Annotated in this window: 54 protein-coding genes and 2 pseudogenes (2 of these 56 cut by a window edge); 21 read left to right on the forward strand and 35 right to left on the reverse strand. The window is 41.1% G+C overall.

The genetic code is table 11. From position 1 onward, the window contains the following. From CDG61_RS08875 to CDG61_RS08890, 4 genes and pseudogenes are all read right to left on the reverse strand, one after another. Positions 1 to 1,453 carry the 5' portion of a hypothetical protein gene (locus tag CDG61_RS08875; protein WP_228199558.1) on the reverse strand. 803 nt of this gene lie to the left of the window's left edge, so only the first 1,453 of its 2,256 coding nucleotides appear in the window; the start codon lies at positions 1,451 to 1,453; the stop codon falls past the left edge of the window. Next, positions 1,443 to 3,027, reverse strand: a pseudogene (locus CDG61_RS08880) (tyrosine-type recombinase/integrase). Before CDG61_RS08880 ends, CDG61_RS08875 begins: the two are co-directional and overlap by 11 nt. Positions 3,028 to 3,030: 3 nt before the next feature. Further along, positions 3,031 to 4,369: pseudogene (locus CDG61_RS08885) on the reverse strand (site-specific integrase). 236 nt (positions 4,370 to 4,605) lie between these two features. Next, on the reverse strand, positions 4,606 to 4,812 hold the full coding sequence (locus CDG61_RS08890) for a hypothetical protein (protein ID WP_087551482.1): 207 nt from the start codon (positions 4,810 to 4,812) through the stop codon (positions 4,606 to 4,608). A gap of 110 nt (positions 4,813 to 4,922) precedes the next feature. Here CDG61_RS08890 and CDG61_RS08895 point away from each other — a divergent pair, with 110 nt between their 5' ends. Beyond that, positions 4,923 to 5,144, forward strand: coding sequence for a hypothetical protein (locus CDG61_RS08895; protein ID WP_087551481.1), 222 nt, complete (start codon positions 4,923 to 4,925; stop codon positions 5,142 to 5,144). A 629-nt stretch (positions 5,145 to 5,773) separates the two neighbouring features. On the opposite strand, the gene CDG61_RS08905 is transcribed toward CDG61_RS08895, so the two are convergent. The 3 genes from CDG61_RS08905 to CDG61_RS08915 all read right to left on the reverse strand — a co-directional run bounded on the left by CDG61_RS08905 (position 5,774) and on the right by CDG61_RS08915 (position 10,120). Next, positions 5,774 to 7,918: a TonB-dependent receptor gene (locus tag CDG61_RS08905; protein WP_087551479.1), complete on the reverse strand. Its 2,145-nt coding sequence runs from the start codon at positions 7,916 to 7,918 to the stop codon at positions 5,774 to 5,776. A 300-nt stretch (positions 7,919 to 8,218) separates the two neighbouring features. Beyond that, positions 8,219 to 8,980: an alpha/beta fold hydrolase gene (locus CDG61_RS08910; protein WP_087551478.1), complete on the reverse strand. Its 762-nt coding sequence runs from the start codon at positions 8,978 to 8,980 to the stop codon at positions 8,219 to 8,221. 156 nt (positions 8,981 to 9,136) lie between these two features. Further along, positions 9,137 to 10,120 carry a DUF6607 family protein gene (locus tag CDG61_RS08915; RefSeq protein WP_087551477.1) on the reverse strand — a complete coding sequence of 328 codons (984 nt, stop codon included), beginning with the start codon at positions 10,118 to 10,120 and terminating at the stop codon, positions 9,137 to 9,139. Positions 10,121 to 10,379: 259 nt separating this feature from the next. On the opposite strand from CDG61_RS08915, the gene CDG61_RS08920 reads away from it, so the two are divergent. Together CDG61_RS08920 and CDG61_RS08925 are read left to right on the forward strand one after the other, a co-directional pair. After that, positions 10,380 to 12,311, forward strand: a complete 1,932-nt coding sequence (locus tag CDG61_RS08920; RefSeq protein WP_087551488.1) for a TonB-dependent receptor plug domain-containing protein — start codon at positions 10,380 to 10,382, stop codon at positions 12,309 to 12,311. Between the two features lie 43 nt (positions 12,312 to 12,354). Then, positions 12,355 to 13,578, forward strand: a complete 1,224-nt coding sequence (locus CDG61_RS08925; RefSeq protein ID WP_087551476.1) for an HmuY family protein — start codon at positions 12,355 to 12,357, stop codon at positions 13,576 to 13,578. A gap of 86 nt (positions 13,579 to 13,664) precedes the next feature. Here the strand turns inward: CDG61_RS08925 and CDG61_RS08930 are convergent, their stop codons facing one another. The 5 genes from CDG61_RS08930 to CDG61_RS08950 all read right to left on the reverse strand — a co-directional run bounded on the left by CDG61_RS08930 (position 13,665) and on the right by CDG61_RS08950 (position 17,636). Continuing rightward, the gene (locus CDG61_RS08930; protein WP_087551475.1) at positions 13,665 to 14,546 is read right to left on the reverse strand and encodes an MBL fold metallo-hydrolase; all 882 of its coding nucleotides are present in this window, start codon (positions 14,544 to 14,546) and stop codon (positions 13,665 to 13,667) included. Beyond that, positions 14,546 to 14,965 carry a DUF6691 family protein gene (locus CDG61_RS08935; protein WP_087551474.1) on the reverse strand — a complete coding sequence of 140 codons (420 nt, stop codon included), beginning with the start codon at positions 14,963 to 14,965 and terminating at the stop codon, positions 14,546 to 14,548. Before CDG61_RS08935 ends, CDG61_RS08930 begins: the two co-directional genes overlap by 1 nt. 1 nt (position 14,966) lies before the next feature. Further along, a complete protein-coding gene (locus CDG61_RS08940; protein ID WP_087514026.1) occupies positions 14,967 to 15,383 on the reverse strand; it encodes a YeeE/YedE family protein in 417 nt (138 codons plus the stop codon). A gap of 228 nt (positions 15,384 to 15,611) precedes the next feature. Beyond that, the gene (locus CDG61_RS08945; RefSeq protein ID WP_087551473.1) at positions 15,612 to 16,967 is read right to left on the reverse strand and encodes a sensor histidine kinase; all 1,356 of its coding nucleotides are present in this window, start codon (positions 16,965 to 16,967) and stop codon (positions 15,612 to 15,614) included. Beyond that, positions 16,968 to 17,636, reverse strand: a complete 669-nt coding sequence (locus tag CDG61_RS08950) for a response regulator (protein ID WP_087551472.1) — start codon at positions 17,634 to 17,636, stop codon at positions 16,968 to 16,970. 105 nt (positions 17,637 to 17,741) lie between these two features. On the opposite strand from CDG61_RS08950, the gene dsbD reads away from it, so the two are divergent. The 4 genes from dsbD to CDG61_RS08970 all read left to right on the forward strand — a co-directional run bounded on the left by dsbD (position 17,742) and on the right by CDG61_RS08970 (position 23,458). Continuing rightward, complete coding sequence (gene dsbD / locus CDG61_RS08955) at positions 17,742 to 19,748, forward strand: protein-disulfide reductase DsbD (protein ID WP_228199559.1); 2,007 nt, start codon at positions 17,742 to 17,744, stop codon at positions 19,746 to 19,748. A 1-nt stretch (position 19,749) separates the two neighbouring features. Continuing rightward, positions 19,750 to 20,583, forward strand: coding sequence for a TlpA disulfide reductase family protein (locus tag CDG61_RS08960; protein WP_087551470.1), 834 nt, complete (start codon positions 19,750 to 19,752; stop codon positions 20,581 to 20,583). Position 20,584: 1 nt separating this feature from the next. Beyond that, a complete protein-coding gene (gene dsbG / locus CDG61_RS08965; RefSeq protein ID WP_087551469.1) occupies positions 20,585 to 21,346 on the forward strand; it encodes a thiol:disulfide interchange protein DsbG in 762 nt (253 codons plus the stop codon). Positions 21,347 to 21,517: 171 nt separating this feature from the next. Then, positions 21,518 to 23,458, forward strand: coding sequence for an esterase/lipase family protein (locus tag CDG61_RS08970; RefSeq protein WP_087551468.1), 1,941 nt, complete (start codon positions 21,518 to 21,520; stop codon positions 23,456 to 23,458). 102 nt (positions 23,459 to 23,560) lie between these two features. Here CDG61_RS08970 and phnX read toward each other — a convergent pair whose 3' ends face one another. The 7 genes from phnX to CDG61_RS09005 form a co-directional block, all read right to left on the reverse strand. After that, entirely contained in the window at positions 23,561 to 24,376 is an 816-nt protein-coding gene (gene phnX, locus CDG61_RS08975) for a phosphonoacetaldehyde hydrolase (RefSeq protein WP_087551467.1), read from the reverse strand. A gap of 39 nt (positions 24,377 to 24,415) precedes the next feature. Then, a complete protein-coding gene (gene phnW / locus CDG61_RS08980; RefSeq protein ID WP_087551466.1) occupies positions 24,416 to 25,528 on the reverse strand; it encodes a 2-aminoethylphosphonate--pyruvate transaminase in 1,113 nt (370 codons plus the stop codon). Between the two features lie 68 nt (positions 25,529 to 25,596). Next, positions 25,597 to 26,751 carry a TIGR03364 family FAD-dependent oxidoreductase gene (locus CDG61_RS08985; RefSeq protein WP_087551465.1) on the reverse strand — a complete coding sequence of 385 codons (1,155 nt, stop codon included), beginning with the start codon at positions 26,749 to 26,751 and terminating at the stop codon, positions 25,597 to 25,599. A gap of 125 nt (positions 26,752 to 26,876) precedes the next feature. After that, a complete protein-coding gene (locus CDG61_RS08990) occupies positions 26,877 to 28,589 on the reverse strand; it encodes a putative 2-aminoethylphosphonate ABC transporter permease subunit (RefSeq protein ID WP_087551464.1) in 1,713 nt (570 codons plus the stop codon). Beyond that, positions 28,583 to 29,776 (reverse strand): ABC transporter ATP-binding protein, encoded by a 1,194-nt coding sequence (locus CDG61_RS08995; RefSeq protein WP_087551463.1) that lies wholly within the window; start codon positions 29,774 to 29,776, stop codon positions 28,583 to 28,585. The genes CDG61_RS08990 and CDG61_RS08995 overlap by 7 nt, the downstream gene beginning before the upstream one ends. A gap of 33 nt (positions 29,777 to 29,809) precedes the next feature. Continuing rightward, positions 29,810 to 30,853, reverse strand: coding sequence for a putative 2-aminoethylphosphonate ABC transporter substrate-binding protein (locus CDG61_RS09000; protein ID WP_087551462.1), 1,044 nt, complete (start codon positions 30,851 to 30,853; stop codon positions 29,810 to 29,812). Positions 30,854 to 30,949: 96 nt separating this feature from the next. Continuing rightward, positions 30,950 to 31,687 (reverse strand): UTRA domain-containing protein, encoded by a 738-nt coding sequence (locus CDG61_RS09005; RefSeq protein ID WP_087551461.1) that lies wholly within the window; start codon positions 31,685 to 31,687, stop codon positions 30,950 to 30,952. A 263-nt stretch (positions 31,688 to 31,950) separates the two neighbouring features. Here CDG61_RS09005 and CDG61_RS09010 point away from each other — a divergent pair, with 263 nt between their 5' ends. Next, complete coding sequence (locus CDG61_RS09010; RefSeq protein WP_087551460.1) at positions 31,951 to 32,733, forward strand: HD domain-containing protein; 783 nt, start codon at positions 31,951 to 31,953, stop codon at positions 32,731 to 32,733. Then, positions 32,730 to 33,557: an alpha/beta fold hydrolase gene (locus CDG61_RS09015; protein ID WP_087551459.1), complete on the forward strand. Its 828-nt coding sequence runs from the start codon at positions 32,730 to 32,732 to the stop codon at positions 33,555 to 33,557. The genes CDG61_RS09010 and CDG61_RS09015 overlap by 4 nt, the downstream gene beginning before the upstream one ends. On the opposite strand, the gene CDG61_RS09020 is transcribed toward CDG61_RS09015, so the two are convergent. Further along, a complete protein-coding gene (locus tag CDG61_RS09020; RefSeq protein ID WP_087551458.1) occupies positions 33,548 to 34,447 on the reverse strand; it encodes a LysR family transcriptional regulator in 900 nt (299 codons plus the stop codon). The genes CDG61_RS09015 and CDG61_RS09020 overlap by 10 nt on opposite strands. Positions 34,448 to 34,550: 103 nt before the next feature. On the opposite strand from CDG61_RS09020, the gene CDG61_RS09025 reads away from it, so the two are divergent. Further along, on the forward strand, positions 34,551 to 34,997 hold the full coding sequence (locus CDG61_RS09025; RefSeq protein ID WP_087551457.1) for a CidA/LrgA family protein: 447 nt from the start codon (positions 34,551 to 34,553) through the stop codon (positions 34,995 to 34,997). 1 nt (position 34,998) lies between these two features. After that, on the forward strand, positions 34,999 to 35,700 hold the full coding sequence (locus CDG61_RS09030) for an LrgB family protein (protein WP_087551456.1): 702 nt from the start codon (positions 34,999 to 35,001) through the stop codon (positions 35,698 to 35,700). A 90-nt stretch (positions 35,701 to 35,790) separates the two neighbouring features. On the opposite strand, the gene CDG61_RS09035 is transcribed toward CDG61_RS09030, so the two are convergent. The 5 genes from CDG61_RS09035 to CDG61_RS09055 all read right to left on the reverse strand — a co-directional run bounded on the left by CDG61_RS09035 (position 35,791) and on the right by CDG61_RS09055 (position 39,533). Continuing rightward, positions 35,791 to 36,549, reverse strand: a complete 759-nt coding sequence (locus CDG61_RS09035; RefSeq protein ID WP_087551455.1) for an adenosylcobinamide-GDP ribazoletransferase — start codon at positions 36,547 to 36,549, stop codon at positions 35,791 to 35,793. Beyond that, complete coding sequence (locus tag CDG61_RS09040) at positions 36,546 to 37,175, reverse strand: histidine phosphatase family protein (protein WP_228199560.1); 630 nt, start codon at positions 37,173 to 37,175, stop codon at positions 36,546 to 36,548. The genes CDG61_RS09035 and CDG61_RS09040 overlap by 4 nt, the downstream gene beginning before the upstream one ends. 6 nt (positions 37,176 to 37,181) lie before the next feature. Beyond that, the gene (gene cobT, locus CDG61_RS09045; RefSeq protein ID WP_087551454.1) at positions 37,182 to 38,246 is read right to left on the reverse strand and encodes a nicotinate-nucleotide--dimethylbenzimidazole phosphoribosyltransferase; all 1,065 of its coding nucleotides are present in this window, start codon (positions 38,244 to 38,246) and stop codon (positions 37,182 to 37,184) included. Between the two features lie 90 nt (positions 38,247 to 38,336). Continuing rightward, positions 38,337 to 38,864: a bifunctional adenosylcobinamide kinase/adenosylcobinamide-phosphate guanylyltransferase gene (gene cobU, locus CDG61_RS09050; protein ID WP_087551453.1), complete on the reverse strand. Its 528-nt coding sequence runs from the start codon at positions 38,862 to 38,864 to the stop codon at positions 38,337 to 38,339. Positions 38,865 to 38,912: 48 nt separating this feature from the next. Further along, positions 38,913 to 39,533 (reverse strand): 2'-5' RNA ligase family protein, encoded by a 621-nt coding sequence (locus tag CDG61_RS09055; protein ID WP_087551486.1) that lies wholly within the window; start codon positions 39,531 to 39,533, stop codon positions 38,913 to 38,915. Positions 39,534 to 40,397: 864 nt separating this feature from the next. Between CDG61_RS09055 and aroQ the strand changes: the two genes are divergently transcribed. Genes aroQ through accC form a run of 3 tightly spaced genes read left to right on the forward strand, consistent with a single transcriptional unit; the run spans position 40,398 to position 42,674 of the window. Beyond that, entirely contained in the window at positions 40,398 to 40,853 is a 456-nt protein-coding gene (gene aroQ / locus CDG61_RS09060) for a type II 3-dehydroquinate dehydratase (RefSeq protein ID WP_087514003.1), read from the forward strand. 16 nt (positions 40,854 to 40,869) lie between these two features. After that, positions 40,870 to 41,286, forward strand: a complete 417-nt coding sequence (locus tag CDG61_RS09065) for an acetyl-CoA carboxylase biotin carboxyl carrier protein (RefSeq protein ID WP_087514002.1) — start codon at positions 40,870 to 40,872, stop codon at positions 41,284 to 41,286. 17 nt (positions 41,287 to 41,303) lie between these two features. Beyond that, positions 41,304 to 42,674 (forward strand): acetyl-CoA carboxylase biotin carboxylase subunit, encoded by a 1,371-nt coding sequence (gene accC / locus CDG61_RS09070; RefSeq protein WP_087551452.1) that lies wholly within the window; start codon positions 41,304 to 41,306, stop codon positions 42,672 to 42,674. 72 nt (positions 42,675 to 42,746) lie between these two features. Here accC and CDG61_RS09075 read toward each other — a convergent pair whose 3' ends face one another. Further along, positions 42,747 to 43,220: a hypothetical protein gene (locus CDG61_RS09075; protein ID WP_087514037.1), complete on the reverse strand. Its 474-nt coding sequence runs from the start codon at positions 43,218 to 43,220 to the stop codon at positions 42,747 to 42,749. A 345-nt stretch (positions 43,221 to 43,565) separates the two neighbouring features. Between CDG61_RS09075 and CDG61_RS09080 the strand changes: the two genes are divergently transcribed. Further along, on the forward strand, positions 43,566 to 44,918 hold the full coding sequence (locus CDG61_RS09080; RefSeq protein ID WP_087551451.1) for a GGDEF domain-containing protein: 1,353 nt from the start codon (positions 43,566 to 43,568) through the stop codon (positions 44,916 to 44,918). Positions 44,919 to 44,962: 44 nt separating this feature from the next. Further along, the gene (locus tag CDG61_RS09085; protein ID WP_087551450.1) at positions 44,963 to 46,453 is read left to right on the forward strand and encodes an amidase; all 1,491 of its coding nucleotides are present in this window, start codon (positions 44,963 to 44,965) and stop codon (positions 46,451 to 46,453) included. A gap of 30 nt (positions 46,454 to 46,483) precedes the next feature. Here CDG61_RS09085 and CDG61_RS09090 read toward each other — a convergent pair whose 3' ends face one another. Next, positions 46,484 to 47,641, reverse strand: coding sequence for an MFS transporter (locus CDG61_RS09090; RefSeq protein ID WP_087551449.1), 1,158 nt, complete (start codon positions 47,639 to 47,641; stop codon positions 46,484 to 46,486). A 346-nt stretch (positions 47,642 to 47,987) separates the two neighbouring features. On the opposite strand from CDG61_RS09090, the gene CDG61_RS09095 reads away from it, so the two are divergent. Next, positions 47,988 to 48,626, forward strand: a complete 639-nt coding sequence (locus CDG61_RS09095; protein WP_087551448.1) for an SOS response-associated peptidase — start codon at positions 47,988 to 47,990, stop codon at positions 48,624 to 48,626. Positions 48,627 to 48,660: 34 nt separating this feature from the next. Here CDG61_RS09095 and CDG61_RS09100 read toward each other — a convergent pair whose 3' ends face one another. Both CDG61_RS09100 and CDG61_RS09105 read right to left on the reverse strand, forming a co-directional pair. After that, on the reverse strand, positions 48,661 to 49,707 hold the full coding sequence (locus tag CDG61_RS09100) for a hypothetical protein (RefSeq protein ID WP_087551447.1): 1,047 nt from the start codon (positions 49,705 to 49,707) through the stop codon (positions 48,661 to 48,663). Positions 49,708 to 49,716: 9 nt separating this feature from the next. After that, positions 49,717 to 50,475, reverse strand: a complete 759-nt coding sequence (locus CDG61_RS09105; RefSeq protein ID WP_087551446.1) for a cell envelope integrity protein TolA — start codon at positions 50,473 to 50,475, stop codon at positions 49,717 to 49,719. 305 nt (positions 50,476 to 50,780) lie between these two features. Between CDG61_RS09105 and CDG61_RS09110 the strand changes: the two genes are divergently transcribed. From CDG61_RS09110 to CDG61_RS09125, 4 genes are all read left to right on the forward strand, one after another. Continuing rightward, positions 50,781 to 51,413 (forward strand): LexA family protein, encoded by a 633-nt coding sequence (locus CDG61_RS09110; protein ID WP_087551445.1) that lies wholly within the window; start codon positions 50,781 to 50,783, stop codon positions 51,411 to 51,413. After that, positions 51,410 to 52,705, forward strand: a complete 1,296-nt coding sequence (locus tag CDG61_RS09115) for a Y-family DNA polymerase (protein ID WP_087551444.1) — start codon at positions 51,410 to 51,412, stop codon at positions 52,703 to 52,705. Before CDG61_RS09110 ends, CDG61_RS09115 begins: the two co-directional genes overlap by 4 nt. A gap of 166 nt (positions 52,706 to 52,871) precedes the next feature. Then, a complete protein-coding gene (locus tag CDG61_RS09120) occupies positions 52,872 to 53,522 on the forward strand; it encodes a hypothetical protein (RefSeq protein ID WP_147387782.1) in 651 nt (216 codons plus the stop codon). Between the two features lie 228 nt (positions 53,523 to 53,750). After that, positions 53,751 to 54,143 (forward strand): hypothetical protein, encoded by a 393-nt coding sequence (locus tag CDG61_RS09125; protein WP_087551442.1) that lies wholly within the window; start codon positions 53,751 to 53,753, stop codon positions 54,141 to 54,143. Here the strand turns inward: CDG61_RS09125 and CDG61_RS09130 are convergent. The 6 genes in view from CDG61_RS09130 to CDG61_RS09155 are tightly spaced (at most 51 nt apart) and all read right to left on the reverse strand, a layout consistent with a single transcriptional unit that may run on beyond the window. Continuing rightward, entirely contained in the window at positions 54,136 to 54,645 is a 510-nt protein-coding gene (locus tag CDG61_RS09130; protein ID WP_087551441.1) for a hypothetical protein, read from the reverse strand. The genes CDG61_RS09125 and CDG61_RS09130 overlap by 8 nt on opposite strands. Then, positions 54,646 to 55,149, reverse strand: a complete 504-nt coding sequence (locus CDG61_RS09135; protein WP_087551440.1) for a lysozyme — start codon at positions 55,147 to 55,149, stop codon at positions 54,646 to 54,648. Beyond that, the gene (locus tag CDG61_RS09140) at positions 55,136 to 55,420 is read right to left on the reverse strand and encodes a holin (protein ID WP_087551439.1); all 285 of its coding nucleotides are present in this window, start codon (positions 55,418 to 55,420) and stop codon (positions 55,136 to 55,138) included. The genes CDG61_RS09135 and CDG61_RS09140 overlap by 14 nt, the downstream gene beginning before the upstream one ends. A gap of 51 nt (positions 55,421 to 55,471) precedes the next feature. Next, positions 55,472 to 55,702: a hypothetical protein gene (locus tag CDG61_RS09145; RefSeq protein WP_087551438.1), complete on the reverse strand. Its 231-nt coding sequence runs from the start codon at positions 55,700 to 55,702 to the stop codon at positions 55,472 to 55,474. Beyond that, entirely contained in the window at positions 55,695 to 57,590 is a 1,896-nt protein-coding gene (locus CDG61_RS09150) for a hypothetical protein (protein WP_087551437.1), read from the reverse strand. The genes CDG61_RS09145 and CDG61_RS09150 overlap by 8 nt, the downstream gene beginning before the upstream one ends. Positions 57,591 to 57,604: 14 nt before the next feature. Then, positions 57,605 to 57,671 carry the final stretch of a hypothetical protein gene (locus tag CDG61_RS09155; RefSeq protein ID WP_087551436.1) on the reverse strand. It continues 323 nt past the right edge of the window, so only the last 67 of its 390 coding nucleotides appear in the window; its start codon lies beyond the right edge, outside the window; it ends in the stop codon at positions 57,605 to 57,607.

Genomic DNA, 57,671 nt, shown 5'->3' on the forward strand with positions numbered 1-57,671 from the left:
GTAAATTATATTTTTCAAAAACAGACTTACTTAAAGAATTTCCAAAAAAACTATTTATTATCATTCCATTTAGAGGAATGATATTTGTTTTATTGATGAAAGCTCGTTGTAGAGTTGTAGATCTAAACTCATGAATAAAAAGCAATTCTTCATAAGCAATTTTTTCCGTTTTTCCTTCATAATTAAAAACATAATCTATAGGGTATTCGGAGTCATAATTAGCTAATCCTTTAATGAAAGTATTGATATCATGTTTTAAATAATATTTTTCAATACATTGGTTAGACTTTATCTCCTTGAAAATAGATACATTTTTTAGAGTTTTAATAACTACTTCACGCTGTCCAGCTCGGCCTCTATAAGTATCTTTAACCCCAAAAACAGTTCCAATCAGATTATCTATTTCCACATAATCTTGATCAATATCATCAATTGATTTTGGTAAAAAATTTGAACAATTTTTTAATCTAATATAATAAAGATGTTCTCTATATTCTTTTGTGTGTTCTAACACAGATTGAAATATTGTCTCAACTAAATTTGCAGACAAAGGTTCAACCCAATGTATTCTAAATCCAGCACCTTTAGCACCATGATATTGAATTCCCAAAGTGTATTGTTTGACTCCATCTAAAGTTAGATGCTTCTTTGTTACTTGATCAAGTATAGGTTGCTTAATCAATGCATCTGTTTTTAAAAGGATTGCTTCTGTTGAACGTAAACCTGTGACGATGAGTAGTAATAAAAGATTCAAAACAATCTTTTCACCATTCGTCTCACACAAACTGATGAGCGAAACAATATTTATAAATGTACGAACAGAAATCAGCTTCTCTTTATCCAGATCATCTTCATCAAGTTCTAATTGATCTATTAAAGCTTTTGTTTTCTTGGCATTTGGGGTTCTATTCTGGCGATTTATATATAGATATTTTTGAGAAAATTCTAAAGGTTGTTTAGTAAAACCATAATGATTTAACATCTCCTGTAATCGAAGGTAAGTACCAGCATGATCAGGAAGATTCGTTTTACTCGAATTTTCTGCCAAAATTTCAAAAGACTTATTTAATATTAATGTAGATAAATAGCAGGGATGGGTTTGTGATATACCCATATCGCGAAGCGAGCTATACCAACGCTTTAAAACATACAATTCTGCACACAGCTTTTGAGGGGATGCTTTAGAATTTGATTTTCTATAGCTAAGAATTAAAACTGCTTTAATAAAATACTGAAACATTTCATCAATATTGCAGTTGTTTACACCATTTAATCTTTTAACACTTCCAAAATTGAAATGTACTTTCCCACTTCTGGATAACAACCAGCCAGAACCTATTGTTCCTCCATACCATAATGAATCATTCCAACTCCATTTGAAGTTCGCCTGTAGATTTTGTTCGAAATAATCCTTTTGTTCATGAATAAAAGCATTATATTTTTCAATGTTCATGAATGACATCCTTCTGTAATGCACAACGAGCTATTACAGATTCAATTTCGAATTTAGTGGACTCATGCACTCGAATCAATGGATTTCTAGATACCCCAATTCCATCTGATAGCTTAATAAGATCATTGATTTCACTTTGTATGCTTTCTAAAACATGATTATGGTTAGCATCTATAAAAGGATGAAAGTACATACAACCATAGCAGTTACGTACAGGTTGAAATAAACATTTGTCTTTGTAAGAACACCCACCAATATCGTAATGAATTCTGCTACCAATATTTCCAAGAACTTTTTTCTGATGCCAATCTTTCTTATAAACGAGCCTTCCAGTCAGGAGCATAGCGATCATTTGTCTATACAGAGAATTTTTACCAAGTGCCTGCGCTCTAATTTGAGCCAGTTCTGGGGTAGAAAAAATATAATGTCTGGCTGTTACAACAGAAGAGTGACCTAAGATATATGCAATTTCCTCAGCTGAAGAACCTGCCATTGCTAAACTATAGCCAACATGATGCCTAAAATCAGAAAAGGAGTACTTTTGCTTTATCATTTCACCAGAAAGAACAGCTTCTCTATAGGCTTCAGGAGCAAAATCAAATAATTGTGTATTAATAGCTTTTGAGCAAAAAACGTGCAGATTTTTCACCTAAATCAAATAACTTATCTTTTGGACTCAAGTCAAATCTTTCAATATAAGCAATAATAATTTCAGCAACTTCTTCTGGAAGTTTTACAGCTATTTTCTCAGGTACATAGCGTGCTTGTTTTGCATAGGGAATGAGTATGCTATAGCGATGAAAATGATCAGTAGTACGTGTAGTATCTATTTTTATGTCTTCAGCAGATAGCTTTGCTAATTGCACAGGTCTAAGACCAGTTACATACATCAAACCAAGTATTGATGAGTAAAGTAGTGTTTGTTTATCGATACCCTGAAAATCATCTTTGATAGCTTGGTTTAACTTGATAAAGCCTTGTTGAATCATTGAGATAAGAGGGTAGTCAATCGCATCTTCGTATTGCTGGTAGAATAAATTTGAATTAAACGACTTAGGTCTAGGAATAAACTCAAGTTCAAAATCATCTTCAATATCAAAGTTAGGGAAGCCTTCTAAAATTAGAAGTCTCAGTAAAAATTTTATATGTGCATAAGTATTATGATGATTTTCTTGAGGTGCAATTTCTATTAATAGTTGTTTTAAAGTTTCATAATTTAAATTTAAATTGTTATTTTTTAAATAACTTATTAAAAAATTAAAAGAATAAATTTTTCTACTCAAAAAAGATGGTGTATTTTTCTGAATAAAGGCTATCAGAAAAAATTTAGCTAAAGTCATCTCATCTTCAGAAAAGCTTGAGAAATCTAAGTTTTCTTTCTGACCAGAATAATAAAATTTCCAAATATTATTTGTAGAATTGATAAACTTATCGTCAAATTTATCTGCAACTACGAATTTAACGACTTTTGGTATTTTTTTACTTAGATTCTGAAGAGCCATTATCTGTTGATCATTAAAAACTGATACAGAATGTTGTTCCTGAAAACCTTCAAAAAGATCAAATTGCTCCATTATTTATATTTTCCATAATTCTTTTGATATACGTTGCAAATTCATGAGGTTAGCACTATCAACAATAAATCTTTTTTGCATAGTAACTTGGCATTATACTGTTAGCGCTCCAACCACCTAAGACACGTAGATCTTCTAGTGCTTTTTTCATAATTTCATCATTGCTTTGATTTAATGGTGATGCACTTTCGTTTCGATATTTTTTTATAGCAAAAGCCAAAGTGATATATGCCCATGTATGACGACATACATGAGGGGTTAACTTCTGAATTGAGTCAATATTTGTATCATCAAAATATACAGGATGTGAAGCCCTAAATGCTTGTTCTATCGTCTTAAAAATTGCATTGATGGATGAGTAGCTTAGTGGAGAGTAGGGTGGTTTAAGTGATGTAAATAAGATATCTGAATTATTGAAATTCCTTATTTTTTCTATGTATAGCATCAAAAATTTATAATCCATACTATCTAGTTTTATAACTCTATAAGATTGCTCATTTTTTATGCTAGGTTTTCTCTGTCTGGAATCATGTTCATCATCTGTATTAGCTATTATGAGACTATATGAATCAGAGTTGAGAGATTTTTTTATTGATCTTTTTGTGAGAAGCATTAGTTCACCAACCCGTAAACCGTAGTTCATCATAAGATGTACCATCAAAAAATTACGAAGTTGATGTGATCTCGTTGAGAATGGATTGTCTATATTTATATTAGCTGTCTGGTCTGGGCGAATAATTTTATAAAGCATAACCACCATTTCATTAGTTAAGCTTTTAAAGTTATGATTAATTTTACTTTTTACAGTTAAACTATATTTAGAAAATTTACTAAAAATCCTTTTTTTGTTTAATAAGAACAAATCTATTTTTTTCCTACGATTTGTTAACTCTTTGATTGTAATATCTTGATAACGGATGTTCCAATATTCATCTAAAAGATACACGAAATATTTAAACAATGACCTCAAACGCTGTGTAATGGTCATATAGTTAGCATCTACATTTGATCTAAGTCGAATCAAATTTATTTCTAATTTTTTATTATTTTCTAAGAAAACAATAAAGTTATCGATTTCATTCAAAAAAATCTCAGGTTCATATTTGGAAGATAAAAATGACTCACAGAACAAAGTTGAATATTTCTGATGCCAAAACTCATACCAAAACTTTAGTGCCAGCATATCTGATTGTTGTGTGGCAAAACTTTGAAATCTCAGGACAGTCGTAGAATAGAGTAAAGGATAGAGACAAGGTACTGTAGCTGAAGCATCAAACAATAGAACTATGTGATTTTGATTTGAATACTTTTTTGAAAGTTTAATTGTTTTTACGACAAACATTCTAAGTGCCAAGAACTTTATGAAGTAAATAGAATATAAACATAAGTGAACTGAATGTGAAATATTATTTTATATAAGTGATTGATTTTAGGTTAAACAAAGAGGTCTATGAACTTAAAGTATCATGTACTCAATTTAACATAATAGTTACGTTATGCGACATTCAAGCAAATTAAAAAGAGCCTCGAAAGGGCTCTTTTTTGTTCAGTTAATACTCAATATCTAAATAAATCACACTAATCAGCTTTTTTTATTTCCTCGATATATTTTGTTACATCTTTTGAGGTTATGCCATTTAAGTGCTTATAAATCAAAGCATTGATAATGTCCGCTTCTTCGATTCGTTCTTTTGTTTCAATGATCATGTCAATTGATTTGTCTTTGATCAATTCAACAAATTCGCCTCTAACTCTATATGCCTTTGATAAATCTGCCTTTTTCATTCTTTCTCCGTATCAGCATTATCTGTAACGGCATTATTGTGTCATGCATTGATACATTACGTGTAATGTTGTAGAGTTGCTTCATTAGAATTACGTGTAATTTCATTACAATGAGCACTGAACAAGCATTCGAAATCGTTTCCAAGATCATTTTTGATGATGCAGTCCAACTGATTGTAGGTGGCAATCCTGCTTACGATTCTGAACGAGTTCTTTTTCACATTGAAAATGTCATGGGGCGGTGGGGCTATAAGTCTGCTGTTGTCACTGAATACTGTGATTCATTAAAAGAAGAAAACGACATCATGCGTGAAATGGGGATTGAGGAATGATTAATAATTCGATCAAAAAACAATCAATACCACAGGTTTGTTCGTGGGGGATGGGATTTCTGGACACCCCCATTAATAAGATGCCGGTAAAGAAATATGAGCAGGCACGTATATAAATCAACTTTGTACAACAGAAATAAAGGCGTACTCACCAAAACTGATTTTGAGTTCATGAGAGAGCTACTGGAGAGACAGTTAGTTCAGTTACAGCAGTTAGATCGTCACGATGAAATAGATCAATTGAAACAGTTGTTCATCAGACTTGATCACCAGATTCAACGGATGTGAGCGCAGGATTTCGGCATAACGTATATTATGTTACTTAACATACTCGAGGTCTTAAATATAATTTCCAAGATTTAAGACCTCGAGGTGTAGCAACAACTGAGGTTGTTCAGGCTACACTCTTTGATATGTTATTTAACATAATATACATTATACGCAATTGCGTATATTAAACCTTTGTTTCTAAAAACTTTTTCCACATAACTAAAATCAAGTGCCACCAACTGAGCCACTGGAACTTTACGGCTAACGTCAAGTTCGAACAGCAACTGAGTTTATAAACTCAGAGCTTTATAATTAAGTTCAATCCGCAATCCATCCAAGCAGGCAGGCTTTTAAAATGTCTAAAACTCTTTGGTTACTCTTAAGCCTGCACTCCAGTTCAACCCATCCGCAGGTTCATAAAACCGCCCATTTGAATCATTGACTATAACTGAGCCAATATAATTTTCATCAAACAGATTATCTATACGAACAAATGTCCGCACTTTCCAGTCCTGTTCTTTCCAGGTATATCCTGCGTTTACACTGGCAGCTGTAAATGATGGTGTAGACTCTTTATTTGTATCATTGACATAAATACGATCCATATATTGCAGATCAAAGCCCGCATCCAATCCTGTGTCAGGCTTCCAGCCTAAAGAAAAATAAGCCTGATTTTCAGCTACACCAGGTATTTTATTTCCCTTTCTGACAGTTTTATCCAGTGTTTTGCCTGGAATCTCTGCATCGAATTGTGCATCAAGCCAACTATAGCTCACACTGGCATTCAAAGAATGCCATAGATTTTTATTCCATGAAAATTCAAAACCCTGTCTTTTGGTTTTATCTGCATTTTTAAATGTATTCCGACCGTTGTTTGCATCGGCAGACACAATATCGTCTTTCGTTTCAGTACTGAAAACTGCCGCGGTAATATCACCATAGACAGTATCTGACTTAACCCCAAACTCGAAATTGTCACTGACAGATGGTTTTAAGGCGAAGTTAATTCCTGAAGTCCCAACAGCTGGATATGCCATTTCAGTAAAAGTTGGCGTTTCAAATCCTTTTGCATAACTGATATATGAACTGAGTGTCGGAGTTATTGACCAGTTAAATGCAACTGATGGTAATACTTTCTGATAGTCAGTCTTACCGCTGTCATCATTGTTGTTTTTCTCAGGATTACTATCAGATTTAATATAGTGATCACGTGATTCATAATGAACATTACTGTATCTTAATCCACCATCAACCCGTAAATTTTCTAAAAACTGCCAGGATGCCTGTAAATATGGATCAAGATTCCATAAGGTGTTGGTTTCATTTCTGCGCAAATCACCTTTCATACCAAAATGATGCTGACTGTTAAAGTTGTTATATCCCTGGCGGTCTTCATACATAGCATCAAATGTAAGTCCCGCAATAAACTGAGTACCAGGTAAAGCGTCCTTAAGTGTCCATCTCAAATCACTTCCATAAAAATCACGTTTAAAATCAATTACACCGCCTGCATGTCGGTTATCAAGCTGTGGTGCCTCTGGAATCGACTGATACTGTGTCACGTGACGCTGCCCGTAGTACGCCATTGCATAAAGCGACTGAAGATCTGTCAGTTTTTTATCCAGGTGAATGCCCAATTGTGTCTGATCTATCTCTTTTCGGACATTATATTTAGGATCAGCTATAGCCTGCTTTGGGTTTTCTTTCCACTGCTCATAAGTTAATCCCTGGGGATCATTTGCCTGAATATTAACGCTGTTTACAATAAAATTTATGATGGAATCATTCTGAGTTTTCCATGTCAGTTTAGCATTACTCAATACTTTCTCTGCTTCACTGTGATCCCGAAAACCATCCGTATCAAAATAGGAAGAACTGATGATATAAGATGGTTCACCCACCCGATCAGCTCCACCCTGTAAAATCAAGTCTGCCCTGTTTTTATGATGACTGCCTGCAGCATAACCCAGTTCCAGCGAGTCTTTTCCCTGCCCTTGCTTTGTTGTTGCCAGGATTGTTCCACCCGATGAATTACCATAAAGAGAAGAAGAAGGTCCTCCCAGTACTTCAAGATGACTCAGACTACTCAGGTCAATACTGGAAGTCTGTCCTTGTCCATCAGGCATCGTAGCTGGAATTCCATCCACATATAAACGAATCCCTCTGACACCAAATGTAGACCTGGCACCAAAACCACGCATGGAAATCTGTAGATCCTGGGCATAGTTTTCACGATTATTCAGCTGTAATCCGGGTACACCTTTGAGTACTTCAGAAAGGTTGACACCCATGCTTTGCGTATTTTCAGGTGCATCGACACGATAAACAGATGCAGATGTATCAAGGAAACCAGTATCCGTTCTCGTTGCCTGATATTTCAAAACCGGCAGCATATTTTCAGGGGGAATATTTATATCAGTGTCAGCATAGAGTTGTTGAGTGATACAGACCGTCAATAGCAACAGAGTCAGATGTTTTTCATGATTGAATCTTTTTCTTTGCATTTTGCTCTCCGGACGGTGCCTTAACCAATGAAATATTTCCATACTGAATTTTAGAAAAATTTTGTGAAATATATCACCCTTTAATTTTATACCTCCTGCTTTATATGGAACAGTTGTTTTGAGTTATCAGTAAAATTTGTTTGTATTTATATAAATAATTTTATGCAATCATCACGCTATTATTCATCCAGGCTATTACGGAGAAGGAAAATAATAATAAGAACTAATATCTACGGGTATATCTGGTTCAGTACAGCTCTATTCTTCCTTTTAGCAGGAAGAAAGAGCCTGTAAACCGCATTATTGTAGATAGTTCTTAAGTATCTGAATGACCTGTTCAGTTTTTTCGGCATGAAGCCAGTGTCCGGCTTGCTCAATCACGACCGTCTCTGCTTCTGGAAACTGTGCAGCTATAGTATCCCTGTGTTCAGTTTTACTGATGTAGGGAGAGTTTCCTCCCTTTAAAAATAATGCAGATGACTGCCATGCAGAGATATCCTGCCAACCGAGAATGTCCTGATAATGCTTAAATATTGCATCCAGATTAAATTGCCATCCTCCTTTTATGAAAGATTTCATTAGAAAAAGGATCACCATTTCTTCATTCAGATACTGTTTCATAATCTCAGTTGCCTGCTGACGGGTTTCTGGTGCGGCATTCTGAACGGCAAACAATGCTTTAAAAATCTGTTCATGGTGGCTTTCACGATACGCAAATGGTGCCATATCCAGTACTGCAAGCTGCTCCAGCCGAGTGCCTGCCAGTTCAGTCATTTTCATGGCAATTTTCCCACCCATGGAATGACCAATGACAGAAAAGCGATCAATATTCAGGGAATCCAGCGTTTCAACAACATCTTTGGACATATCTGCATAACTGATGTCAGATGAATGTTCTGATTTACCATGATTTCTGACATCTATCTGAACAACGGTGTGAGTCTCCTGAAAAGCGCGCGCAAGCATGCCAAGATTACTCAGACTGCCAAACAGACCATGAATAAAAACCAGTGTTTTCGCATCAGGCTGATCTGCCTTGTGAATGTTATGGTGAAGTATCATTTAAGCATCCATATCCAACTGTTATTGTATATATTGAATATGTCCCGATCTTTTATCAATTCAGATGTACTGTTTTTATGTGAGTTTTATATATTTCAGAGCGATGGAATTTTAGAAACACCATCGCTCCTGTATTACATTATGACATCCAGGTGATCAGTTCAGCTTTCCTTTCACCAGTTGCTGATTCAAAAGCTGATTTGTCTGAACCTGTAATTCTTCCGCTTTCAGATTTTTCCCAACATTCTGTTTCGCCTGATCATTAAAATAGCTGTAATGTGCTTTTTCACCATCTTCAGCATATTTTAAAGCAACAGATGTGTTCTGATCGAATGCTTTCTGCCAGCTTGCTTTCACAGCCTGCCAGTAATTTTTGTTTTTAGACCAGTAGTCGTATGCCGGTTTAAAGTCATATCCTTTGATCTGGCTGTACTGGTTCACACCCAGCTCACGCGCCAGTGTTGTTTTAGTTTTGGTGTCAAATTTGACATTATCCTGCTCATGTACCCATCCATTTGCACTTAATACATGACGGTTAACCCCAATAATGACATCATAATCATCGCGGGTAGTATGTTCACGCCGTGGCAGCGGACGATAGGTTTCAGCCGAAGTCCATGCTGTTACACCATTGTCAGTTGACCATTCCCCTAGCCCTGCATAACGTGGTGAATCATCAATCTGCCACACAGTTTGCAGCCATTTACCTTTACTCTGCTCAGGTGTCAGTGCAATGCTTTTCCATTCATAATTGCCAGCATAAGACCACATTTTTTTCGGTTCAAATTCCCAGTCCTGTCTCCAGTGTTTCACCACATGTCCTTCATCCACCAGAATGTGCTGCAGTGAAATACGTGATGGCGTATTTTCAAGAACAATGACCGTTTCATGACCACTGCTCAGATCATTTTTTTTAATTTCATAACCCGGTTTCAGTGAATACAGCTCTTCAAAACGGAAGTTGACTTTATATTCCCCTGCCATTTTCAGAATGGCTTCTTTTGCCTGAGCCTGGCTTAACTGCTGATGAGTCGATGCCGGCAATACACTTTGCAGTTCTGCAGGCTGTAATTGTGCAAAAGCAGATGATGCCCCTATTACAGAACTCAGCATTAATCCATAAAGCAAAGTTGATTTCATTTTTTATCCTTCCAATACAACGTTACGATTCTTTGTTTTACTGTTTATGTAACCAGAAAATGCTTACAAAACTCACGAAAATAAAACAAACCGACAAGTATTGTAAATTATTATGATAATCATTACTATTTGCAAACAGTAATTTTTATCATTTGGTTGCGGTTTAATGAATCATCATGTTGTGCGACAAGGAAAGCGTTCTGGTTTTAAACTTTCCCCTGTCGCTGTAGGTTTAGCCAGCTGTCTTTCTCTTTTTGTCATGGACACTTATGCCAGGGAAGTTCCGACCCTGGATACGATTGTGGTTACAGGTACGAGAACAGAAAAGCGTTTACTGGATACTCCTGTTCGCACAGAAGTCATTACCCAACAGGAACTTCAGAGAACAAATGCCATTACCCTGCGTGATGCTGTTGAAAATATTCCAGGGATTCAGCTCCGTGAAATTCATGGAAAGTCAGGCTTTGAAGTTTCACTTCAGGGACTCAGCAGTGATCAGGTTCTGGTTCTGTTGAATGGACTGCCTTTAGCAGCAAGTACTGGATCTACAGTAGATCTGGATCAGTATCTTATTGGGGATATTGAACGCATTGAGGTAGTGAAAGGCGCAACATCAGCACAGTATGGTTCCTCTGCCATGGGCGGTGTGATCAATATCATTACAAAATCTGTTCAGGATGGACTGGCAGTTTCAGGGCAGGTCGATCTGGGCAGTTATGGCAAGCAGAATGCCAATGGAAAATCTGTTTCAGTCAATAATCATCACGAAAAACTGCAGATTGATGCTTCAAATGGAGAGTTTAAAGGTCGTATAGCGGCTGAACAGTTCAGAACAGATGGATTTTCTGAAAATCCGGACAATTACCCATTACGTGGAGATATTTCAAAGCGTCAACAGATCAGTGTTTATGGTGCATGGCAACCCTCAGACCAGTTCATGGGCTGGATTGATCTGAACTATTATGATGAATCTGATGAACAAAAAAGCCTGAATTTTGTTCCTCCATTTTATCTTCAGCAGCATAAAACTGAAGATATTGAGAGACAGCGCATTTCCGCTGGGAGCCAGATTAAATTATCAGAAAAAATCAGTGTCGATCTGAAAGCACTGCATGAAAGCTATGATACTCAGTCACGTCAGACTACAGATGGTTATCTTTCTGCCCTGCGTAATTCTGAGCAGGAAAACAATCATTTTACAGCACAGATGGATCTAGCTGAGTGGTACAAACAGAAATGGCAGTTCGGTGTGGACTGGCATGAAGAAAAATTACAGCAAAGTAATAACGGTAAGTTTGAAATGCAAGGCGGTGAAGTCTCAAGAGACCGCTATGAACTTTTTGCTCAGAATGATATTCAGTGGAATGAACGCCTGAATGTTGTAGCCGGACTTCGTGTTCAGGATGATCAGGATTTTGGTTCACATTCTGCATTTAAACTCAGTGCTAAATACCGTTTATTTGAAAATCAAAGTTTTTTAAGTGATTTAAGAGCGAGTTTTGGTCAGGGATATAGAGTTCCTAATTTAAAGGAAAGATTTTATTCATTCGATCATAGTCACTTAGGCTATTACGTTATCGGTAATGAAAATCTGAAACCTGAATCTTCTGATTCCTATCAGATCGGGATTAATGCTGTTTCAAACAATAAATGGAATGCTGAGGTCAACTTTTTCCTGAATGATATTCAGGACCTGATCCAGACGGATTATCAGAATTCCACGATTGTGGATGGCATAACCCGCTATACCTATAACAATGTTGCAAAAGCCAAAACCCAGGGCGTTGAACTTTCAGCTGAATACCACATTACTCCTGACTGGAGTGTAACGGGTGGCTATACCTATACCGAAGCAAAAGATAAAACCACCGGACTTTTTATTACCCGTCGACCTGAACATATTGCACGACTGGGCAGCAATTTCAGTCTGAATGATGCCCTGAGCACCAGTCTCAGACTGCGTTATCAAAGTGATGAATATGCAGACAGTGCCAACCAGAACCAGTCCCCTGACTGGCTGACTGTTGATACTCAGTTTGACTATAAGTTTTCCCCTCGTATCAGTGTATTTGCTGGCATCGATAATATTTTTGATGAGCAGCGGGACTTTGAATCTTCTACAGATTTCAGACCCATTGCAGGTCGCTACGCCTATACGGGCTTGCGCTTTAACTGGGACACCGATTTTTAACACCACACTTTAAATTCAATCAAATAATATCAAGGATATTCAAATGAAAACGTTTACCTTAAAAAAACTGGTAGCGCTCTGCACTGTTTCACTGTTTCTCACAGCATGTGGCGGCGGAGGTGGTAGTGATTCTACGGGCAGCACAACTCCCCCTGCACAAAATACAGACCTGTTTACGGCTAAAGCTAAAAAATGGACGATCGTTCCAGCTGCAAATCAAAGTTACTGTTATGATATTGATACTCAGAAAGAAATTGATTGTGCCGTGGCTGACTGGGATCTTAAATTTGCTATGGGTACCCGAACTCCTTCACTGTTCACCAACAGCGGTGTCAGTGGCAGTGGTTCAGGCGGTGCTCTTTACTCGCCGTTCAATGCAACCTGGACTGATCTTTTAAAAGAAAAAGATGCGACTCAAGGTGGTGCAATTCCTGATGCTGCATGGATTAAAGATGCATACAGCAATGCTTTTATGGACACAGCTTCTGGGAAAATGTCGAGTTTCTTCGAATATGATCTCTTTGGTGACCATCGTATGTCGCCAAATTTCAAAGTGTTTTTACTGACAACTGATAAAACTTCGACCAGTGTAACAGGGACTGCGGAAAAACCTGTATTTGCATTACAGATTGTCAATTATTATCAGGGCACAGCATCGGGTTATATGACGCTTCGTTATATGGATACACGTACACAGGAAGTGAAAAATCTGACTGTAAATGCGACCTCAGCCTGGCAGTATATTGATTTAAGTACCGGCACTTACTCAAATAAAGCTGATGGCAACTGGCAGATTGCATTTAACCGCTATAATGTACAGCTGAATACGACTGCAGGCAGTCAGGTTGTTGCTCAACCTGCAGGTTTTTATGATGAAAATAATGCTGTTGTTCTTACGAAATTTAAAGACAGTAATGCATTCAGTGACACATTAGCTGACCTTAAAAATGCAGTAAATGCAACAGGAATCAAATGGACCAGCAACAGTATTACGTCCTTACTGAATCCGACATTCCAGGGTACTTATCCTGCCAAGCTCAGTTATGGCTGGTATAACTATTACCCAACTTTGCAGGCAGCACAAGCAGATGGCTTACAGGCAGCACATATGCTAAAAGCCAATCCTGACCAGGCGACCATTATCAAAGGAAACACTGGTAAAAGTTATGCACGTATGCACCTGGCTGATCTGAGTTATGCAGATCCTTCAAGCAATGCCAGTCAGACCACGTGGACCTTTGAATTTGATATTCAACCTGCGAAATAAATAAAAAGGGAACCAGCAAGGTTCCCTTTTTTCTCCATGCCAGACATTCATTCAGAAATGAATAAATAATCATGCAATATAAAAATCTATTTTTCTGCTCTGAAGTAATTCAGCGGTATTTTCAGATAAGAAATACCATTACTTTCTGGTGCAGGAAATTTACCTGCATCCATATTGATCTGTATGGCTGGTAAAATCAGTTTAGGCATCGCCAGCGTTGCATCGCGGCGGTTTCGCATTTCGACAAAACTGTGTTTATCAATCCCCTGATGCACATGAATATTGTTTTCTTTCTGCGTCTGAATGTCAGTTTCGCAAATAAATGTCTGCCGCCCTTCAGGCAAATAGTCATGACACAAAAATACCCGCGTTGAATCAGGTAAATGAAACAGTTGCTGAACTGAATCATACAGCATAGCCGCACTGCCCTTTGGAAAATCACATCGTGCAGTTCCATAGTCCGGCATGAACAGCGTATCACCTACAAACACGGCGTTACCGACCACATAGCTCAGACAGGCAGGTGTATGACCAGGCGTTGGAATGTTATAAGCATCCATCTGACCTATTTGAAAGTGCTCATGATCCTGAAATAAATAATCAAAAGACTGATGTGCATTAAAATATTTCAGATCAAGATGATAGATACCGCAGAAGGTTTCCTGAACCGTGGCAATGTGATGGCTCATTGCAATTTTTCCACCCAGTTTCTCTTTGAGATACTGTGAAGCGGTCAGATGATCTGCATGCACATGAGTTTCCAGTATCCATTCAACGCTTAGGCTATTTTGTTGAATAAAACTGATGATTTTATCTGCCTGAACAGTCGAGACTGTTGCAGATGCAGCATCATAATCAAGCACACTGTCAATGACTGCACACTTTGCAGTCTGCTCATCCACAACGACATAACTGAAGGTATTGGTCTGCTCATCAAAAAAATACTGTACCCGTGGAATCACGCTCATTAACCAGCTCCTGCAACCTTACGGTGGATCAGTACACCTGCAAACATGGCAACAATAAAATATAATGCCTCATAATGACCAAGACCAATCAATGTAAATGCTGGTGCAGGACAGATTCCCGCGATCCCCCACCCGATACCAAAAAGCAGACTGCCTGTAATCAGGCGTGAATCAATACTTGTGTTTGCAGGTAAATCAATTTTTTCATCGTATACAGTTTGAGCAGCTGGACTCCTCACCGCTTTCTGGAATGGAATAAAAGCTACTGCAATCGCTCCCATCATCACAAAAGCCAGGCTTGCATCCCACTGCCCGAAAATATCGAGGAAATCAATCACCTTTTGAGGATTGGACATTCCAGAGAGCATTAACCCTACAGAGAACAACCCACCAAATAAAAAAGCAAAGACATTTTTCATTTTAGAATGCTCCTGTAATATGACGGACGATATACACTGCAACAAAGCCTGCAAACATAAATGTCAGCGTAGCTACAATGGAGCGCACAGATAATCTGCTCATGCCACAGATACCATGTCCACTGGTACAGCCAGATCCCAGACGGGTACCAAAACCCACCAGTAAGCCTGCGATAATCATCATGAGTGGACTGGCGGTCAGTACAATTTCTGGTTTTAGCACAGCACCATAAATAAACGGCACAGTAAACAGACCTGCAAGAAACCATAAAGCAGGCGTTTTAAAGATTGTCTGAGGATTCAGCACCTGACCGATCAGTCCACTGATACCCGCAATACGACCATTCACATACAGATAACCCGTCACCGCAATACCCAGTAACGAACCTCCCAGAAAAGCGAGCAGAAAGTCGTGCATAAGACAGAATCCAAAAAACAATATATGTTTTTATAATATATAATATCAATTATTAATCAAGCCGAATTTTGCAACAACCTGTTCCAACATCATCAGGACTTACAGAATATCAGACAGTGTTCAATCAGATACATCCCCATGATTTTAAATTAAATATCGAAGAAAATAATGACTGTGTCATTACATTGAACTGCATGATTGCAGATCAGCAGCAATCTTCAGCTCAATTTATGCATTAAATTTCAATATCACCACTAAACCCTGAGGATCATTTTTTTTCAGAATCAGTTCATGTCCTGCCTGTTTCATCAGTTCATGTGTCAGTGCCAGCCCTATACCATATCCCTGACTCTGCGATGACTTTCGCCAGAAACGATGTGTCGCGACCCGCAATTCCTCATCTGACAGCCCAACACCAGTATCAGCAATATATAAACTGTCATTCTGCATATAGATCTGTATCGGCTCCAGACTCTGAGCATGTTTTATGCTGTTTTCCAGCACATTACGGATAATCATTGTCAGCGCATCTGAACTGAAACGTACATTCACCAGGCTTTCCCAGTTCACCTGAATGACTGGAAGCAGATCGGGGTTTCTGGAAAACTCGGTCATAACGGATTCAATCACCGTCTTCAGGCTGACCTGTTCCATATATAACTGAGGCTGATGCTCGGTCTGGCTTAACAGCAACAACTGTTCAAGGAACTGTCGATAACGCTCAATGTTCTGTTCAGCTTCCTGCAGATTACTGATTAATCCTGCACTGCTATGTTCCTGAACAGCAATCATTCTGCTTAGCTGTACATGTGTTTTGATCGCTGTTAATGGACTTCTCAGCTCATGCGAAGCAAAAGCACTCAGATTTTTTTCATTTTCCAGACTGTCATGCAGGCGATGAACCAGATCAACCATGGCTGACACAAAAGGTTCGATTTCCTGAGGTAAATGACGGGTCTGCAACTGATGCAGGTACTGAAGCTCCTGATTGACCTTGCCATCCAGCGAACTTAAGTGTGAAGTGATCCGATCAATAGGCTGAAACTCTAGACGGATCATCCATAAAATCAGGGAAATACAGATGATCAGCGTCAACAGTAAAGGCAACAGAACTGAACTCAGCACTTCGTACAGCAACATGCTTCGGGTATGCATGCGTTCTGCGGAAACCACCTGGAGTTCTCCTTTCTGCAGAACGTAACTGCGCCACTCAACACCCTGATCTGTCCATGTACTGAACCCCTGTTTACGGTGAATCATACTGTCAGGCGCACCACGTGTACGTGCAACGATCTCTTTACCAATCGCAACATCAGAACTGAAAATAGAAACCTCACAGGCAATCAGATTGTTCTGATTTATTTCTGAGACAGCAGGCTCGACTTCCTGTTTCAGCTGATCAAGTGGCATCTGATTCAGTAAACGGGCAACCATATGTGCAGAAGCTGAGAGTCTGTTATCCAGTGTCTGATTCATTTTTTTATTCAGGCTGAGATAAAGCCATCCAAAGGCAATGATCCAGATCAATATAAAACTGAGAGTCACGGTCAGAACCAGACGCCACTTAAGGCTGTATCTTTTCATTCAGGCTCCATCGGCAGGTTTAAACAGGTAACCCACACCTCTGACGGTCTGAATGAAATCGGCACCGATTTTCTGTCTCAGATGAAAGACATGTACATTCAGCGCATTGCTTTCAATATTTTCCTGAAACCCATAAACCTTATCAATCAGTTCTTCATTTTTAAGGACATGATTTGGATGCATCATCAGGACTTCAAGCAGTACATATTCACGGCGTGGCAAATTCAGTTCAGTCTGATTTAAAAAGACCTGTTGAGATGCACGATCCAGTTTTAATGCACCAGACTCAATCGTATTGGATGCATAACCACGATGACGCCGTGCCAGTGCATGTATCCGGGCAATCAGTTCTTCCAGTTCAAAAGGTTTGGTCAGGTAGTCATCTGCGCCATGATTTAAAGCTTCTACACATTGCTCAGTCTGGTTTCTTGCGGTCAGAACCAGTACTGGAACATGAATCTGCTTCTCACGCCATTTTTTCAGCAGAACCAGACCGTCCTGATCGGGCAATCCCAGATCAAGCAGACATAAATCCACGGCTGTATGCTGTATATAGTAATCTGCATCTTTTGCAGTACTGACATGCTCTACAGCTATTTTAAAATGCTCAAGCGTATTGCAGATACTTTTTGCAATAAAGGGATCATCTTCAACCAAAAGAACAAACATAGAAGCTCCTGTATCTGGCTCTATATTACAAACAAATACATGTGTTAATGTTCTCTTAATGCATTTCCAGGGATAATTGACCTAAATAAAATGAATTCAGGAATCATGAACCGTTCTTTTTACGCATCTGTTTCAGTTTTACTTTTGTCTGTATTCGGTATGCAGGCACAGGCTCAAAGTAATTTTCTCCCACCCGATCAGGCATTTCACTTTTCAGCTCAGTCTGTCAGTGAAACTGAAGCTGAACTGTCCTGGGATGTAGCGCCACACTATTATCTTTACCATGATCAGTTCAAAGTCATGGTCGGGCAGAAACCGGTCAAGCTGAAACTCCCTGCAGGTAAACAGAAAAATGACCCGACATTTGGACTGACCAATGTCCATTACAACCATGTCAGTATTCAGCTCAAAGTAAAACCGAATACAAGCTACCTTGTACTATGGCAAGGATGTTCTGAAGATGGTCTCTGTTATCCTCTGCAGCGTAAAACCATTCAGACCGATGCGTCAGGGCTCTTACCACAGCAGCAGTCATCTACGACAGCTAAACTGCTGAATCAGTCCCGCAGTACTGAACTGTTCAATACCAGCCAGAATTCAATTGACCGTGTTGAAACCGAAGTTGCTCAGAATAAGCCAGAACCAGCCGTTCAGAAAAAACAGGCAACGGAACTGACAGACAGCTCGGATTCAGTACAGGCTACCCCAGAAGCACTGACTGCAGTACCAGCTTCCGCAGCCAATGAAATAAAAGGTTCTGAAGCAACTGCTGAGTCAGAATCAACTGTTAATGCTGTGACTGAACCACAGACCGATGCATCTGTAAAACCTGTGGATAGTGAATTAAGAGATCAGCTGAATAATGATCAGCTGTTTTTCAGTTTCCTGAAACAGGATCAGTTGCTGGTTAATCTGCTCATATTTTTTATTTTAGGGATTCTGCTGGCATTTTTACCCTGTTCGTTACCACTGATTCCTATTCTTTCAGGCATTATTCTTCAGAGAGCTTCCGGTTATAAAGCTGCGATTATTGCGCTGAGCTTTATTGTCAGTATGGCACTGGTCTATAGCCTGATGGGTATCGTGGTGGCAGAAATCGGTTACAGCTTCCAGCGATGGTTCCAGAGCCCTGTTGTGATTACGCTGTTTGCTGTGCTTTTTGTTATTTTTGCACTGAATCTGTTTGGGCTGTATCAGCTGACCCTGCCACAACCCATTATGCAGAAACTGGGTAATCTACAGAACCGGCAGAAAGGCGGAAGCATTTTAAGCGCTGCGGTGATGGGTGCACTTTCAGCCCTGATTGTTGGACCATGTATGAGCGCACCGCTTGCAGGTGCCTTACTGTTCGTCTCTCAGTCCCACAGTGCCACTATGGGTGGGCTGTACCTGTTTATTATGGGTATGGGGATGGGACTTCCGCTGTTTATTGTCAGTGTATTTGGCTCACATCTGTTGCCACAGCCTGGAATATGGATGGACCGTCTGAAAGCCTGCTTCGGTTTTATCATGCTGATGGTTGCCTTGTATTTCATCCGTCCAATGTTCAACCTTTCTGTTTATCATCTTCTGTTTGCTCTGCTGGCTATTGGACTGTCTATATATCTGCTGCTGAGTATCCGGCATGTCAGTCATAAAACAGGCAAAGCCATTACTGTTGTCTGTGCTGTACTGACCCTTATGGCAGGTATCTGGCAGGCTCGCCTCGCACTCGATGAAACTCAGACTGCCTACCATACCGAAGAACTGCAGAAATGGCATAAAGTCTCAACTGAGCAGGAACTGCAAAATACAATCCTGCAGCTGAAAAAACTGAATAAGCCGATTGTGATTGATGTCTATGCCGACTGGTGTGTCGCCTGTCAGCCAATTGAGCAGCAGGTGTTTCCTCGGGCAGATGTTCAGCTGGCACTGAAAGATTTCAGTCTGATTAAACTGGATCTGACTCAGTACAATGCTTCTCAGGATAATATTCTGAAGAAATGGGAAATACTCGGTCCACCAACCTTACTGATACTGGACTCACAGGCACAGGAAATCCGCCAGTTACGTCTGACCGGTACATTTTCAGCAAAATTGCTGATCAAACAGCTCCAGCAGGTAAATCACTGATATGTTCAGCGCTCAGGCTATACATCTCGGTATGTTTATCATTCCCTGGACACTTATTATCGGTCTTGTATCACTGCTGTTTTCACTGTTGATTGCTGCCCGTATCAAAAACCGCTTTCAGCTGAGTGAAGACCAGTGGTCTCAGTTGAAAGACAGTATCTGGACTGCAATTCTTGTGGGCTTATGTACGGCACGCATCGGTTTTGTACTGCTGAACCATGATCTGTATCTTTCTCATCCCTTACAGATGATTCAGATACAGGACAAAGGCTTTAATGTCTGGATAGGTACGGCTTGTGCCACTGGCTGGATGATCTGGAAAAATCGTCGTACATCACGTGCTTTTCTCATGATTTTTATGGCTGTACTCATTACATCAGTGACCGCCGGTCAATACACCATTCATCAGGTACAGAAGCAGCAACAGCAGTTTCCACAGATCACACTGATGGGACTGGATCAAAAAAGCTACAGTCTGGATCAGTTCTATGGAAAACCTGTAGTCATCAACCTCTGGGCAAGCTGGTGTCCGCCATGTCACCGTGAAATGCCTGTCCTTGAAAAAGCACAGACTGACTACCCCGATGTGCAGTTTGTCATGATCAACCAAAGCGAAAGTGCTCAGACCGTTCAGCAGTATCTACAGAAAAACCAGCTGAGTTTTCAGCACATGCTGATGGACCCTTCGGCTGAAACAGCCTATGAGACAGGCATGTACGGCTTACCCAGCACACTGTTCTACAACGCTCAGGGTGAACTGAAAGAAACACATATGGGTGAAATCAGTCCTGCGGTTCTCAGACAGAAGTTAAACAGTATTATTGAGGAGAAATAAAATGGAATTACTGTCCAGACGTTTAAAACAGTTGATCACAGTCAGCCTTTTCAGCACAGTTTCCTGTTACAGCCTTGCGGATACAACTACTATTCAGAAAAAACTGGAAAGTGAAGGCTATAAATTTATTCAACCGATTGATGCCCCTGCAGGAATGAAAGGCTGGGCAGGACACATGGATAAGAACCCATCTACTGTGTTTATTTCAAATGATGGAAAATATTATATTGTGGGTGATCTGTTTGACCGTGATGGCAACAACCTGACTGTCAATGCACTGGAAAAGCATGTCAAAAATGCCGTGCTGGATGAGGTCTGGGAAGACCTGGAAAAATCCACCTGGATTCAGGATGGAAAAACCTCTGCTCCTAAAACCGTTTATGTATTTTCTGATCCGAACTGCCCTTATTGCCACGCCTTCTGGCAACAGGCACGTCCATGGGTCAATTCTGGAAAAGTACAGTTAAAGCATATCCTGGTCGGTGTTATCCGCCCTGAAAGTAAAGGACAGTCTGCGACTTTACTGAACACTGCAGATGCTGCTGAATATTTCAAAAAATTTAATGAAGCCAATGGCAAACTGAAGATCAAAGAAATGAAACCTGTTCCCGCAAAACTGTCAGAACAGCTCGATGCAAATACCGCTATGATGGAGAAATATGGCTTCTTCGCAACGCCTGCCATTATCTGGAAAGACAGTCAGGGTGTCTTTAAAAGCCAGCAAGGTATGCCTAAAAATATTAAGGAAATTATGGAACAGTAATTTCTCCAGGAAAACAGTATCAGCTCCGTAAGAGGAAAAATATACCGCAGTTCTCTTACGGAGTCTGACCTTACTATACTTACAATAAAATCATAACGTTGCATAAATCACATAGTTTTTGTGTCATTCATACATTAAAGTACCTGAAAATTATATCGCTGTAGTCTGATCATGTTCGCATCTGCACATTTGCTCATCCGTTCACTTCAACTTTCACCTTTTATTCTGTTTACAGCCCTCTCTGGCTGTCAGATGGTTAATATCAAAGAAAACCCTCTCAGTAATTCCCTGACCAGTAAAACGGATCATATTCTGACATCACAGCACTTAAGTGAAACAACTTTGCAGTTTTTACATGCATATCAGCAAAAAGAATCGGGCTGTATCGCTCAGGCTGAACAATGCATGGAAGAACTGAACCAGCAGGCTGTGACTGACCCTGAAGCATATTATGCAGCAGCATCTGAAGTTTTTCTTACCAGAGCACTGACTCTGGATAAAAGTTCGGCATGTCAGCAAAAAGATGCAACTGATTCACGTTCTGTCTGTCTCAATGAACAACTGAAATATCTTGATCAGAGCATCCGTTACAGTTATGTCTATCTGTTTAAAAGTACACACAGTCCTGAATCACGCCTTTTTGACCAGCGTCAGACACAGGTCAGAACCTTTTATAATTATGCGCTGTCCAGACTCATCAGTGCGGTACACACACGGGATGGTTTTACCCAGTTGCCCAGTCAGTTTTCTATAAACAACCATATATATAGGATCAATACAGATCAGTATCCCTCGCTGAAAAGTACTGTGCTCGAAAGCCTGAAAAGCAGTTACAACATGAATTTTTCCGGTTTTTACAATATTAACCGTCAGGAAGGACTGGGGTCAGAGTTTGTAGCTGTCACGGCGACACAAAAGGACAATCAGCTGAAACAGTTTGTGGTTGACCCTGAACGGTATTTCGCTGTTCTCCCCAATCCCAATATACACCCTGCACGTTTTCTTCCTATCAGTGCAGTGATCAAACCTGAAAATGAACAGCTCACGGCGCAGGAAATCCTGAATAATGCGCCAATGTCCATTCAGCTGATAGATCCATACCGTTTTAAGACAGCACAGATCAACAACACCGACTATACCGTCACAGCCAACTATTCTGTGCCCTATGGTTTGTGGCTTGCAGAAAGTAAAATGGGTTCAGTCGGTTACCGTTCACTGCTGAACCGTGAAGAAAAACTGTTGATGCCTCATCTGTTCATGACCGAACCATATCAGCCTGGTAAAAAAATCATCATTATGATTCATGGGCTGGCAAGCAGTCCTGAGACCTGGGTGACGCTCACCAACAACATTATGGGTGACCCTTTGTTACGGGATCACTATCAGGTGTGGCAGGTTTTTTACTCAACCAATATGCCTATTTTTGAAAACCGTTTTCAGATCAATGATCTGCTGAAACAGGCTTTTAAATCTGTTCAACCTGGTACTGAATCCGCCCACAATGCAGTCCTGATCGGTCACAGTATGGGCGGTATTATCAGTCGTCTGCTGATCAGTGATACAGATATCGCCATGCATGCCATTCCCATGATGAATTATGAACAGCATATCCAGCTCCAGCAGAATCCTGTGATCCGTGAAAGATTCATCTTTAAACCCTTGTCCACTGTCAGTCGGGCTATTTTTATTGCCACACCGCATCATGGCAGTGAATATGCAGACCGTTGGTATACTCAGCTGGTCCGTAAAGCGATTGGTCTTCCATTTAATTTTTCAGATACCGTCAACAGAAAAATCAGCGGTCATAAAAATTCCACAGCAGGTCTGATCTTCAATGCACCATCAGATTTGAGTAATCATTCACGGTTCATGCAGTTAACGTCCCAGATCATGCCTTCTGGCAATATCCCTTTTCATTCCATTATGGGGAATCAGACGCACAGTACAGACCCTGATAAAATGAGTGACGGTATTGTTTCATATAACAGCTCGCATCTTGCAGGTGCACAGTCTGAAAAAATAATCAAAGGTGGTCACTCCATCCATGAAAGCCCTGAAGCAGTGATGGAATTGCGTCGAATTTTGAGAGAGCATCTGAAACAGCAGCCATAGAACAGTTTTCATACCTAAAGACATGCTGAACAGACCCTGAAATAAAATAAGCACCCAATCATGAGTGCTTATTTCCATTAAAGATGAATTTCGGAATCAGTTTTAAGGCTTTTCACCATTTTGAAGTCGTTTTTCAATATCATCCAATACAGCAGGTAAATCAGCAATGCTGTCGATGACATAATGAGCACCAGAAGCATTCATTTTTGCATAAGCCTTATCTTTCAGGACTTTCTGTTCTGCCTGCGGAAGCTGTTGCCATTCCTCAAAACTCAGACCGACTTCATTGCCACTGATCGCCAGTGCGACAGTCCAGCAGCCACCATTCAGCCCCTCCTCAATCCCCACAACGGTGTCATCCACTTTCACCACACCTTTGATATCTGAAATATCGAGTTCAATCAGATTCTTCCACAGCATCTCAGGATATGGGCGTCCATGCTTCACATCTGACGCTGTAACAATACAGTCTGGCTTATACCCCTGTTCAGCAGCATCTTTCACCAGCTGTCCGATCATCATTGAAGCATATCCAGTATTACTGCCAATTTTTGCGCCACGCTCACGGATATTCTGAAATGTTTCCATTGCACCAGGAATCAAAGCTGAGCATAAAGGAATGCTTTTTAACTGATAAGGAATGAAATCCTGATAAAGACGGTCTATATCCTGTGTTGTAAAAGCAGTGCCATATACTGCTTTCCATGCTTCAGCAACACGGGGCATATTCAGTACAGCCGCAATATGATCACGTTTTTCAAGCCCCATTGGTGCTCTGGCTTCTTCGATACTGATGGCAACTTTGTTATCAGCAAAAAGTGCCATAAATGCCAGAATGGGTGCTCTTGATCCAAAATCAACAGTCGTTCCTGCCCAGTCAAAAACCACTGCCTGAATACGTGTATTTGAAGTTGTCATATCTGTTCCTGAAAAATATTAAGAAAATGAATAAAGTTTTTATGCTGCACTGTATTGCTTCAGTGCACCGAGTAAACGACGGATATCTTCTGGATAAACCTCTCCGATATTTCCAATACGGAAGCAGTTCAGGTCTGTAACTTTTCCTGGATAAATCACAAAACCTGCCTGTTTCAGATTTTCATACAGATGCTGAAAGCTGAAATCTGCAGTATCTGGATATAAAAAGGTGGTAATGACTGGCGACTGCGGTGTTGTATTTTTAAGTACCAGCTGGAAACCCAGTGCCTGCATTCCTTCAGACAGCGTTTTCTGACTGGTCAGATAGCGCTGATATCTTGCCTGGACACCACCTTCCTGCTCCAGTTCAACCAGAGCCTGATAAAAAGCATGAACTACATGGGTTGGCGATGTGAAACGCCATTTACCATTGAACTGTTCCATGGTCTGCCACTGATCATAGAGATCCAGACTGACCGATCTTGCCAGTCCTTTGCAGTTTTCCAGCACATCACGTTTAGCCAGGACAAAACCGAATCCGGGTACACCCTGTATGCATTTGTTTGCACTTGAAATCAGAAAATCAATTTCCAGTTCTGCTATATCCATCGGTACTCCACCAAAAGAGCTCATGGCATCCACAATCCATGTTTTTCCTGCAGCTTTAACACGCTGACCGATTTCTGCGATCGGATTAAGTAGACCTGTGGTTGTCTCACAATGTACACATGCCACATGGGTCAATGCCGCATCTTCCAGTGCCTGCTCTATATCCTGCATGGAAGGAATTTCGGTTTCAGGACAGCTCAGTTCAACAACATCAATTTTCAGGCAACGTGCCATCTGAACCATTCGTGCACCATAGGCACCGTTATTGATAATCAGGATTTTGCCGTCTGAAGGAATCACGGAGCCCAGTACGGCTTCCACTGCAAAACTGCCACTACCCTGCATCAGCACGGCGCTATATAGCTCTTTCTGTACAGTCGCCAGTCCAACCAGGTGCAGACGGATCTCCTGCACCAGCTGGTTATATTCTTTGTCCCACGTACACCAGTCTTTCTGCATTGCACGTCTGACACCCACAGATGTCGAAAGTGGTCCTGGAGTCAGCAGCAGATAATTGTTATTCAGTTCAGTTAATGCGTTCATATTTTCATCGCTTTGATTGGATTTAATACAGTATATATAAATCTGGTTTAAACCAGATTACAAGTCGTTTAAAAAATGTGCTTTTCGAGTATTTCTTTCATAAATCCTGCACCGGTGGTCATTCCTTTACCGGCAACAGCACTGATCAGGAAAATACCTGACTCAGCTTCAGTCACACATGCCGGTTGTTCAGGATGTGTGAGGTAATAACCATTCCAGCGGAATTCAATCTGGGGCAAGGTCAGCCCGATTTTTGTCTGACAGTAATCCTGTATGAAATGATTGATTTCTTCACGCTGGTAAAACTGTGGCATTTCTTCGACGGGGTAATATTCATGACTGTCACCCAGGATGATCTGACCATGCGCATCCTGTTTCAGCAGAATATGAATACCGTAGTCTTTGACCAGTCCCTGCCTGGATTCATTGGTCAGTTCTGCATGACTGCTACAGATTTCAAAAGCAGGATAACGGGAAATGGACAGTCCCGAATAGACCGAAGCATTCAGATGCTGTTTAAAGGGTTTTGTCAGTGCCATCTGCAGACTACAGCGTAACAATCCCATATTCTGAAGAAGTTCAGGATAAAGTAACTGTGTCAGTTCACCATGACAGATCAGCACTTTCGCAGTTCTGTATGTTTCACCTGAAGCCAGATGAATCTCTTTTATACCTAACCCCGCTGATGTTTTAACAACACAGGCATTACAGTGGATTTCCACACCGAGCTGCTGTGCATACTGTAAAAGACGCTTTCCAATCAGTTCTGGTTCAACTGAATAATCTTCATGGAAAATCATTCCTCCCCGTATATCTGCCTGTGGGTCAATCCAGTCAAACTGCTGCAGTGTCTGCTCTCGGCTGAGCAGCTGAACAGGAATGTCATAATCAGGGGCTGACACTGCAAATTCGTTCAGCACCTGCCATTCAAGCTCGGTATTGGCCAGATACAGTCCATTTCGCTGTTGAAAGGAAATATCCGTCTGTGCCTGAATCCGCTGATAAAAGTCACGTGTACTCAGTGCGTGTTTATGCCATTCACCCTCTGGATGGGTCAGTGTGGATGTCCCGACCATCCCGAAATTGCGCCGTGTCGCACCGACTAGCTCTACATCCTTTTCAAAGAGCTGAACTTTAAGCCCCTGTTCAGCAGCCTGAATGGCCGCCGAGAGTCCAAGAATACCAGCGCCGACAATAATCAGGTCTGAATCAAGTGTTTTCATTGTGTCTCACCATATTCCGTAAGATTTTTCAGGGTGCAGCAATCCCTGCTTTGAGGGAAAGCATGAAAAATATTTCAGGTAAATTTTTGTGGATTAAAAAATTCAGTAATAAATTCTGTTCAGATTTACTGCGTGCTTTCCCGCCACCGCTGACTGGATTTCATAATTCTGGCGGTCAGCAGCCAGTGCAGCAGTTTTACCAGGCAGGATGTCATCAGGATCAGAATACTCATGGCAACTGCCGCAACGGTATCTCCGGCATCGTCCATATTCAGTACTGCCACAGCAGCAAGACTGGTATCAGGTGAATAAAGGAAAATAGCTGCGGACACGGTGGTCATGGCATTGACGAACAGATAAACCGATACATCACACACCGCAGGAAATGTCATCGGCAGATAAACTTTATGAAACATCGTCCACCGACTGCTGCCCAGGCTTTGAGCAGCCTGATCAAGCTGAAGCGGAATCTGTTTGACTGCACTGACCAGCGTCAGATGCGGCACGGTGTAATAGTGAATAATGGTCGAGATCACCAGCAGTGTCATGGTTCCATAGATAGCTGACAACGGACTTCCAGGTACATTAAAAAACAGAATATAAGCAATCCCGAGTACAAGTCCTGGCACAGCCAGCGGTAACAGGACCAGAATCTGCACATAATTTTTCAGAAAAGGATGCCCTTTGAAACGCTCAGTAAACAGTGCCATCAGAAAAATAATCACTGTGCCTGCAACAGTCGTAAACAACGCCAGTTTCAGAGAATTGAAATAGCTGCTCCAGCCACCACCATCCACATAATCAAAACGGTAGTGATTCAGCGTCAAAGAAAGATCATAAGGCCAGTAGCGGATAAATGAAGCAATCACCGCTGTCAGAATAATCAGCACAATGAAACCGGCAACCATACAGCAGAACACTGTCAGTACTTTCTGAACTACAGGATGCTGTTTCATGACATAGGGTTTAATCTGAAAATTCTGAAATCGTGCCTGACGACGGCTCTGATAACGGTCAAAAATAAATGCCAGAACTGCAGGACATAACAGCAGTAAGGAAATAACTGCTCCCATACTCATATTCTGCTGACCAATGATCTGTTTATATACGTCCAGTGCCATCATATTGAATGAGCCACCAATCACTTTAGGAATTCCAAAATCCGTAATGACGTATGTAAAAGCCACCAGGCAGGCACTGACCAGTCCATAACGTACCGCAGGTAAAGTTACAGCCAGATGCGTCTGCCATGTGTTTTTCCCCAGTGACATTGAGGCCTCCATCAGACGCTGATCAATACTGCGAAAAGCACTCATCAGCAACATCACCATGGCAGGAAACAACCAGAAACAATAACTCAGTAAAATGCCGACCGGTCCATAAATTTCAGTATCACCAATAAATGGTTTCAGTACGCCCTGTTGCCCGAACAGATAAACCAAAGCAAGCGAAGGCAGGATGGAGGGTGCGAGAATAGGCAGAAATGCCACTGTTTTAAAGAATGCTTTGCCTTTTACAGGTGTACAGCACAGCGTGAATGCATATACACCTGCCAGGGAAACTGTAATCAGTGTTGCAACACATGCAATCCAGATGGAATTGAATATGGAGGACAACAGTGCTGGATTTGAAAAATACGCCGTGAAGTTATCCAGTCCTGTGTAATGTCCGACATCATTCAAAAAAGCACTTTTCAGTAATACCACCAGAGGCAGAATCAGACTGATGCTTAATAAAACAGCTCCTGTCAGCAGTACCAGGGTTGCACTCAGTGAATAACGCGGTCGTCGGTAGTGCTGACTTTTTAAAATGGCATCTGCAGTGTTCTGATTCAGCATAATGCACGCCCCTGCATATCAAATATATGCAGCGCACTGACTGGAACTCTGATCTGCATGGTTTCAGACAGCTGTTCAGCCTGATGGTTTTCAATATCGACCTGAATCAGCTCCTTATGATCATGCTGATTCAGCAATCCTGTACAGAATACACGGCGTTTAGCCCCCAAAAATTCACTGCTGACCAGTCGGACAGGGAAAACCAGATCATCTTTACTGGCTTCAGTATCCATACTCATCAGCTGAGCATTTTCAGGACGGAATGCAATTTCAAACTGATGACCATTTTCAAATGTCTTAGCTGCAACATGGCAGATAACGTCCTGATCGACCCTGAGCTGACTGCGTGTTTCAGCCTGAGCCTGCATGAAGTTCATACTGCCAATAAACTGCGCAACAAACCGGGTCTGTGGTCGGTAATAAATATTGTGAGGCGTATCCATCTGCTCAATAATGCCTGCATTCATCACTGCAATACGGTCAGAGATACTCAGCGCTTCCTCCTGATCATGTGTCACCATAATGGCCGGCAGGTTCAACTGCTGCTGAATATTCCTGATTTTCTGACGCAGACTGATACGCACCAGTGCATCCAGTGCAGACAATGGTTCATCCAGCAGCAGAATATCTGGGCGAGGTGCAATTGCCCGAGCTAGTGCCACACGCTGCTGCTGCCCACCGGAGAGCTGATCAGGGTATTTGAATTTGCAGTGACTCAGTTCAATCAATGCCAGTAATTCATCTACACGCTGTTCTGTCTGTTCACGCGTCCACTGTTTTTTATGCAGTCCAAATGCAATATTTTCAGTAACAGTCAGGTTGGGAAACAGCGCATAGTTCTGGAACACAATTCCACATTTACGTTTTGCTGTCGTCTGCTGACTGATATCCTGCCCATGCTTAACGATCCGACCATAATCAGGGTGTTCAAGCCCTGCAATAATCCGCAGCAAAGTGGTCTTACCGCAGCCCGATGGCCCCAGAAAGCTGACAAATTCACCTGCTTTCAGATCCAGATTGATATGCTCAAGTACAGTCGTCCGCCCAAATGACTTACGGACATCCACTACATCCAGCACACTGGCTGAAGACGATGCTGAATAGGTTTTCAGTGTGGTGATCAGATGACCTGCTGAGGTCTGATTCTGATCAGAGATCCTGTTTTTTAAATGTGCCGGAATCTGCATGTTTTATCCATTCTGTTCTTTATAATCTGTTGTTCAGTGTTCAAACTTCTGTGACCACTGGTTTAAAATTCGTTCACGGTTTTCTGCTGCCCAGTAAAAATCATTTTTTACCAGTCTTTGAGACAGATCTTTAGGAAAATCGGGATTGGTTGATGTGACTGCTTTATGGGCAACCATGGAAAAATTCTGTGCATATGCCTGATTGGCAGTCTGGCTTACCGTCCAGTCAATAAATTTCTGCGCACTGCTTAAATGTCGTGTACCTTTGACTATTGCTGAGGCTTCCATTTCCCATCCCAGTCCTTCAGATGGATAAACGATTTCAAGTGGAGCACCGCGTGATCTGAGTTTAAAGCCTGGGTAACCGAATGAAATGCCTATGATGGTTTCGCCCTGGGCTGCCATCTTGCATGGCTTTGAACCTGAATGAACATACTGGGATACGTTTTTGTCCAGTGCGCTCATGTATTCCCACGCCTGTTTTTCACCAAAAATCTGCATCCATGCCGTCACATCCAGGTAGCCTGTACCACTGGATGCCGGATTCGGCATCACAATCAATCCTTTATAAACAGGATTGGTCAGGTCTTTCCAGCTGCGGGGTACAGGCAGATTCTTCTTTTTCAGTTCAATTGTATTGACACAGACTGCTGATTCCCATGCGGTCATCCCCGTCCATACGGGTACTGGTTCTGCACTGACAAAGTCTTTTTTCAGCTGATCTGAATGTGCCGGCTTATAAGGCTCAAGCAGGTTTTTATCCTGCATGACCAGCAGACTGGTCAGTGCCAGCCCCATGATGACATCAGCCTGAGGATTTTTCTGTTCAGCAAGTAATCTTGCGGTAATTACACCAGTGGAATCACGTACCCATTTCACTCTTAATTCAGGGTGTGCTTTTCTTAATTCCCACTGATAGCGTTTTAACTGTTCAGCTTCAACAGCCGTATAGACCGTCAGCTGTTCCTGAGGCTGAGCACCTGAATTTGTTGTACATCCCGTTACAAGGGAAGTCATCAGTAGCACTGAACTCAGTACTGCCGCATATTTTTTATAACTCTGTCCATACTGGCGCATCTGCTGTTCCTGAAGAAAGCATCTTTGATAGCCAGTATTTCAACAAAGTATTATGACAATTTAATTAATCTGGTTTAAACCAGATTAATTATTTCTTCAATTTGTTCCCTCTGCATCAAAATGCAGATCAAGTACATCATGCAGCCAGTATTCCTGATCCACATCCGTAATCACACCATTCTGATCACGGTTCGTCCGGCAGATATACAGACCCATTGAACCGATATTGACATGCAGTGCTTTAGCCTGCTGTTCTGAAAAAGCAGTCGGATAAAGACTGATATGAGCTCTGGTCAAATTACGCTGATACTGCTCCGCCATCAGGACTGTCACGGACTGAGCAAGATCATGTTCTGTCAGATCAGGAAACAGCTGGGCATTAATACGCAAATGCTCCACCACCACAGGTCTGCCATTAATACTTCTGCGCCGCCACACGGAATAAACAGGATCACCTGTACGGATACTGAGATGAACCGCATCCCAGGATGTCGCATCAACCGTTTCAACCGTCATCAGCTCTGTTGAAGGCACAGCACCCTGTTCCATCACATACTGATTGAAACTTTTAGTTGACTGTGGTTCATAAATAATTCTGGGCGCCCTGATATACCAGCCACGGCGGTCAAGCCGGTAAATAAACCCGTCCATTTCCAGCGCCAGTAATGCTTCACGTACAGCAACACGGGTTGTTGCAAACTGTTCTGAAAGTACACGTTCAGATGGCAGTTTAGAATTCCGTTCAAGCTGACCGGACTCGATTTCATGCGCGATGGCATCACGTATTGGAATGTATTTGGGTACCCGGGGAATGGATGAATGGGTTTCGCTCATTTGCCTGAATAAAATTGACCGTGTTCTTATCAATATACTGTAATTTTATGACAAGGTAATGTTTTTACTGAACATCAGATTTCTGTAACTGGTCATTTCACCTACACAGATCAGTTTTATCATATTTCCCAGATCGCACTGCTGATGATTCATACCTGATCATCAATGTAAGATATTGATCATACAGCTTTAAATAAAAATATTTGCGCTACAGGAAAATTACCTATATTTTAGAGTAAATACTCTAAAATATAGAGGCAGCTATGATTGGTGATTATCAGTGGGTTCAAAAAACACAGGGTCGACTGACATTTAAAGAAAAATTCAGACTGATTCAAAGCATTCTTATGCCTGTTACCGTCAGTTTTATCCGATCAGGGATTACTTCCAGAAAACATTGCTCCGCACTGCGGATATCCGATATTGTCATTCCTGATTCAAATATTGTGAAAGAAGCTTTTCAGGAACTTGAATACGCTCAGAACCCATCCGTTACAGCTCATTCACTCAGAACCTATTTTATGGGTACAGCCATTGCACATCAAAAAAAATGGCAGTTTGATCAGGAAGACTTTGCTGTAGCCAGTTTTATGCATGATCTCGGACTGGTCAGCGAATTAAGTCTGCATGCCTGCCATTGCTTTACCCTTGAAAGTGCAAAACAAGCTGAAATTTTATGTCAGAAGCATAATTATTCAGAACAAAAGATCCAGAATATCTGTGATGCCATCTGTCTGCACATGAATGGTCATCTTGATGAAAATGATAAAACACTCAGTAAAGAAATCCTGATGTTACAGAAAGCAACCGCCTGTGATGTAACAGGTGCAAATCTGCATCTGATACCTGCAGCATTTACAGATCAGCTACTGGATCGCTATCCACGAGATCATTTTCTCAGTGACTTTAAAACACTGATCCAGCAGGAATCCACAAGGCATCCTCATTCCAGAACAGCACTGCTGAACAAAGCGGGGCTGGGGCTGATGATTCAGTTAAATCCACTAAACAGACATTCTCCCAACACTGAACAGGTTGAATCATGAACACACTGGCGCCTTTAACAACTGCATTTCACTTTAAACTGCTGGCAGAAATACCGGTACAGCTGTACAGCACAGATCCAGACGCAGCTGTTGTTATTCTGCTCCCAGCTCTGGGCGTACCTGTTGCGAAATATGATCTGTTTATTCAGCAACTGCTTTCGGTCAATATACAGGTCGTCACGGCGGACTATCCTGGCTGTGGTCAGAACAGACCTCAGGTTTCCAGAACATTTGATTATGGTTATGCAGATCTGCTGAATTTTTTTATCCCTGAACTGTATAAGGCTGCCTGTTCTGTTTCCTCCAGACCACCTGTTTTACTGGGACACAGCCTGGGCGGACATCTTGCAACCCTCTATGCCCAGCAACATGCTGTCCAGGTAATTGGAATAGCGACAGGAAATATCTGTTTAAAATACTGGGATCTGAAAGGTAAATTCAATATTCTAAAAGCAGCTGCTGCAATCAATGCCATGATTTTAAAAGATGGTTATCTTGCGGGTTATAAAATTGGCTTTGGCTATAAAGAAGCCCGAACACTGATGCGGGACTGGTCCAGAACCATATTCACTGCCAGCTACCGACATATCATGGGCACTGTAAACACACTTTCACCTGATCAGGCTTTATTTATTCACCTGAATCTGGATGACTTTGCTCCACTCAGCTCCACGCTGGGTTTGAGTCGTTACTTTCAGAATCCTGAAGTAATCAGCCTTGACCTGAGCAGGACAGTAAAAGGTCATCAGCACAGTGCATGGATAAAACAGCCTGCTGAAGTTGTCAGAACAGTTCAGACATGGCTGAACCAGCTTCAGAAATGAATCCGGTCCAGATTGTTTTCTATAATCTGCAACCATGCCCGTGTGGCAGGACTCATGGCTACCGTCGTATTCCACGCCATACTTAAAGCCCAGTTCAGACCTGGGTTTTCCAGCTGACTGATGTTGAATTTTTCCTGATTTAACTGTTCACAGTAAATTTTAGGTAATAATGCTATTCCTACATTGGACTCAACCATTTTGACGATAAAGTCCCACTGGCTGCTTTTACAGACAATCTCCGGTTCAAATCCTGCATGCTGAGCAGCAGAAATGATCATATTATTTAGTGTAAATGTATCGTCGTAGAGTAAAAAGGATTCCTCTTTCAGTTCAGCAAGCGACACTGATGTTCTCCCACGCCACTGTGAATCCTTTAATGACAGTAAGCACAGCGGTGAATCCATGATCTGAATCCCACCCAGTTTTGGTTTTAAATGCCCAAGAATAATGCCAACATCCACTTTTTTTGCAAGAATGGCATCTTCTATTCCTGTTGCACCAACCTCAAAAAAGCTCAGTTCAACCTCTGGATACTGTTTATGAAACGTTGCAATCAATGTACTGAGCAGTACCGAACCCAGTGGAGGTAGACCCAGCCTGAGTTTACCCTGTTTCAGGGTACGGACTCTTGCAACCGTTTCCCTGATCTGTTGCTGTTCTTCAAGAATCACCAGTGCATGCTGATATATCTGTTCGCCAGTATAAGTCAGTTGCGTATCCCTTTTGCGCCCTCCATCCCCCTTATGAAACAGCGCCACATCCAGCTCATCTTCCAGCTGCCGGACTGCCTTACTCAGGGTTGGCTGTGTCAGATGCAGCAGATCTGCTGCACGGCTGAAACTGCCACACTGCACAATCTGGACAAAAATATTGAGACTTTTGATATCCACGGCATATTATTCCATAAAAGCATAATTATTTTTTTAATTATTCATAATCATTGCGTGCAGTCAACTTTAAAATACACTCAGTTTCACAAAATATGCTGTCATCATGTCCATAACATTCAGGTCTTTAAACCAGTCCGTCCTACTGAAAATCATATTTCAACTCAGCCTGCTGATTTTTATCTGGTGGATTGGCTCTGTATTGCAAAAGCTTTTAAATATCCCTGTATCTGCAGGTGTGATTGGTCTGTTCCTTATGCTTTTCGCACTCCTGAGCGGAGTTTTTAAACTGCAATGGATAAAATCAGGTTCAGATTTCATTCTTGGAGAACTGGTTCTGTTTTTTATTCCCTGTGTTGTAGGTCTGATCAAATACAAACACCTGTTTATGACTCAGGGCTGGCAAATGGTTGTTGCCGTTGTAATCGGTACGGTCACTGTGATGGTTTCCACTGCTTATGCCGTACATTTTGGCTTTAAACTCGAATCGCGCTTACAGGCACACCATAAGTCAACAACGCAGGATCATCCGCAGGAAATGGAAGTAAAATAATATGAGCACAACTGTTATTTCCTTTTTCTTTGTCATTGCGACACTGGTGGGTTACATCCTTGTAAAAAAACTGCATCGTAAATATCCATATATGCTGCTGTCACCCGCCATGCTTGTTCCTTTTATCCTGATCATCATCCTGCTGCTGCTGCATATTTCCTACGAGACCTACATGCAGGAAAGTCAATGGATTGTCTGGATGCTTGGACCTGCAACTGTAGGCTTTGCCGTTCCAATTTATGAATACCGCAGTATTATCAGAAAACATGCCATATCCATCAGCCTCGGCGTTGTAGTCGGTATGCTGTCAGGAATCATCAGTGCCTACTGGCTGGCAAAACTGTTTAAATTTGATCTGGCGACCTCATACAGTCTGATGTCACGTTCGATCTCAACGCCTTTTGCAATGGAGCTGACAGCACATATCGGAGGCTCGGTGGAACTTGTGATTCTGTTTACCATGATTACCGGTATTGCTGGTGTAGCCCTGGCAGATCTGATTCTGAAGAAACTTCAACTCAATTCAAACTTTGCCCAGGGTGCCTCCCTTGGAAATGCAGCTCATGGCTTTGGTACCAGTAAAGCCTTTATGCGCCACAAGGAAGAAGGCGTTGTTGCATGCCTGTGTATGGTACTTTCAGGTATTTTTATGGTGATTACAGGGCCTGTACTGATACATACTGTTATTCATCTGTTTGCCTGACACCGTAAAAAAGGATCAGCCCTGCTGATCCTTTTCCGATTTTATTTACCCCTGACTGATGCAGATATGCTCATGGCTTACAGGCATTCATCAGATGATCTGTTTAGCTGTGAAATAAATACTGCCAATTACAAAAGCAAGTAAACTGGACATTTCTGTAATTTCAATCGTTGCGCCCACAGTATCACCAGTAATCCCTCCGATTCGCTGAATAAATTTAAAACGCAGATAAATCAGCGTTGCAATAAAAACCACGGCGGTCAACAAACCCGACCACACAAAGAAACCACATGCCAGCAGGCTGACTGTAAAAATCAACATTGCCCAGTATTTTGGAATATATTCGGCTATGGACGAACCTAGTCCCTGTTTACGCACATAATCTGTCGTTAAAAACAGAAATAACGGTGCAAGTCTTCCAAGTACAGGAAACAGTATTAAAACCGTGTAAAACTGCTTCTGCAGTAATAAATAAAGCGCAGACCACTTTAACAGACAGATAATCAGCAGGCTTAATACACCAATCGGACCACAGGCAGGGTCTTTCATGATTTTAAGTGTGCGTTCCTTATCACCAAAGCCACCCACCCAGGCATCAGCAGTATCCGCAAGTCCATCCAGATGCAGTCCTCCCGTCAACCAGATCCATAGCACAAGAATGATTGTGGTTAGCAGAACAACTGGCAGCGCGTGCAGCACTGAAGCGACCGCGAACAGCAGCAGTCCTATTAATAGACCAATCACTGGATAAAATAACAGCGACTGACCATTCTGCCTGTGAGAGGGCATCTGTTTTAGCTGAACAGGAAATACCGTTAAAAACTGAAGTGCAATTAAAAATGGAGTCATTCATGTGCCTCCAGTAACCTGAAATGATACTGATTAGACTGTTCATCCAACAGCAACTGCATACTGCACAGCTGACCCAAAGGTGCAGTCATTTTAAGCAGATCGTCCAGCGGTTGCTGCAAAGCCAGACATTTTAAAAACTTAATGACACCGCCATGCGTCACAACTAGAGCCCTTGAAATATGCTGTCTTTGCATCTGCTGATAAATATCCTGCACCGCGTTTAAGACACGCTGCTGAAAATCGGCATATTTTTCTGCATTGGGTGGATGATACATGCTCGGCTGTTGCCAGAAATTTGCCAGTAATTCAACATTCTGTTCATAAATATCCTGCGTTGAACGTCCTTCCCAGTCACCAAAATGCATTTCCTGTAACTGTGCATCCAGTATCAAAGGACTTTGAGTACGTGCCTGTAACTGTTCTGCAAAAGACTGACAACGCAACAGGCTGGATGAAAAGATCATCTGCCACGGACAGCTATCCGACGGGTTCCAGACGTGATCAATGGTCTGCCACATCTGCCTGAACCCGTTCTGGGTCAGCGCATCATCTGTAGAACCACGTAAAGTATGGCTTAAAGTCGTTTCGCCGTGACGTAACAGATCAATCTGCAGCTCCATCATTTAAACTTAAACCTTTTCACCTGTAACCGCTGCTTCTGCAAAGGTTGCCATGTTGTTGTGCAGACTGCATGCCAGTTTTATGACCCCCAATGCAGCACCTGCGCCACTGCCTTCACCCAAACGTAAGTTCAGCTGTAATAATGGACTGGCATTCAATTCTGACAGAATACGCTGATGACCGTACTCCGCTGACTTGTGTCCAAACAGCATCCACTGACGAACCTCGGGATTCAGACGAACTGCAATCAATGCTGAAACAGAGCTGATAAAGCCATCAACAATAACAGGCAGCCCCCGTTGTGCACAGCGGATATAAGCCCCTGTCATCGCAGCAATTTCAAGTCCACCTACAGCACATAAAGCTCTGAATGCATCATGCTCTGTACCATTTGCCACATAGTCCCTATGCAGTTGAACCGCCTGATCAATCACCTGTTTTTTATGCGCCAGCTGCTCTGCACGAATCCCTGTACCCACACCTGTCAGTTGCTCTGCCGGTTCATTCAGCAGATAACATGCCACTGCTGAAGCCGCACAGGTATTTCCAATACCCATTTCACCCGCAATATAAATATCAGCATTCTGTTCAATGGCTTTTTCAGCACTGTCATATCCGAGCTGCATAGCCTGCGCACACTGTTCCTCAGTCATCGCCTTTGTTTCAGCAAAGTTTGCAGTGCCAGGTGCAATACAGTGACGCTCTACACCTGCGTAGCTGTAAACATCACCCACTGAACCGCAGTCAATGACCTGTAAAGTTGCGTTGTATTCCTTTGCAATCACACTGATACACGCACCACCCGTTGCAAAGTTCTGAAGCATCTGACGGGTTACTGCCTGAGGATAGGCAGAAATATTTTCTTCCATCACACCATGATCACCTGCAAAGATACAGATCCACGGCGCATCCACACTGGGTTTCTGCACGTTTTGCAGACCTGCCAGCTGTACAGCAACATTTTCAAGCTCTGACAATGAACCCGTAGGTTTGGTGAGTTGTGACTGACGCTGTTCCGCCTGTGCTTTTGCATCCAGATTCGGCTGTTTCACGCTGTCTTGCCACCAGTTCATTGCATCTCTCCATTTCATTATTTACACGGGACAGATTCGATTGATCCGAATCTTAAATTAAAAATCTGTTAACACAGACCACCAGGCAGATCAGACGGATGGACTCTCATCTTTTAAAACCATAGGAAAACCTGCAACACAGAAAATGACTTTATCTGCAATCTTCCCCAGTTGCTGATGCAGGCGTCCCGACTCATCCACAAACTTTCGGCTAAGCTCACCCATAGGAATGACCCCCAGTCCAGTTTCATTACTGACCAGCACCACCTCGGATTTCAATTCTGGCAGAGTCTGAAGTAAGAGTTCGCACTGCTGATTCTGCAATGCATCATCTTCATGCATAAGCAAGTTACTCATCCATAAAGTCAGACAGTCAATCAGAATGAGTTGCCCAGCCTGATCAATGCGCATCAGGGAATCCGCCAGAAAAAGTGGTTCTTCAATCAACTGCCAGTGCTCAGGTCTATGCTCCTGATGATGCTGAATCCGATCCTGCATTTCCTGATCATAAGCCTGTGCGGTGGCAATATAAATGACTGGTAGCTGTGAACTCTGTGCTGTCTGCTCTGCCAGACGACTTTTTCCTGAACGGGCACCACCCAGTATCAATTGCAACATTGTGCATTTCCCTGAATCAATAATTCTGTATTTAAAAGTAGATGCATCTCAGATCAGTTCCATAAGCTGCTCTGGATAAAGCTGACCCTGTAAAATTTTAGCTTCATAGTGTCCAAAAGTCAGATGCCTGACATCTATGTCAAAACTGCGCTGTGCAAGCTGATCAATTTCTGAATATATGATCTGACCCTCAATGGCGTCTGAATACAGCCCTAAAGTAATGTGCGGACAGTAATCCAGAGCAGCTATTTCCTGGTATTGATCTGAAAACAGTGTTCTGATCTTGCTTAGGCTATTGTGTTCATCAATAATCTCTACAAACAGCGCACTGTTGAAGCTGCGGATCTGCCCTGTCTTCAATCGGAATGATCTGATTTCCTGCTGTAACAACAACTGCATCTGTTGCTGAAAATCTGACTGGCTGAAGTCATCATCAAAGGTTTTGTTCTGACTTAAGAAGCCACAGATAAACAGCGTAATATGAAACTGCCGGATGTTGGGTTGAACCAGAAATTCTGCACAGCTGTTTCTCAGTGCTGACAGATACTGCAACAGCTCAGGCTGCACTATTTCTATATACCATAAAGCATAATGCATCCGCCCTTTATGCCAATCAGGGTAATCATGCATCTGTGTTGGAGTGGTCAGTTGATTGGCTTGCAGGAACATGGTCTTCAACATGGTGGGCTGAATAGCCTATTTAAACATGACCTGAACAAAAGTGCTGAGCGAATACATGAACAAAACTCAGCTCTGAATGAAATTTATTCAATGATACAGGCATATCGTGTCTTATTTACCCACATAGTCATTCCTGATTTGGCTGTAACTGGACGAAATACTATCTGATATTGCCTCAGCAATCCCTGCTTTTGAAGAAAGCACTTAATCCATAAAGTTTTAAATACTGACTTTCATATTTTCTGCCAACAACAAATGTTTAAATTTCAATCATCTTTAAATTTTCAGGATCTTTTTTTGAAGTAAAAAGCCAGTCAGAAAGCATTGAGCATTTACATCTGTTCTGTACCCTCAGCCCCGATGGTCATCAAAATGCCCTATGCGCTGACCATATTGGGGCTTTGGCCTTTATCTTAAAAATCATGTTTTATCCTGCTTTTGCATGACAGGAACAATAAAACTTTCATATTTATCGTATATTCTCTATAAATATAATCTTTTAAGTCACTTATACAAGATTCAGAGTTTATAAATTTTTATGGCTGTTATACTGAGTTTTTCTCTGACTTGAGAATAATCTTCAGGCCAATACAGTTTTCTTTACATAAATTCAATGAACAGTTTTGGTCAATTCATATTAAAATGTAAAAAAAAGTAAAGCTCCTTAAATTTGTAATTTTTTAACATTGTTATTTAGTTGCAAAATTTACATTATATATGCCTGTTCTGACACATGTATTCCGCGACAAATTAAAGAAACTATAAAAAAATTGCAGAAAAATGTGCCATAATTGGTAAACTTTGCAGACATCTTGCAAAGTTTCCTGCAAATTATAAATTGGAGTTAGCTGAATGAGTTCGACCATTCTGGTCATTCATGGACCGAATCTGAATTTACTGGGTATGCGCGAACCAGAAGTATATGGACATCTGACTCTCGATGACATCAATCAGCAACTGAAACTACAGGCACAGCATTCTTCCATTACACTCGAAACATTCCAGAGCAACTGGGAAGGCGCTGTTGTAGACCGAATTCATCAGGCACAGAAAGAAGGTGTGAAGTACATCATCATCAACCCTGCTGCTCTGACTCACACATCTGTCGCAGTCCGTGATGCTCTATTGGGCGTTGCCATACCATTTATTGAAGTCCATCTGTCCAACGTGCATGCACGTGAAGCATTCCGACATCATTCATATCTTTCAGATAAAGCCACTGGCGTTATATGTGGATTGGGTGCAAAAGGCTATTCAGCTGCACTCGATTTCGTCATCGAAAAAATTCAACCTTCCAAGCAATCATAATCAGGAATACTGTCTCATGGATATTCGTAAAATCAAGAAGCTCATCGATTTGATGATTGAATCTGACTTACAGGCGATCGAAGTTAAGGAAGGTGATCAGTCGATTGCTCTTACCCGTCGCAGTCCTATGGTTGCCGGTACTGTACCTGCTATGGCCGCTCCAGTTGCTGAAGCTCCTGTAGCTAAAACGCCACGTGGTGCAGTCGAAACTTCTCCAATGGTTGGTGTGTTCTATGCAGCTCCAAGCCCAGGTGAACCTACATTCATTAAAGTAGGTCAGACTGTTTCTGCTGGTGAAACACTCGGCATCATCGAAGCAATGAAAATCATGAACCCGATTGAGGCAACTCAAAGCGGTGTCATTGAAGAAATCCTGGTTAAAAATGGTGAAGTGATTCAGTTTGGTCAAGCACTGTTCCGCTATCGCGCCTAAGTCCACGGGGATCCACAATGTTGCAAAAAGTTTTAATTGCCAACCGCGGTGAAATTGCTTTACGTATCACCCGTGCGTGCAAAACTTTAGGAATCAAAACTGTAGGCATCTATTCAGATGCCGACAAAGACCTGATGCATTTACGTTTCTGTGATGAAGCCGTGTGTATTGGACCAGGTGCCAGCAGCGAAAGCTATCTGAATATTCCTGCCATTATTACTGCCGCAGAAATTACAGGTGCTGATGCCATTCACCCTGGTTATGGTTTTCTTTCAGAAAATGCTGAATTTGCTGAAATTGTAGAAAGTTCCGGTTTTATCTTTATTGGACCTCGTCCTGAACATATCCGCCTGATGGGGAACAAAGTTTCTGCAATCATGGCGATGCGTAAAGCTGGTGTTCCAACGGTTCCGGGTTCTGCTCATGCTGTCACACCAAACAATGCACTGGCTGAAGCAAAAGAAATCGGCTTTCCGCTGATTGTGAAAGCGGCGGCTGGTGGTGGTGGTCGTGGTATGCGTATTGTAGAGCGTGTTGATACACTGCTCGAATCCGTACAGGCTGCACAGCGTGATGCTGAAATGTGGTTCGGTGATGATACCGTCTATATGGAACGCTTCCTTCAGAAGCCACGCCATGTAGAAGTTCAGGTACTGGGCGATGGTAATGGTCATGCCATTCATTTATTCGACCGTGACTGTTCTCTTCAGCGCCGCCATCAGAAAGTCCTCGAAGAAGCACCTGCTCCAGGTTTACCTGAACAGGCACGTGCAGATATTCTTGAAGCCTGTGTGAATGCCTGCAAACTGATGCAGTACCGTGGTGCTGGAACATTTGAGTTCCTGTTTGAAGAAGGCGAGTTCTTCTTCATTGAAATGAATACCCGTGTTCAGGTTGAACATCCTGTCACTGAAATGGTTACCGGTATCGACATCATTGAACAGCAGCTCCTGATTGCAGCCGGTCTTGGTCTGAACCTTGTTCAGGAAGACATTGAGTGCAAAGGTCATGCTATGGAATGCCGTATCAATGCTGAAGATCCGACAACCTTTCTGCCTTCACCAGGTCTGATTGAACATTTCTATACACCAGGTGGTGCAGGTATCCGTCTTGATTCCCATATCTATCAGGGTTACAGCATTCCTCCATATTACGACTCCATGATTGCAAAACTGATTGCACATGGTAAAGATCGTGAAACCTGTATTGCTCGTTTAAAACAGGCACTGGACGAAATTATCCTGACCGGTATCAAAACCAATATTCCTTTGCATAAAGATCTGATTCTGAAAGATGAGAAGTTCTGTTCCCAGGCAATGGATATTCACTATCTGGAAAAGCATCTGTTAAAGCAGCTTGAAGGACACGAAGCTAAAGAATCATCCTAAAGTTCATACTCATAAAAAAACCGCTTACTGAAGCGGTTTTTTTATTCTGAGCAGATAAATCATATTTTTTATTTACGGCAAAATTCTGTATAGCGTCGCAAAACATTGTTCGGCTTTATCATTGGTACAGAAATCAATCACCTGAGGGTTTTTCCATTTCACAAAATACTGTGAAATTTCACCACTCTGATCCTGTTGATATCCTGAGCAGTCTTTCTCATTATTGTCATATTTCACCTGTAGCACCAATGCAGGCAGTTTTGTAGTGGTATCTACAGAAGGCTGATAATCATAAATACCCGATGACCATTCTTCACCGCTTTTGATAATGACATCATTACTGCTTCTGAAATTATAATATTCCACACATTTATTATTCGAAGGAATCTGCATACCCCAAAGCCCGACAATCTCAGGTCGGGTGACAATTCTGATATTCCCCTGTGCTGCTGTCGCTTCAGTCTGCTCACCCGTTGTGCGGGGATCATTTGCTATAGCACCTGTACTTAACAGCATAACCAGAACCGTGAAACATATTTTTTTCATATATTCATTCAACAACATAATTGCTCTGCTTAAACTAACACATATTTCAAAAAAAAATCATGCAATAACGATTTCACAACACTCTAATTTTACAGGAAATCTTAAAATATACTGATGTACTGTTTCAGAATAAAGGTCATAAATTCTTGACGAAATGCATTGTGTGATGGACTTAACAAATTTATCATATATTGAATAATATGGTACTTGTCTTATCTATAATTAAAACAAACCAGAACCATAATTCTGCCATAGGGAATTCTTTTGTCAGACATACACAAGTATTTTAAAACATTTCATCTGAACCGGCAGTTCTACGCATATACAATCCTCTGCCTGGTCGTGATGCTCACCTGTCTGATGGGTATTCTATCCAGACCTGCAAATCTGCTTGCTTTTTTCTGGCCTGCAAATGCAGTACTGCTGGGTATCTTTCTTCGTCTGCCTCAACTGAACAATACCGGTGGCTGGCTTGGAGCATTTTCAGGATACATCCTGGCTGACCTGATCACTGGAAACTCTCTGGTTTTAACCCTCTTTCTAACGGTTTCAAACATCATCACGGTTTCGGTTTCTCTGTTTTTTATTTATCTGACCAGACTGAATTACCGTAATTATAATAAAGGGTTCACCTTTTTATATCTCTTTTCAATCTGCGCACTTGCAGGCTGTTTCGCGAGTGCCCTGTTTGCCGTGAACACTATTCCATACGCACCGAATACATTTATGTCACCGGACAGAAAATGGATAGATTTTGGCATGTGGTGGACAGGTGAAATCATCAACTGCATCACCATTCTCCCTTTAATTCTCGCTTTTCCTGCACGCGCCGAATTTCATCATTTTTTTACCAAAGATCTGCCAAAAATTTCTTTTGTTCATTTATTGCCTTTATTTGCGATCATTATTTCTGTGATCTTCACACATATATTTTTTGGTCCAGGTGCTTTGCTCTATCCTTTGGCTGCAATGATCTGGGCAGCATTAACCTATCGCCTGTTCAGCCTGACTATTGTGAACAGTATTGTCTGCCTGGTGACTTACCACAGTCTGACCAGCTTTTATTTATCTGAATCTTCGGATGCCTATTTCAGTACCGCCATTTCTGTCCGTATCGGTCTGTGCATGCTGGGGCTGGCTCCACTGGTGCTGGCAATCATCAGTTCCAACCGTCAGGAGCTTTATCAGCGGGTCTTATATATGGCAAATCATGACAGCCTGACCAAAGCCATGAACAGACATTCTTTTTTTGAACAAGGCGAAAAACTGATTAAAAACAGCAAATCACAACCTTTGACTGCAATTATGATGGACATTGACCATTTTAAAAAAATGAATGATCAGTATGGGCATCATACTGGCGACCTTGTTCTACAGAACTTTGCAGATCAGGTCAGAACCTGCCTGCGTTCTGAAGATCTTTTTGCCCGGATAGGTGGTGAAGAATTCATTATTCTGCTCTCCTGTACAGAAGAATATCAGGCACATCAGATTGCAGAGCGGATACGTCAGGTCATTGAGTCCACACCCGTTCATCAGCAGGGGAAACCCGACATCTACATCACAGTCAGTATTGGCGTTGCAAAACAGAATCCTGATGATCCGGTACTGCAACATCTGGTCAATACAGCAGATCAGGCACTTTATCAGGCTAAATCACAAGGTCGAAACCAGGTAATGATTGCTTCATTTCATTGAATCGCCTATAAATATTTTATCTATAAAATAAAATCAGGATGATGATGAAACTAAGCGAATATCTTTCATATGATGGACTGGGATTGGCTCAACTGATTGCCAGGAAAGAAGTTACATCCTCTGAACTGTTACAGCTTGCCTTGCAGAGAGCCAGTCAGGTTAACCCTACGTTGAACGCAATTACCATTCCAATGCACGAATATGCTCAGAACCGGAGTCAGCAGGAGCTTTCTGGAGCATTTGCAGGTGTCCCTTTTCTGGTGAAAGATCTCTTTCAGGAGTTTGCAGGTGTACCCTCCACATTTGGATGCAGTTTTTTTAAAAATATCAATTTCCATGCTGAACAGTATTCTGAAATCGTAAAACGCTGGGAAAATGCCGGTGTGGTCACACTGGGACGAACCAATACACCAGAGTTTGGAATTAAAGGCATCACTGAACCTGAAGCCTGGGGCAGCTGTAAAAACCCATGGAATATTAAACATAACAGTGGAGGTTCTTCGGGAGGCTCAGCTTCTGCTGTTGCAGCTGGCATCGTTCCTGTTGCAGGTGCAGGAGATGGTGGTGGGTCAATCCGCATACCGGCATCCTACTGTGGTCTGTTCGGTTTAAAGCCAAGCCGCGGCAGAACGCCGTGGGGACCGTCCATGAGTGAAGCCATGCATGGAGCTGCTGTACAGCATGTGCTGAGCAGAACTGTCCGTGACAGCGCTGCTATGCTTGATGCTGCACAAGGCCCTGAAAATGCATCATTATTTAAAATTGAAAAACCTGTAATACCTTATCTTGATATTCTGGATAAGCCTCTAAAGCCACTGAAAATTGCGTTCAGTACAGTTTCTCCAATCGGAACTAAAGTATCAGCTGATGCCATCGCCGCAATACAGCATACTGCCCGCCTGCTTGAGTCACTGGGACATACAGTGGTTGAAGATCAGCCCAAAATGGACGGCATGCAGTTGGCTAAGGATTTTATTACGACCTGGTTCAGTCATTTTTCTTTCACCATGCGTGAAATCATACAGAAACATGGTGCAAAACCCTCTGACTTTGAGCTTGATTCACAGGCACTCGCTGCATTTGGTGCTAAAACCAGCGCGCTCGACTACATTCACAACCTCGAAAACTGGGGTAAATATACAGCTCAGATGAATGATTTTTTTCAGAGCTACGACCTTTTCCTTACACCATCCACTGCAACCACAGCTCCAGAAAATGGTCAGATTCAGACACCAGGATGGCAAAAAACCATACTCAAAGGTCTGCTTAGACTGGACAAGGCTCACTTACTGGCTCAGGGTAAAATGGTGGATCAGATCGTTACTGAAAACCTGAAGTGGGTACCTTTCACTCAACTGGCAAACATAACCGGCTTACCCGCAATGTCAGTCCCTTTATACTGGGATAAAGCAAATATGCCTTTAGGCTCACAGTTTATCGCACCGTTTGCCCGTGAAGATGTCCTGTTACAGTTGGCATCTCAGCTTGAACGGGTTCAACCGTGGTTTTACCGCTATAAAGAAATAAAACTCTGAAAATGTAAGGTTACAAGACTGGTGACTGAATTAACCAGTCTGTAACTTTGATGGTAGCCAATAAACAAACAGTAAACCTATAAATGCCGTACAACCCGCGATCATAAAGATCACATCACCGGACAGTGTGCTCCAGTATTTACCTGCAAGCACACTGCCACTTGCAACACCCAGCCCCCACATCGTACTGTACAGCGCCTGACCACGTCCCTGCTGACCCACTGTAAAATTCTGAAAAATCACCCGCATTGCAATCATATGAAATAAACCAAAACTGAATGCATGCATACTCTGAGAGATCAACTGAGCAATAAAATTATCTGGATAAAGACCTGCCAGAATAAAACGGAATGCCGTCATCAACAGGCAGATAACAGTCAACATTCTCCAGCTGTATTTATTTAAAAATAAAGTCGCATAAGCAAACATAATAATTTCAGCAATCACACCAACAGACCAGAGAAAACCGATCTGAGTTGTACTGAAACCATTCATTTTCAGATAATTGCTGTAAAAACTGTAAAATGGAGCCTGAGCGAACAGCATAATAAATTCAATCAGGAAAAAAGCTGCAACCACAGGTCTTTTTAAAACAGGCCATAAGGGTTCAAGCCTTTTCTGGGATAATGGTGCAGCATGAGGCTCTTTGACTGTAAATGACCACAGAAAAGCCGTAAAAGCGATGCACAACAGCATAACTGGCAGCATTGTAATATCAATAATTTCAAGCAGTGCGCCTATACTAAAAACACCAACAATAAAACCTATTGATCCCCACTTACGGACTTTTCCATATAATTCAGCTCTACGATCCGCTAACCAGAATAAAGCCACACCTTCAAACTGAGCCAGAATCGCATTCTGGAAAAAGCTGAAAATCAGCATGAGTAATGCAATAGACTGAAAATCATTGGGAATAATAAAAATCATCAACCATATTATTGCTTCCATCCATGTGGCAATCCGGACAAGTAACATCCGTTTACCTGTTTTATCAGCCACCCATCCCCAGATAAAAGGAGCAAAAAACCGTGTAATAATGGCAATTGATGAAAGAATACCAATCTGTTCAAAATTAAAACCTTGATGTTGCAGGTATAAACTCCAATACGGCATGAACGTGCCAACGATGGAATAATAAAAAAAGTAGAAGCCACTTAATCTGTACTGTATTGGAAAAGATTGCATATAGTTGCATACTCTTGCATTTTCAAAGAGTTATAAATTTAAAAGGTTGCATATAATTGCATACTTTTGGCATCAATTGCATTTCATCAGTCTACAAAAAAGTCTACAAAAACAATTTTAAGCATTTTCTGAGTTTTTTGTAGACTGATCATAATATGGATTAATAAATAATTGAATTACATTACTTTTTTATAAATTTCAAAATTTCTATATTTTACAAAATATAATGCTACAAATTATTACACGACCATGAGAATCGTAGTCTTTAATAGACTCCATGATTAAAAAACCGGTTATTTTAGATATCATCTATTGTAATTATTGGCAGTTTTGAGGATTTGCATTTATGTGCTCAAACTATAAATTTCCAGCAAAAGGTCAGCTCAGACTTTTAGATGTGAATGTTGATCAGTTTGATATTGAGCTGAAAGATCATGTGTACCCTGCTTACCATGCCCCAATAATCATGCGTGGTTTTGAGCTTGATGTTGCAAAATTTGGAATGCTGCCAAGTTGGGCAAAAGACTTTAAGTTCAGCAATCACACATACAATGCGCGAACTGAAACCATCGCAGAAAAGCCAAGCTTCAGGCATGCATGGAAATTCAGTAAGTTCTGTCTTGTGCCTGTGATTGAATTCTACGAACCCAAATACATAAACGGCACGCCACACTGGTACACGATCAGACGCGACGATTGTCAGCCTTTCACAGTGGCAGGCATCTACGAAGATGCAGTTATACGTGATTCAAAAGTAAGATCTTTTTCTATGCTGACGATCAATGCAGATCAGCATCCGTTCATGAAGCAGTTTCATGCACCTGCGGATGAAAAACGTTCAATAATTGTGATACCTGAGCAGTACAGAAATGATTGGTTGAACGCAGACCATGATCACGCGCATGAATATTTTTTTGAAATACAGAATGAATACGTGACCTATCCAAGAGAAAGCCCTGTAAATTTACAGGGCTCATTATTGTAATTTCAGGAAGTATCCTGGTTTTTGTAAGCTTGGTTTATCGCATAGAACAGTTAGCTTTCAAGAAGTTAACTACATATCTTAATCTCGCAGAGACTTCAGCGTTATATGCACCTATAGCAATGTCATAACTTTCATAATTATAAAGTTTTCCTCCTTTTGGACCAGCATTGCGTATCAAAGACTGAACATTCCATCCGTATTTCCATTCAATTGGCCATGCATAATCATCAGGATACTTTCCTGTGAATGTGAAACCATTATTGATGTATTTGCTCGAATATATATTTTCAACTCTAGACCAATCTATTGGTTGGGACCAGGTGTAGCGTACATATCGCTTTCTTTCATCGCCCGCCCAATTAATACTAGTGTGAATTGCTCCGACAGTGTCATCATTGAGGGTTCTAAGCTTACTTTTGCAGAATCCAATTGTTTCAAAAACCATTGATTCGCTCTCACCATTCCAGTCATTCCGGTCAAGTATCCTCGGAGGATAAGGATAATTGATTTTCACTTTAACCTCTAAATTAGTTAAAAAATCCTGTGCATTTTCAATTGTTTCAAAGGAGCTTCCATATTCAAATGGATGACGGTTTTTATATAAGTTCAATTTTTCGGTAGAAACACTGACACTATTACCTTCCTTAACCAATTTTGCTGCCAACTGATCTCTTAAGTTTAATTGAGCTCTTGAGTAATCCTGTAAAAACTCATGGTAAGTTTGATTTCCAGTCAGTACTACTGGGATAGTTTTACCATCTACGCCCACACAGTAAGTTTGCTTTTCTTCTTCATAACAGTGTACATCTCCATAAATTGGATGCTTTTTTGAAACAATTAACCCATCCCAGTTAATCTTCTTTCCAAAAAAACGAACAAACAGCACTCTGTTTTTTTCATCAAGTGCAGATAGCACCAATGATGAGCCAGACACACCATACTCCAGCCTGGGATCTCCCTGGACCACAACACGATTAAATGAGTCCTTGTAAACCTCTTTCCAGATTGATTGTGCTTGCGTATTTGTAACAGCCATCGCAACAAAACCAAGTGTCAAAATTTTAAATAATTCAGTAATCATAACTCCCCCTTATTGCCTTGTAGCCGAAGAACAAGGGACTTCCTTTTTAGTTGGAGGACAAGTAACTGTGGCAGTACAGTTTGCAATTTGCATTCCAAATAAATTCACAGGATTTGGACAATCCAACGAACCCAGGCTTCCACCATTGCCATTACACAGGTCGCCTTTATTAACTTTGCTATAAGCGTCCTTTGATGCCTGTATCGTTCTATACAAAGAGAAGTTCATTTGCCCGGTAGATTGCTTTGTTTCAATGATGCATTTCTGCGGCTTTGGCGGCAAAGCTTTTTCTGCTGCAACTTTTGACTGTGCAAATTCCAGTGCATCACGATTATTTAACTTGTATTTACTTTCAGCCTTTTTTGCTTCAGCGGCTATCTTCGCCTTTTCAACACGTTCCTTTTCTAATCGAGCTTTCTCTGCAGCTTCAGCCTTTTGTTTGGCAATTTGTGCTTCACGCTCTCTTTGTCTTTTTTCAGCGTCAAGTTTTTTCTTTAATTCATTGGCTTGTTGCTGTTCCTTAGCATCCTGGGCGGTACAGTAACCCATTGCCACACACTGTGTATGACTGACACAGTATTTCTCATTATATTCATATGGAGTCAGGCCGCCAGTGCCTCTTACCCCTATTTTAGCCCCTATATCAATTGCCAGTTGACCATTTTTATCATATCCACCCCAACAAGGGGACCAAATAATAACACCATTGCCATAAGCTGTATTAAAGCCAAAGGTAATTATTAAAAATATATATTTCAGTAATTTCATATTTCACCCAAGGTTTTAACCTTTAAAATTATTATGAAAAATCCTCATCTTATAGTAGATGAAAGGAGTTGTTTAAATTCTATAGCTATATTTAAAAAGTAGAATACATCTCAATTTAATCATTAATATGAATGCATTTGAAGCGAAAAAATCGCAGGCATATTCAATCCAGATGCCATACGTCAATTTTTCACCACTTGCTCAACTTAATTCTTTCTGCATTGATTATCCACAACTTATAAATTTGAATTTATTTTGAGCAGATTTTACAATCTTGAATAATGTAACTTAATTCAAGATAGTACATGAACAATCAAAAGCATGGTGGTTCCCGACCTGGTGCGGGTCGGAAGAAAAGCTCGGAGGAAGCAACAAAAGTTGTTCGCATACCTGAGTCTCGCGTTATTGAAATCAAGGAATATTTGAAGAATAACCCGAAAATAAAGGAATCAGATCTCAATAAGATCATTCCTATTGGCATCCGCACAAAGCTCTCTATTCCTGTAGCTTTGTCAAAGATTGCAGCAGGGTTTCCCTCGCCTGCCCAAGATTACATTGATAAATCAATCGATATGAATGAGCATCTGATTCACAACGCTGATGCAACATTCATTGTGGAAGTTGAGTCGCTCTCAATGAAAGATGCAGGGATAGGAATTGGCGATGAGTTGATTGTAGATCGCTCATACACGGCGTCACACGGAGATATCATCGTTGCATACATTGACAACGAGTTCACTGTGAAGCGATTGATGATCACGATGAAGATGCAGCGTTCAGAATTTGAAGAACTTAAACTTCTTGACCCCGATGTTGTTTTCAGTGATCTGCCAGAATCATGGCTCAAGCCAGAGAACACAGACTATAAGCCGATATACCCTCAAACCGAATTACTCATTTGGGGAGTGGTGACGAAAGTCATCAAAAACATCAAATGAAGCACAATGAAAAAGTCTTTGCATTGATTGATATCAATAACTGCTATGTCAGCTGTGAGCGTTTCTTCAATCCGAGTCTAAATAATGTGCCAGTTATCGTGCTCTCTAATAATGACGGCTGCGCTGTCGCCCGTAGTAACGAGTCGAAGAGTATCGGAATTAAGATGGGTGTACCACTCTTTCAAATTCAAGATATTGTTAAACAGCATCATGTTGAAGTTCTGTCGAGTAATTACGCTCTATATGCTGAAATGTCACGTCGGTTTCATTCGATACTCGCGACATATGTAGCACCGCATGAGCAAGAAATATATAGCATTGATGAGTGTTTTTTAGATCTGACGAGCTTCAAGAACAATTACGATCTGACAGAGTATTGCCAAAAGATGAGACAACAGATTCAGAAATGGATAGGCCTTCCAGTGTCTATTGGAATTGGTCGGTCGAAAACTGAAGCAAAGATCGGCAATCACATGGCCAAAAAAGGAAAACGATTTAACGCTGTCTGCGATCTGGTGAATATGGATCCTAAACATCGTGAATATTTTTGGTCAATAGTCGATGTAGGCGAGGTCTGGGGAGTTGGGCGAAAACAGAATAAGAAATTAAATGAAATGGGAATAAAGACAGTCTTGGATCTATCTAACTCGAATCCCGCAGTCATAGGAAAATTATTCACAGTCTGTATGCAGCGCACGGTTATGGAACTTAATGGCATTTCGTGTATGCCCATTGATGATCAGCCGCAGCCAAAGAAACAAATCATTGCGAGCAGATCATTTGGTGAAAGAATCACTGAGCTAGAGGACTTAAAAGAAGCGATGTCAAAGTATGTACAGGATGCCTTGAGTCGTATGCGCTCTGAGAAACTACTATGCGGAACTATTGTGGCTTTTGTTCAATCAAGTCCTTTTGATCCGACTGCTCCGTACTACAGTAAGTCCAAAGCATATCAACTCTCTGAACCCACAGATTACGTCTTAGACCTTGTTGATATGGCTTATTCACTGCTGCAGAAAATCTATAAACCAGGTGTGAAGTACAAGAAATGTGGAGTGTTTTTTACTGATCTGATTGAGGAAAGCAAATACATACCGGACCTACTATCAGACTATGAGTTACGTTCCCGAAATAATAAATTGATGCAGACTTTTGAGTCCATACAGGAAAAATTTGGCAAGACAAAAATTGCAGTAGGACCCTGCTATTTCAATAATAGAAAGTGGTCTATGAATCGCGATATGTTGTCTAAGAATTATTTTACAAAGACTGGGATGATAAGAGTTAAGTAGCTATATAATAGTGCTATCTTTTTGAATTTTTTACACTAAAATGGAACTGAATCAGGCTAATCAAACATTTCTATTATTCTACTTTGTGTTTCTCATAAGTTTAATAGGGTTAGCTTTTTTTATTAAGAATAATAAAAAAAGTACTAAAATCTCTTTGGTAAATGCGGTGCAAACCTCAGTATTATTAATGGGAATTTTTACATTGTTGGTATTTGGTGCATCATATTATTTTGTTCTTTCTGATTCAACGCCAACAGAACAACCATTGAAAGATACTTTATCAATAACTGCCAGTTTTTTTGGTGGATTCACCACATTGACTGCCGCATATATTGCTTCAAGGTTGTTTAATGATTGGAAAGATCAACAAAGACATCAAAATTCGTTGGAATTTGCTAAAATAGTTTTGGATTCATACAAGGTTTTTGATAGAAGCTATGATGATCTAATTGACATTTTACTTTGTAAATTGGAATTCTTAAAAGAGGAAATAGAAATAGATTCTTCTGAATTCGATGAATTATTAGACAAAGGGTACAAAGTTGTTAATTTATTTTATTATTTCCACGATGACTTGCTTAACTTCTATTATGTCAGTAATAGCAAATACCAAATTTCCCAAATGCTTAGCGAATGGGAGGATAATATACATCTTTTCTTTGAAACATTAAATAATTTATCAGATACTGAAACAGGGAATCAAGAAAAGTTAATAATCACTGAAGAGCTAACTTCGGAGCCCTTTACTACTCTTTCGGCAGATTTTAATGAAAAACTTGTAAATATTGTATTAAAGCCACTTAGGTTAGAAAATTAGTAGTTAGCTTAAGGTTAAGCCCTCAATTGAGGGCTTTTACTATTGTACTATGACGCGCTTTACAATCACTATGTTTTGTCGCAGTATCAAAAAATCAAACTAGATTATGCTCTATTAAAATCCCCTCCCAATTAAAACGAAAATAAGGAAAATGCTTTGCTAACAATACCAACTGACTCGCTAAATAAATTTCTAGCTATTAGCAGTATCATTTCTATGGTTTTCTTAATGGATATTTGTCTGAAAAACTATGAGAAGGCTGAGTTAGCTTATATTTCAGCATTTATCAAAGGAAGTGAGTTTCAGGAGAAATACAAAAAATATTCAAGCCATGTAAATAACGGCATCGAAGCTTATAACAATTCCATTATGAATAAGGCAACTTTGTCCAAAACTGAGCAAAAAGAGGTATTAGCTGAAATGGATAAGGCCTCCCTAATGGAGCCTCAAATGGAAAAGATGTCATATGAGGTTTTAGAGACCGCACACAAAGCTATGCTCTACAGTAGATTAAAGTATATTTGGATTGGAATTACATTTTTAGCTTTAGGGATATGCGTATTTGCTGCATTTATTGGATTTAGGGGTTGGTATTTAAGTGAGAAGAACACCATTAATTAATGGTGTTTTCAGGCCACGTCTCACTCAATCGTTCAACATCAATTGCGTGCCCATCTGCTTTCTCTGCCATGCTTCGATATTCTGCTGTGCAAGCTTCGAGTAACTCACTGCTGGTAATGGTGTACTCAACAATGGTTTCTTTGGTAGCTCCGGACAAACGTTTGTTGGCTTCACTGAGTTGCTTTGACAGCCCGCTAGCAGCCAAATCAGCACTACGAGCGGCAGCATTCGCATCTTGTATTTTTTTAATCGCATTTTGTTCCACCTCAATATATTTATCCGACCAAGACTTTTCAGTAATGGCCTTCTGTTCTTTGGCCTTTGTGATTGCAGTTTCATAAGGGGTGATAGCTTCAACCACACGCACGTCACAATTCGCTTCAGCTTCATTCAGCTTTCCCGCTAAATGATTTGTGTACCCGATCTGAATCAGATACAAAAAAATAAAGATCGCTGTTGCGATCCATTTTTTATACTTCCACATAATTAAAAAAATAGGCATCTACTGCACTCCCATACATTTACTGTGACGCTCAAGCTGCCGTGTCCAGACACCCCAACAGTTATTTTTTCTGACAGAACAATCACGCTTGGCCACATACTTCCATTTCAGCAGTGAATCGCATGCAGCCCTGTATTTACCCTGCTTCAAGTTTCGAAGCATCGATGAGCTATTCCAGTTTGACTGTCCGAAATTGTATGTAAAGTCCAAGAAAACGTCATATTCAGTCTGCGACAGCTTCACACCCTGCAGTGACTTCCTGAATGCGATTTCATCTTTGGCCACATGCGATTTTGCCCATTCCTGAGCTGTTTTTCGTGAAATCGGAGGATCTGACATTTTGATTTTAGCGCCATCGGGCTTGGTTGTAGAGCCGATGCCCTGCGTCACTACTCCGCCAGTATCTTTATACGGTTTTGCAGAATAACCTTCATGTATTTCTAAGGACGTAAAAAAAGCAGCTGAAGCTGCCAATCCTGCCACCCAATATTTAGTCTTTGACATTGCATTCCCCGATCGCTTTTCTTAATGCAATTTGATGCAGTTCATCTGCACGTTTATTCTCTTGTCGCTTGTAATACCAGTTAATTAAAAAACTCATAAAGCTCACAAGTAGACCCGCAATTGCAATAACCAAACCCAATGCTGTAACCGGATCTAAACCTAAAAACTTGCCCGACAACCCCGCTATTGAGCCTCCCACTGCTGTTTTTGTTGACACAGATGTAACTGCTGCACTTGCTTCAGCAATTGCTTGTCCTGTCGTTTCAGACATGCCGCCCCCCTTATTTTTGGCAATAAAAAAGCACCTGTTGGTGCATATAGTTTAAATTTCAATCTGAATCACTTCGCTGACTGCGGCTCCTCGCTTGATTTCATTACCAGAGATAAATACCCAGGCTCCTACACTGAAACGGGTTGTGCTTGTACACATCACCAAACCCGACCCATCAACAACCAGGACTTTGTAATTTGGGTGTGATTCATACTCAACAGAACCAATGAATTCTGCATTTTTAGGAAGTAAATCAATAAATTTTTGTAGCGCATTACTCATGTTTAACCCGCTCCACTTTTATTGACTGTGTTACAACCGAATGAGTAAATGAAACACTCACAGCGTCTGTAATACCCCACCACTCTGCATCAAAAGCAGTTAAATCAGCTGGTGAGCACTCACCAACTTCCGCTGCAATTGGTAGTGTTAAGCTGTGAGTCTCAACTAACCCCGCTTTTGCTAATTCAGATTTTCCATAACCGCCCATACTTTCAACCGTAAATAACGGATTATTAACAGTCTCAAGAACAACATCACCTGCTGTGCCGGTACGTCTGACCTGCCCCGCAACACCTGACCTGTCATTTGTTAGAGTGATGCTGTTGTAATGAGGGTAGAGTGCATCATCGATCGATTGGGTGGTCGTGATGCTGAGCGGAATCAGCCTGTCGTACTCATCAACACTGATCGAATCCCAGAAGGTCTTTTTATACTTAGGTTTGATGGTTATGACTTGTCCTGATTTTTCACTGTATACAAACCCACCCGCACTCTCTGCAATCATCTTAATTGCAGCAATTGGTGTTAATCCGGAGTAGCTGAGACTATTAGCTGGCAGAATCCAGCTCAGCTCGTTTATAAGCTCCCACTTAAGCTGAATTGGGCTGTTTACCCGATCAAGCTCTGCTTGGCATAACTGTCGTGCAGTACGCTCATTCTCTTGCAAGAACGAGCGAACAGGTGAATATGGTGCATCAAGCAGTGCCGATTGACTTCTACCAGTGAGTGAGTATGTGTCTTGAGCAAAACGCCTTGTTTCAGTTCTACTCTCAAGCAGCATATGATGCTCGTTACCATTGACATTGATACTGAGAACAACCGGTTGACCGTTTACTGATTCAAGTTTGAGTTTTTCAGAGGCTGGAACAGTTAAGTTGTATGACCAACACCAACTGCTCTTGTCAGTGCCGTACCTCCCGTCCAATACTTTAATTTTTTCACCGCTATCAATACGGTGAACAGATAAATTATTCAAAATATACCACCATTTTTTGTCTGCAAGGCCGGGTATACAGTCATCAGCACCAAAATCGAGAATCACATTGTGTGAATCTAGGTCTGTGCATAGACAAGTGAAATTTAAGTCACCACTTCCTGTGAAACGCTCTGGTTCCGGCTTTGGCCATGGTTTGATTTTGTGTTTCTGGTAGTGGATTGATTTTGCTTTATCCCAGGAAATATCAAAGTCAGTAACAAGCTCAAGCCCACGATCCCATGTATATGAAAATTTCTTTTCAAAGATATGGGCAACTTCATGCTCATAAGTGATGATCTTTCTTTTCCTGACCAACTCATCCCAGTCTGATGCTCTTTGCAGTTCAAGATTTACCGCCACATCAGCAAAAAACCTGGATCCAATAAACCTCTTTTCAGTTTCCTGCCAGATAAGACCAACATCACTTTTCAACCCTGTGCTCTGCTCATGCAGTGTTTTAACTGATCTGTACAGCAATGCAGCTTTTTCAAATCCAATCACTGCCTGGTTACTTAAAGTGCTGCTGCTATCTGTATAAAAGGCATTGTTATGTGCTCTGAATACAGGCTTTGCCCATGGAGCTGAGATTGTAGATATTGAAGGCGTTGCATGCTGAAATGCTGCAGCAGTTTGCAGATAAACCCCGAGCAGATGATTGATATCAAATTTACCGTGCGCTGCAAACTTAAAACCGGTATTGATGCTTATGTTTGCAGATCCACGAACATCAATCGGTGGCTCAACAGTACCAATTGCTCGAACTTTAAAAGCAGTACAGATGGGAATATTTGCATAGCTAAACCCATCTTCAGAACCAAAATTCAGCAGCAAATTATGGCTATCAACAGGCTTTAATTCAGATACAAAATTAAGATCAAGTCTAAGGGCATCTGGTGGCGTATAGTCTGACATTCACCACCTCAATTTTACTGTGGACTAAGAATTACTGAATCAAGTTTTACGGTTGCTCCGACAACAAATTCATATTTATCA

The sequence above is a fragment of the Acinetobacter sp. WCHAc010052 genome (assembly GCF_002165295.2).
GTDB lineage: Bacteria > Pseudomonadota > Gammaproteobacteria > Pseudomonadales > Moraxellaceae > Acinetobacter > Acinetobacter chinensis.

Coding starts and splice junctions, on each gene's coding strand:
- CDG61_RS08890 (WP_087551482.1), bottom strand. CDS start 4,812: ATGAAAAAGGCAGATTTATCAAAGGCATATAGAGTTAGAGGCGAATTT.
- CDG61_RS08895 (WP_087551481.1), top strand. CDS start 4,923: ATGAGCACTGAACAAGCATTCGAAATCGTTTCCAAGATCATTTTTGAT.
- CDG61_RS08905 (WP_087551479.1), bottom strand. CDS start 7,918: ATGCAAAGAAAAAGATTCAATCATGAAAAACATCTGACTCTGTTGCTA.
- CDG61_RS08910 (WP_087551478.1), bottom strand. CDS start 8,980: ATGATACTTCACCATAACATTCACAAGGCAGATCAGCCTGATGCGAAA.
- CDG61_RS08915 (WP_087551477.1), bottom strand. CDS start 10,120: ATGAAATCAACTTTGCTTTATGGATTAATGCTGAGTTCTGTAATAGGG.
- CDG61_RS08920 (WP_087551488.1), top strand. CDS start 10,380: ATGGACACTTATGCCAGGGAAGTTCCGACCCTGGATACGATTGTGGTT.
- CDG61_RS08925 (WP_087551476.1), top strand. CDS start 12,355: ATGAAAACGTTTACCTTAAAAAAACTGGTAGCGCTCTGCACTGTTTCA.
- CDG61_RS08930 (WP_087551475.1), bottom strand. CDS start 14,546: ATGAGCGTGATTCCACGGGTACAGTATTTTTTTGATGAGCAGACCAAT.
- CDG61_RS08935 (WP_087551474.1), bottom strand. CDS start 14,965: ATGAAAAATGTCTTTGCTTTTTTATTTGGTGGGTTGTTCTCTGTAGGG.
- CDG61_RS08940 (WP_087514026.1), bottom strand. CDS start 15,383: ATGCACGACTTTCTGCTCGCTTTTCTGGGAGGTTCGTTACTGGGTATT.
- CDG61_RS08945 (WP_087551473.1), bottom strand. CDS start 16,967: ATGAAAAGATACAGCCTTAAGTGGCGTCTGGTTCTGACCGTGACTCTC.
- CDG61_RS08950 (WP_087551472.1), bottom strand. CDS start 17,636: ATGTTTGTTCTTTTGGTTGAAGATGATCCCTTTATTGCAAAAAGTATC.
- dsbD (WP_228199559.1), top strand. CDS start 17,742: ATGAACCGTTCTTTTTACGCATCTGTTTCAGTTTTACTTTTGTCTGTA.
- CDG61_RS08960 (WP_087551470.1), top strand. CDS start 19,750: ATGTTCAGCGCTCAGGCTATACATCTCGGTATGTTTATCATTCCCTGG.
- dsbG (WP_087551469.1), top strand. CDS start 20,585: ATGGAATTACTGTCCAGACGTTTAAAACAGTTGATCACAGTCAGCCTT.
- CDG61_RS08970 (WP_087551468.1), top strand. CDS start 21,518: ATGTTCGCATCTGCACATTTGCTCATCCGTTCACTTCAACTTTCACCT.
- phnX (WP_087551467.1), bottom strand. CDS start 24,376: ATGACAACTTCAAATACACGTATTCAGGCAGTGGTTTTTGACTGGGCA.
- phnW (WP_087551466.1), bottom strand. CDS start 25,528: ATGAACGCATTAACTGAACTGAATAACAATTATCTGCTGCTGACTCCA.
- CDG61_RS08985 (WP_087551465.1), bottom strand. CDS start 26,751: ATGAAAACACTTGATTCAGACCTGATTATTGTCGGCGCTGGTATTCTT.
- CDG61_RS08990 (WP_087551464.1), bottom strand. CDS start 28,589: ATGCTGAATCAGAACACTGCAGATGCCATTTTAAAAAGTCAGCACTAC.
- CDG61_RS08995 (WP_087551463.1), bottom strand. CDS start 29,776: ATGCAGATTCCGGCACATTTAAAAAACAGGATCTCTGATCAGAATCAG.
- CDG61_RS09000 (WP_087551462.1), bottom strand. CDS start 30,853: ATGCGCCAGTATGGACAGAGTTATAAAAAATATGCGGCAGTACTGAGT.
- CDG61_RS09005 (WP_087551461.1), bottom strand. CDS start 31,687: ATGAGCGAAACCCATTCATCCATTCCCCGGGTACCCAAATACATTCCA.
- CDG61_RS09010 (WP_087551460.1), top strand. CDS start 31,951: ATGATTGGTGATTATCAGTGGGTTCAAAAAACACAGGGTCGACTGACA.
- CDG61_RS09015 (WP_087551459.1), top strand. CDS start 32,730: ATGAACACACTGGCGCCTTTAACAACTGCATTTCACTTTAAACTGCTG.
- CDG61_RS09025 (WP_087551457.1), top strand. CDS start 34,551: ATGTCCATAACATTCAGGTCTTTAAACCAGTCCGTCCTACTGAAAATC.
- CDG61_RS09030 (WP_087551456.1), top strand. CDS start 34,999: ATGAGCACAACTGTTATTTCCTTTTTCTTTGTCATTGCGACACTGGTG.
- CDG61_RS09035 (WP_087551455.1), bottom strand. CDS start 36,549: ATGACTCCATTTTTAATTGCACTTCAGTTTTTAACGGTATTTCCTGTT.
- CDG61_RS09040 (WP_228199560.1), bottom strand. CDS start 37,175: ATGATGGAGCTGCAGATTGATCTGTTACGTCACGGCGAAACGACTTTA.
- cobT (WP_087551454.1), bottom strand. CDS start 38,246: ATGAACTGGTGGCAAGACAGCGTGAAACAGCCGAATCTGGATGCAAAA.
- cobU (WP_087551453.1), bottom strand. CDS start 38,864: ATGTTGCAATTGATACTGGGTGGTGCCCGTTCAGGAAAAAGTCGTCTG.
- CDG61_RS09055 (WP_087551486.1), bottom strand. CDS start 39,533: ATGTTCCTGCAAGCCAATCAACTGACCACTCCAACACAGATGCATGAT.
- aroQ (WP_087514003.1), top strand. CDS start 40,398: ATGAGTTCGACCATTCTGGTCATTCATGGACCGAATCTGAATTTACTG.
- CDG61_RS09065 (WP_087514002.1), top strand. CDS start 40,870: ATGGATATTCGTAAAATCAAGAAGCTCATCGATTTGATGATTGAATCT.
- accC (WP_087551452.1), top strand. CDS start 41,304: ATGTTGCAAAAAGTTTTAATTGCCAACCGCGGTGAAATTGCTTTACGT.
- CDG61_RS09075 (WP_087514037.1), bottom strand. CDS start 43,220: ATGAAAAAAATATGTTTCACGGTTCTGGTTATGCTGTTAAGTACAGGT.
- CDG61_RS09080 (WP_087551451.1), top strand. CDS start 43,566: ATGCTCACCTGTCTGATGGGTATTCTATCCAGACCTGCAAATCTGCTT.
- CDG61_RS09085 (WP_087551450.1), top strand. CDS start 44,963: ATGAAACTAAGCGAATATCTTTCATATGATGGACTGGGATTGGCTCAA.
- CDG61_RS09090 (WP_087551449.1), bottom strand. CDS start 47,641: ATGCAATCTTTTCCAATACAGTACAGATTAAGTGGCTTCTACTTTTTT.
- CDG61_RS09095 (WP_087551448.1), top strand. CDS start 47,988: ATGTGCTCAAACTATAAATTTCCAGCAAAAGGTCAGCTCAGACTTTTA.
- CDG61_RS09100 (WP_087551447.1), bottom strand. CDS start 49,707: ATGATTACTGAATTATTTAAAATTTTGACACTTGGTTTTGTTGCGATG.
- CDG61_RS09105 (WP_087551446.1), bottom strand. CDS start 50,475: ATGAAATTACTGAAATATATATTTTTAATAATTACCTTTGGCTTTAAT.
- CDG61_RS09110 (WP_087551445.1), top strand. CDS start 50,781: ATGAACAATCAAAAGCATGGTGGTTCCCGACCTGGTGCGGGTCGGAAG.
- CDG61_RS09115 (WP_087551444.1), top strand. CDS start 51,410: ATGAAGCACAATGAAAAAGTCTTTGCATTGATTGATATCAATAACTGC.
- CDG61_RS09125 (WP_087551442.1), top strand. CDS start 53,751: ATGGATATTTGTCTGAAAAACTATGAGAAGGCTGAGTTAGCTTATATT.
- CDG61_RS09130 (WP_087551441.1), bottom strand. CDS start 54,645: ATGCCTATTTTTTTAATTATGTGGAAGTATAAAAAATGGATCGCAACA.
- CDG61_RS09135 (WP_087551440.1), bottom strand. CDS start 55,149: ATGTCAAAGACTAAATATTGGGTGGCAGGATTGGCAGCTTCAGCTGCT.
- CDG61_RS09140 (WP_087551439.1), bottom strand. CDS start 55,420: ATGTCTGAAACGACAGGACAAGCAATTGCTGAAGCAAGTGCAGCAGTT.
- CDG61_RS09145 (WP_087551438.1), bottom strand. CDS start 55,702: ATGAGTAATGCGCTACAAAAATTTATTGATTTACTTCCTAAAAATGCA.
- CDG61_RS09150 (WP_087551437.1), bottom strand. CDS start 57,590: ATGTCAGACTATACGCCACCAGATGCCCTTAGACTTGATCTTAATTTT.